The sequence below is a fragment of the Allofournierella sp. genome, assembly GCF_017889395.1.
In the GTDB taxonomy this organism is placed as follows: domain Bacteria; phylum Bacillota; class Clostridia; order Oscillospirales; family Ruminococcaceae; genus Allofournierella.
In genome coordinates, this window is sequence record NZ_JAGHKE010000014.1 from 1 (window position 1) to 56,885 (window position 56,885).

Below are 56,885 nucleotides of genomic sequence, written 5' to 3' on the forward strand. Positions count from 1 at the left end.
CTGCTGCACCCGTTACGGCAACGTGATGTGCAGCCGCGGCAGCGTGATTCCCCTGTTCATCGACCAGATCAAGGCCGGCAAGCCCATCACCATCACCGATCCGGACATGACCCGTTTCCTGATGAACCTGGACGAGGCGGTGGACCTGGTGCAGTTTGCCTTCGAGCATGCAAACCCGGGCGACCTGTTCGTGCAGAAGAGCGACGCCTCCACCATCGGCGATCTGGCCAAGGCGGTACAGAAGCTGTTCGGCGACACCGGCACCCAGATCATCGGCACCCGCCATGGCGAGAAGCTGTATGAGACCTTGATGACCAAGGAGGAGCGCATCCGCAGTGAGGACATGGGCGGCTACTACCGCGTGTCCGCCGACGGCCGCGACCTGAACTACGACAAGTTCGTGGTGAAGGGCCAGGTGCACACCGAGGCCGACGAGGCTTACACCAGCCACAACACCCGCCTGCTGAACGTGGACGAGACCGTGGAGAAGATCCTCACCACCGACTACGTGCGCGAGGCCCTGGAGAACTGGAAGAAATAAACGGAAAAGGAAGCCATTGCAATGGATCTGAATACCCCTATCCTCATCACCGGTGCGGGCGGCTTCATCGGCAAAAATCTGGTGGCCACCCTGAAAACCGCCGGTTATACCGACCTGATGCTCTTTGAGCGGGACGATACCCCCGAGACCCTGGCGGAGTATGCCGCCAAAGCGGGCTTTGTGTATCATCTGGCGGGCATCAATCGCCCCAAGGACCCCAGTGAGTTCTATGCGGGCAACGCGGGCCTGACCGAAACCCTTCTCAACCTGCTGGACAAGGCGGGCAACAAGGCCCCGGTGCTGGTGACCTCCAGCACCCAGGCCGCGCTGGACAACGACTACGGCAAGAGCAAGGCCCAGGCCGAGCAGGCCATCTTTGCCCACGGCAAAGCCACCGGCGCGCCGGTGTATGTGTTCCGGCTGCCCGGCGTGTTCGGCAAGTGGTGCCGCCCCAACTACAACAGCGTGGTGGCCACCTTCTGCCACAACTCCGCCAATGGCCTGCCCCTCTCGGTGCGAGACCCGGAATACCGGCTGCCGCTGGTTTACATCGACGACGTGGTGGCCAGCTTTGTGGCCGCACTGGACGGCAATTGCACCCGCGAGGGCGACTACTGCGTGGTGCCGGTGGTGCACGAGACCACCCTGGGCCATCTGGCCGAGACCATCGAGGGCTTTGCCAAAAACCGCGAGACCCTGGACGTGCCGGACCAGACCCCCGGTAGCCTGGAGCAGAAGCTTTACTCCACCTGGCTGTCCTACCTGCCCGCCGACCGGTTCTCCTACCCGCTGAACATGCACTGCGACAACCGGGGCAGCTTCACGGAATTTCTGCACACCCCGGCCCACGGTCAGGTGAGCATCAATATCTCCAAGCCCGGCATCGTGAAGGGCAACCACTGGCACCACTCCAAGAACGAGAAGTTCTTGGTGGTGAAGGGCACCGGCGTGATCCGCTTCCGTGCGCTGGACAGCACCGAGGTCATTGAATACCACGTTTCCGGCGACAAGCTGGAGGTGGTGGACATTCCCACCGGCTACACCCACAACATCGAGAATGTGGGTCAGGACGATATGGTCACCGTGATGTGGGCCAACGAGGTCTTCGACCCGGACCACCCGGACACCTTCTTCCTGCCCGTCTGATTCTTCATAAAGGAGCGCGCTTTTTATGAGCAAACTGAAACTGATGACCATCGTGGGCACCCGGCCGGAGATCATCCGCCTTGCCGCCGTGATCAAAAAATGCGACAAATACTTTGACCAGATTCTGGTGCACACCGGCCAGAACTACGACTACACCCTGAACGGCATCTTCTTTGAGGACCTGGGCCTGCGGGCGCCGGATCACTACCTGAACGCGGTGGGCGAGGACCTGGGCGAGACCATCGGCAACATCATCGCCAAGAGCTACAAGCTGATGGTGGAATTAAAGCCCGATGCTCTGCTGATTCTGGGCGACACCAACAGCTGTCTGTCCGCCATTTCCGCCAAGCGGCTGCACATTCCCATCTTCCACATGGAGGCGGGCAACCGGTGCTTTGACGAGTGCCTGCCCGAGGAGACCAACCGCCGCATCGTGGACCACATCGCGGATGTGAACCTGTGCTACTCCGAGCACGCCCGCCGCTACCTGAACGCCGAGGGCACCGCCAAGGAGCGCACCTATGTGACCGGCAGCCCCATGGCCGAGGTCCTGCGGGCAAACCTTGCCCAGATCGAGGCCTCCGATGTGCTGGAGCGTCTGGGTCTGGAGCCCAAAAAGTACATGCTGCTCAGCGCCCACCGGGAGGAGAACATCGACACCGAGAAAAACTTTGTGGCCCTGTTCTCGTCCATCAACGCGCTGGCGGAAAAATACAACATGCCCATTCTCTACTCCTGCCATCCCCGCAGCCGCAAGCGGCTGGAGGCCATGAACTTCCAGCTGGACGAGCGGGTGCGCCTGCACGAGCCTCTGGGCTTCCACGACTACAACCACCTGCAGATGAACGCCTACTGCGTGGTGAGCGACTCCGGCACCCTGCCCGAGGAGTCCAGCTTCTTCACCAGCATCGGCAAGCCCTTCCCGGCGGTGTGCATCCGCACCTCCACCGAGCGCCCCGAGGCGCTGGACAAGGGCTGCTTCATTCTGGCGGGCATCACCGCCGGCGGCGTGGAGCAGGCGGTGGACTTCTGGCCGGAGCCCTTCCGCATCAACGACATTGTGGAGGGGTTTGTTGAGGACGGCCTGGAGGTGGATGTGCTGTGCGGCCTGCCCAACTATCCCAAGGGCGAGTGGTTTTCCGGTTACAAATACACCGGTCCCCGCCGGGAGGAATACAAGGGCGCGCAGGTGTTCCGGGCCGGTGAAATCCCCCGCAAGGGCAATTCCGGGGCCATGATCTTTTTGAATTATGTGAGCTGGCCCTTTTTCGCCCTGTTCAGCCTGTGGCGGCTGAAGGGCCCCTATGACGCGGTGCTCTGCTACAATACCAGCCCGGTGCTGATGAACTTCCCGGCCATTGTGTATGCAAAGCTCCACCGTATCCCCTTCACCAGCTACGTGCTGGACATCTGGCCGGAAAACCTGTACAGCGTGCTGCCGGTGCAGAATGGTCTTCTGCGCCACATCGCCAGCGCGGTGAGCGACTGGCATTACAAACGGGCCGAGCAGCTCATCGCCATGAGCCCCTCTTTGAAGGAGCGGCTCATGGCGCGCACCGGCAAGGGCGCCGACCGGGTGGCGGTGATCCCCCAGCACTGCGAGGATTTTTATGCCATTCCCCAGCCAGATGAGGCGCTGGCGGAGCGATATGCGGGCCGGTTCAATCTGGTGTTCACCGGCAACTTCAGCCCGGCCCAGAGCCTGGACACGGTGATCAGAGCCGCGGTGAAGGCCCGGAGCATGGGCGCGGAGAATCTGCGTCTTCTGATGGTGGGCGACGGCATGAGCCGACAGGCTCTGGAGGCGCTGACCGACGAACTGAACGCCCGGGATACGGTGGTGTTCACCGGCAGCGTGCCCCCGTCGGAGGTACCCCGCTATACCACGCTGGCGGATGGACTTGTGGCTTCTCTGAGCGCCAGCCCGGACCTGGGCATGACGGTGCCCGCCAAGATCGCCAGCTATATGGCGGCAGCAAAGCCGCTGCTGGCCAGTATGGACGGCGAGGGCGCCCGGGCGGTGGAGGCCTCCGGGTGCGGCTTTGCCAGCCCCGCCCAGGATTCCGACGCGCTGGCCAACAATATGCTGGCGCTGTATCGGGCCGGTGAGGCAGAACGCTCCACACTGGGGCAGAAGGCTTTCGCCTGGTACCAGGCGAACTACCGCCGCCGGGCGGTGCTGGACCAGCTGGAAGCATTTTTGATTCCAGGCGAAAAAACAAACGTTTGAGGTGAATCCCTTGAAGGTACTCGTGATCATTCCCTGCTATAACGAGGCGGAGAACATCTGCCGGGTGGTGCAGCGGCTGAAGGCCACCTGCCCGGATGTGGACTATCTGGTGGTGAACGACTGCTCCACCGACGACAGCGCCCGCATCCTGCGGGAAAACGGCTACAACTATCTGGACCTGCCGCTGAATCTGGGCATCGGCGGCGGTGTGCAGAGCGGTTATCTGTACGCCACAGCCAACGACTACGACATCACCGTTCAGATGGATGGCGACGGTCAGCATGACCCCCAATATCTGTACGATGTGATCCGCCCCGTGGCCGAGGGCAGGCTGGACATGTGCATCGGCAGCCGCTTCATCAAAAAGGAGGGCTTCCAGACCAGCTTCATGCGGCGGGTAGGCATCCGTTTTCTGAGCTTTATGATCCGGCTGCTCACCGGCCAGCGTGTGCTGGACGTGACCAGCGGCTACCGGGCCTGCGGCAAGCAGATGACCGCCCTCTTCGCCAAGCACTACGCCCAGGATTACCCGGAGCCGGAGGCCATCGTTACGGCCATCTGCAACGGCTACAAGGTGGGCGAGGTGCCGGTGGTTATGGAGGAGCGCCAGGGCGGCGTATCGTCCATCCGGGCCTTCAAGAGTGTGTACTACATGATCAAGGTCAGCCTGGCGCTCGTCATCCACCGGCTGAGCGCCATTCAAAAAGGAGGAAAAGGATGAGCCCGGTATTCCAAGGCCTGCTTTTGGTGGGCGATCTTGTTTTTCTGTTTCTCATCTTTGTGATGGTCAAGAACGGCCGACTCAGCGTCCGGTTCAGCCTGCCCTGGCTGGGGCTGGGCGCGGGCATGCTGGTGCTGGCCATCTGGCCGGAGGTCGCCAAGATCCTGCGCAGCCTGGTGCAGGTGGAGGTGGTCTCCAACATGGTGTTCATCATGCTGTTCTGCTTTGTGCTGCTGGTGCTGCTCATTCTGTGCGCAGTGGTCAGCGAGTACAATGAGCGGCTCAAACGCCTGACCCAGACAAACGCCATGCTGGAGCATCGGGTGCGCCAGCTGGAGGAGCAAATGCAACGTACCGGCCGGTAACAATCATCGGGCCTGTCCGTCTATTTTGGTATACAAATAACATGCGCAGCTGCCGGGCCTCGGTTTCGATCGGGGCCCGGCAGCCCCGCCAAAGGATTGATGCATTTCATGATGGCCTTGCTGCTCCATCTTTTTTTATTTTCTGCTTTTTTTCTGGGCTGGTGCCTCTGGCTGTTCCACCGGCTGCGGCTTCCGGCGGAGCAAACGCCGGTGGTCGCCATGTGCGCCCTTTCGGTGGTCACCTATCTGTTCGGGCTGGTGAACCTGTTCGGACTGATCCAGCCGGTCTTGTACGCCGGAGGAATCCTGCTGGGCCTGTGGACGCTTTTCCGGCAGGGGCCGAAGCTGCTGCGGCGCCTTGTCACCCTGCCCATGATCGGCTTCGGCCTGGTGTGCGGCTGGTTCATGCTGCTTTTGCGCGGCGCCGCCGTGGAAGGGCATGACAATTTTGCCCACTGGGCCATCGTGGCCAAAAGTATCCTGACCCACAACGCCTTCCCCACCGCCGCCAATACCGCGGTGGAATATGTGAGCTACCCGCCGGGAACCGCCGTCTGGATCAAACTGGTGTGTGATCTGCTGGGCACCTCGGACGGCACCATGCTGTTTGCCCACATTATCCTGAACATGGCCTGCATCCTGGCTTTGATCCCTCTGTGCCGCCGGTCGCTGCCGGTGGGGGCTGCGCTGGTTGCCTACGGCATCTTCTGCTTTTTGCAGTTCAACGGTTGCGGCAGCCTGATGGTGGACTACCTGTTCACCCTGCTGGTGCTGGCCACCGCCGCGGTGATTCTCGCCTCCTGTAACGAGCATTCCGCCGGCGGTCTGACCGGTGCGCTGGTCCTGCTCTGCTTCACCACTCTGGTGAAAAACAGCGGACTGATCTTTGCGGTCATCGGTCTTGTTCTGGCCCTCTGGGCGGTCTGGCACAGCGGCTTCTCCCGCAAGATCCGCTGGATCTGGAGCGGTCTGCTGACCCTTGCCCCTGTCGGTGTATGGGCACTCTGGCTGCTGCGGGTTCAGCTGGTATACGGCGAAACCTCTTCCAAGCACGCGGTCTCGGTGGAGAACTACGCCCAGCAGATCAGCGAAAAAAGCGCGGCGGATATCGCCGCCTTTCAGCAAAGCTTTTTCACCTACTGGCTGCACCCGGGCTACAGCGGCGTGGTCTTCTTCTGGATCACCGTCGCTTTTTGCATCGCGGTTCCGCTGCTGCTTCTGGCAATGGGCCGCATTGACAAAAAACGCACCCTGCTCTATGCCTGCGGCAGCCTGGGGACGCTGGCGTTTTATCTTTTCACCCTGTATCTGACCTATCTGTTATCCATGAGCCGGGAGGAGATGCTGGTTCTTGCCAGCCTTCCCCGCTACATCGTGTGCTTCTGCGCCGCCATCACCGGGCTTATGCTGATGGCGCTGCTGTGGCATCTGCAGGGACACAAGGCACGCCCCTGGGCGGGCGGAGTTATTCTTGCCTGCTGCCTGTACGCTCTGTTCGTCTGCCAGCCCGGTTCCCTGCGCTGCCTTTACAGCAAGCAGGATTACCAGAATAATGCCGAACAGGCCCCCTGGATCGAGCTGCGGGAGGAATACGGCCTGCCGGAAGGGGCCAGCTATCTGTTCTACACCAACAGCTCCCCGGTGGACGGCTGGACCGGCCTGATGGTGGCCCGCTATGTGTTCAACACCGACCACGCGGCGCTCTGGCAGCTGCGGGACGACGGTCCCTATCTGGCCGCTGCCTTTGAGGAATACGAGTATGTGGTGTTCAAATCCCCGGATGCGCAGAGCGATGCGGAGCTGGAGCGCTGGGGCTTTGACCCGGCTTCCACTCCCTATCTGGACCGGGGAACCTTCATTCAGCGGCAGCAGGAGCTGGGCTCCTGAAAGCCCCGGCAGTCTCTTGGATTCAACGATTTCGGTGTGAGGTGCATGCATGGATTTTAACACATTGGTCTTTTTGGGCTTTTTTGCGGGAGTTGCGGTACTCACCTACTGTGTCCCCCGCCCGGCAAAGCCCTACCTCTGGCTGCTGGCCAGCTATGCCTTCTATCTGTATAAACCGGAAAACGCCCGACTGGTGTTTATCCTCATCAGCGTGACCGTGGTGACCTGGGTGTGCGCCCTGGCCATGGACAGTGTTCCCCAACAGGCCACGCGGCGGCTGTTTCTGGTGGTCTCGCTGGGTGTTTGCTGCGGGTTTCTGTTCTTTTTCAAGTACTTCAACTTCTTCGGTGAGCTGCTGGGCGGCATCACCGGCCTGTTCGGCGGCGCGGCACCTCATCTGGACCTGATTGCCCCGCTGGGTCTTTCCTACTTTACCTTCCAGAGCCTGGGCTATGTGATCGATGTGTATCTGCACCAGACCAAGGCCGAGCGCAACCCGCTGAAATACGCGCTGTTCGTGAGCTTTTTCCCCTGCATCTTCACCGGCCCCATCGAGCGCAAGGAGCACCTGATGGCTCAGTTCGAGCATCCCCGCCGGTTTGACTATGACCGGGTGGCGGGCGGTTTGTTCCGGGTGCTGTGGGGCTATGTGAAAAAGATGGTCATTGCCGACAACATCGGCGTATTTGTGCGGGCGGTCTATTCCGCACCGGACCAGCACACCGGCCCTTATCTGCTGGCGGCCAGCCTGCTGTTCAGCTACCAGATCTACATGGACTTCTCCGGCTGCTGCGACATCGCCATCGGCGCGGGCCGGATGCTGGGCTTTGATCTTCTGGAAAACTTCAACCGCCCCTTTGCCGCCAAGACCTACACCGAGCTGTGGAACCGGTGGCACATGAGCCTGACCAACTGGTTCAAGGACTACATCTTCACGCCCCTCTCCTTCTATAACCGGGGCGCGGAGGGCTTCCTGGGCAAGCTGCAGGGCTGGTTCAACATCTTTATCATCTTCCCCATCAGCGGCCTGTGGCACGGCGCCAGTCTGGGCTATGTGATCTGGGGCGTTCTGAACGGCCTGTTCATGGTGGTGGGCAAGGCCACTGCCAAAAAGCGCCGCAAGCTGGCCAAGAAAAACCCGCTGTATCAGGTTCCTCATCTGCAGGGATTCATCCAGCGGTGCTGCGTGTATCTGCTGTTCACCGCCTGCATCGTCTTCTTTGCGGCCGATCTTTATGGCGGTCAGGCGGGCACCGTGTTCGCCGGTCTTTTCACCGGCTGGGGGAAGGCAGGCCTTGCCCAGCTGGCCAGCGGCTTCGCGGCGCTGGGGCTGGGCGGCAGTACCGTTCTCATGCTGGTGGCCAGCAGCCTGGTTGTGGAACTGATCGAAGCCCGCGGCCCGGTGGCTCAGTGGATTCGCACCCAGCGGGCCTGGGTGCGCTGGCCGCTGTATTACGGGCTCTGCCTGCTGCTGCTGTTCTTCGGCGTATTCGGCCAGTCGGCTTATATCTACCAGCAATTCTAAGGAGGTGCGGCGATCTTGACCAATCAACCCAAGCGCAAAAAAAAGCGCAGCCTTGTGCGCACGCTCCTGTATCGTTTCTTCACCGGGCTGGAGATTCTGATCAAATTCTGCTTTTTCATCCCCATTCTGCTGTTCATGGTCTGGTTCAGCCATAAGGTGGACATCAGCGGCCTGTTCCAGGGCGAACTGGCTCCTCGCGAGGTGGCCAACATGCTGCTGGCAGGTGACACCGTTTCCAACTACGACAAGATGGACGAGCGGGCGGTGCTGGAGCTGTATGTACAGAATCTGCCGGAGGAGCAGGTGCCGGAAACCATTGCTCTTGGCTCCAGCCGGGTGCTGCAGCTGCAGCAGGAGCTGGTGGGCGGCAGCTTTTTCAACATGGGCCTGAGCGGCGCCTCCGCCATGGATGTGATGAACTGCTTCTATCTGCTGGACAAGGAGGGCAAGCTGCCCAAAAACCTGATCATCGAGGTGGACCCCTGGCTGTTCAACGGCGAGAATCCCACCCTGAACCAGCAGGCCGACACAGAACTCTTTCCGGAATTTTTGCAGAACGCTCTTGGCATTGAAAGCGATTATCAGGAGCCGGACAAGCTGGAGCTGTGGAAGGCACTGATCGACCCGGCCTACTTCCAGGGCAACGTGAAATATGCTCTGAAGCAGCGGGCCACCGGCGAGACCACCACCGAGGACGGCGAAAGCATTCCCTTCCAGCCGGTGAGCGGTGATCTGGACCAGCTGGAATACAACGCCAAAGCCCCGGACGGCACTGTGGTCTATCAGGCGGATTTTCGCAACTGGAATTACGACCAGGTGATGGCCGAGGTACTGGATCAGGCGGGCACCCTGGACGGACTGCACGGCTTTTCCCAGATGGACCCCTACTGGACCGATCTGTTCGAGCGTTTTGTAAGCTATGTGCAAAGCAAGGATGTGAACGTGGTCTTGCTGCTCACGCCCTATCACCCCTTCATCATCAAATATGTCCACGACAATCCCCAGGGCTTTGAGGGCTTCTTTGATGTGGAGCCCTGGCTGCGCAGCTTTGCCCAGGAGCACAACATTCCCCTGTACGGCAGCTACCATGCCAGCCGCATCGGCGTGCCGGAAAGCCTGTTCTACGACGGCCTGCACTGCAAACCGGAGGCCCTCAAGCTGTACTTCCCCGGCATCGAGGCCGCGCTGCAGGGCCTGCAGACCTCCTATGAGGCTCAGTATCTGGAAACCTACGGGGCGGACAATGCCGATCTGGTGACCAACGCCCTGGTGGGCACCACCGCCGACTGCCTGGTGGTGGACGAGGAATGGTTTGCCAAGGCCAGCACCACCTGATCTCCGTTCCTCCTGTACAACAACAAAAGCCCCGCTTCACGCGCTGTTGCAGCGCGGTGAAGCGGGGCTTTTCTCTGTTTAAGCGTAAGCGTTCAAGCCAAGACCGGTTTCCAGGTCAGACAGCATCCGGTCCAGAGCAGTAATACCGCCTTCCGCCGTGTACCATACCGCCGGGTTGGCCAGATGGACCACGTGGCCCTCCTGCGCCGCCTGAGTCTTGTTCACCAGCTCATTGTCCATGATCTCCTGGGCCAGCTTGGCGCCATCGGTGCCGATGGCCGCGTCACGGTCCATCACAAAGATGTACTGGGGGTCCTTTTCCACGATGAACTCGAAGGAAGCCTCATTGCCGTGGGTGGAGGTGTCGATGTTGGCATCCACGCCGATGTTCTCAAAGCCGATCTCCCGGCCGATCAGCGAGCAGCGGCCGTCGTTGCCCAGCACGTTATAGCTGCCGCTGGTGCACATGCCCACAATGGCGGTCTTGCCGGCAGCAAACTCCTGCAGAGCGGCAATGCGGCCGTCAAAGCCCGCCATCAGCTCCTTCGCCTTGCTTTCCAGCCCGAACAGAGAGGCAACGGTGGCGGCGTTCTGGCGCACGCTCTCCACCACGCCCAGCTCGGTATCGGTGGAAAGATAGATCACCGGCGCGATCTCGCTCAGAGCATCGTAGGAGGAGGCCAGGCGGCCGCCGATGAAGATCACGTCCGGATCGCTGGCCATCACCGCCTCCAGATCCGCCTCCTTGATGGTGCCCAGGTTGGCCACCGCTTTATCCTCCATATAGCTCTTCAGGTAATCCAGACTGGTGGAGGCGCTGCCCACCACCCGGCCGCCCAGGCCCAGTGCATCCAGAATGTCCAGGCTGGCCATATCCAGCACTGCGATCCGCTGAGGATCGTAGGGAACCGTCAGTTCCACGGTTTCCTTGCTGCCGTTCAGGCTCCGGATGGTTATTTCCTGCTGTGCGGCAGAGGAGGAACCGGATGCGGCCGCCTCACTTTCGCTTTTGGGGGACGCCATTGCGGCCAGGTCTGCCGCGATGCCGCCGCAGGCGGTCATGGAAAGGGCCAGCAAGCCGGCCAGCGCCAGGGAAAGATATTTTTTCATGGGAAATTTCTCCTTTGATGGAAGATTTGTTTGAAATGTGCGTCAGTAATAGATGGACAGCGGCCTGCCCTTCACGGTCTGGACCTCAAACTCCACTCCGTAGATGTCGGACAGATTCTCCTTGGTGATCACCTCGTGCACCGGGCCGAACTTGGCGATGCCGCCGTCCTTGAAGGCGCAGATGTAATCGGAGTAAAAGGCCGCATAGTTGATCTCGTGCAGCACCAGAATCACGGTTTTGCCCAGCTCATCGCACAGGCGGCGCACCGTCTTCATCAGATTGGTGGCGTGGTAGATGTCCAGATTGTTGGTGGGCTCGTCCAACAGGATATACTCGGTGTCCTGGGCGATGACCATGGCGATCAGCGCCCGCTGCCGCTGCCCGCCGGAGAGCTCATCCAGAAACCGGTCCTGGAATTCCTCCAGCTCCATATAGGCAATGGCCCGGTCAATGATCTCTGTGTCCTCGGCGGTGAGCCGGCTGCCGGAATAAGGGAAGCGGCCGAAGGCCACCAGCTCCCGCACCGTGAGCTTCATCTGAATGTTGTTGGACTGGGTGAGAATAGCCAGCCGCCGGGCCAGCTCCCGGCTCTTCCAATGGCCGATGTGAGTGCCGTCCAGCTCCACCAGGCCCTCGTCCTGGGCAATGAGCCGGGAGATCATGCTCATCACGGTGGACTTGCCCGCCCCGTTGGGGCCGATCAGTGAGGTCACCTTGCCCTTCGGAATGGAAAAGCTCACCCCGTTCACCACAGTCCTGCCCTGATAACGCTTGGTCAATCCTTGAATCTTCATGGTCACACCTTCTTTCTTGCCAAAAGCAGATAGAGGAAATAAAGTCCACCGCCCACCGTGATAAACACGCTCACCGGCACGGCGTAGGAATACACATGCTCCACAATGAGCTGGCCGCCCACCAGCACCGCCATGCCGAACAAGGCGGAACCGGCGATCAGCTGAGTATGCCGGTAGGTGCGCAGCAGCTGGCGGGAGAGGTTGGCGATGATCAGCCCCAGAAAGGAGATGGGGCCCACCATGGCGGTGGCCACCGCGATGCAGAGGGCAACCCCCAGCAGCAGGCGGCGGATGCAGCGGTCGTAGTCCACGCCCAGGTTGATGGCCTGGTCCTTGCCCAGAGTCAGCACATCCAGCAGGGCAAGCTCCCGCCGCAGGGCAAAGGCCACCCCTGCCAGCAGCAGCACCGAGAACAGCAGAATCTCGGAGTTGATGTTGCTGAAGCTGGCCACCAGGGTGCTCAGCAGGCTGTCGTACTCGTTGGGGTCCATCACCCGGGTGAGGGTGGTCTGGATGCTGCCGAAAAAGGAGGTGAGCACCGTGCCCACCAACAGCACATACAGCACGTTGTGGCGGGTCATGCGGAAGATCCAGCTATACAGCACCGTGGCCGCAATGCCCATCAGCACCACATCCACCCCGAAGGCCAGATTCGCGTTGGTGGCGACCACACTGGCCGATCCCAGAAAGAACACCACCGCGGTGTGGATGAGGGTGTACAGCGCGTTCATGCCCAGCAGGCAGGGGGTAACGATGGTGTTGTTGATCACCGACTGGAACACAATGGACGCCCCACCGATGGACACCGCCGTGACCGCCATGGCCGCCAGCTTGGGGGCGCGGATCTTCATGGAGTAGGCGAACAGACGGGCGTTGGCCGGGTCGGTATTGACCAGCAGATAGCCCGCGGCACACACCAGCGCCAGTACCGCCAGAATCAGCAGCTTGCGCCGGTTGGACCGGATGGCAGCAGTATTCATGCTTCGCAGCCTCCTTCCTTTGCCGGCATGGGGCAGCAGCTCTGCGCCGGAGCCGTGAGCCGGATGGCCTTCCGGCCATTGCGCAGCCGGTAAAACAGCAGGCCGATAAACAGCACACTGCCCAGAATGCCCACGATCAGCTCGATGGGCAGCTCATAGGGCGCGATCACCACCCGGCCGATCATGTCGCACACCAGCACAAAGATGGCACCGAACAGGGCGGTATCCGCCAGAGTGCCGCGGATCTTATCGCCCTTGAACAGGGCCACCAGATTGGGCACGATCAAACCGATATAGGAGATGGAGCCCACGACCACCACCACGCTGGCGGTGATCATGGCCGAGATGCTCAAGCCCATGAACAGCACCAGATTGTATGGCACGCCCAGGTTTTTGGAAAAATCCCGGCCCAGGCCCACAATGTTGAAGTGGTTGGCGAACACAAAGGCCAGCACGATCAGCGGAGCGGTGAGCCATACGATCTCATACCGGCCCTTGATGACCAGGGAAAAATGTCCCACCAGCCAGGAGGACAGCGCCTGGGTCATCTCGTACTGATAAGCCAGATAGCTGGTCACACCGCCGATCACATTGCCGAACATGATGCCCACCAGCGGCACCATGACCGCATCCTTGAACCGGATGCGCTGGATGAACCACACAAATACCCAGGTGCCCGCAATGGCGGCGGCAAAAGCGAACAGCGCCCGCCCCCACAGGGTGGAATCCGGCAGGAACAACAGGGCAAACAGAATGCCCAGCTGGGCGGAAGAGATGGTCGCCCCGGTGGTGGGGGATACAAATTTATTGCTGCACAGCTGCTGCATAATCAGTCCTGCCACACTCATGCCCGCGCCGGTGCACAGAATGGCCAGCAGCCGGGGCAGGCGGGACAGAAGAAAGATCTCCCAGGTGTGGGCATCGCCCTGTATAAGCGCTCTCAGCTCCAGATCGATCACGCCCACAAACAGGGATGCGGCGGCCAGTATTGCCAGAATCGCCGCAAGCACTGCAGTGATCCGGTTGGATTTCATGGATGGTACCCTCCTTATCGCACAAGGTTAGTATAAACTAACCACTTTTCATAAAGTAAGCGCGGCCTGGGGCAGCTGGTCTTGTCTGCCGGGCACCGCGCATTGCATGAGTGAGTATAGCATGAAAAAAAGCAGCCGCGCAATCAAATTCTTGCGCGGCTGCTTTTACAATCTTGCTGTTTAAACAAGTTCAGGCCTGATAATCATACTGCAGCATGGGCTCGGTCCAGTGCTCCAGCACCTTGCACATATCCGCTGCCGTGGCCTTGGCACCGGGCAGGTCGTGCTCCAGGTAGTTGCCGCACTCCTTGCGCTCGCTGCCGGGGATCTTGCCCTCAAAGTCGGCGATGAAGGCAAAGCACTCCCGCACCAGAGCAATGGCCTGCTCCCCGCTCATGGCATCCCGGGTGAGGAAGTAAAAGCCGGTGCGGCAGCCCATGGGGCCCACGTAGATGATCTGGTCGCTGTAGGCGGAGTTGCGCACATAGGTGGCGAACAGATGCTCGAAGGTGTGCATGGCGGGACTGGGCAGATACACGCCCCCGTTGGGCTTGACCATGCGGATGTCGTAGGTGATCACGTCGCCGTCCACCCGGGAAACATACATGCCCTTTTCCAGCTTGTCGTGGTCGACGGTAAAACTTGCGATGGTTTTCATGGGAATCCTCCTGCTCAGTAGGCGATGCTGCCCAGCACCTGACCGTCAATGGTCTTGGTGGTGAACAGGCCGTTTTCATAGATCATATAGCTGTGGGAGCCGTCCTTGGGAATGGATACGCTGCCCGGGTTCAGAATCAGGGTATCGCCCTGCCATTCGGCGTGCTTCACATGCACATGGCCGAACACAAAGGCACTGTGGGCAGGCATGGGAGGCAGGTTCTCCGGGTTGAACTTGTGGCCGTGGGTGGCAAACAGGCACTTGCCCTCCTCCAGCCAGAGGGTGGTATAATCGGCCATCACCGGGAATTCCAGCACCATCTGGTCCACCTCGGCCTCGCAGTTGCCCCGCACCGCGATGATCTTCTCCTTCAGGCCGTTCAGCATGGGGATCACCTTTTTGGGTGCATAGCCCTCGGGCAGGTCGTTGCGGGGGCCGTGATACAGCAGATCCCCCAGCAGCAGAATGCGGTCCGGCTGCTCGGCCTGAATGCGCTCCATCAGTTTTTCACAATAATAGGCCGAACCGTGCAGGTCGGACGCGATCAGAAGCTTCATACGTTTACGACTCCTTTGAAATGGATTTTCGTTTTTTCCTCTGTCTTTTCAAAACCGGGCTGACGCTGCGGCCAGAAAAGCACCCCGCACAGCAGCCAGACGGTCACATTCATGCAGGCCCACAGCACATGGGTCTCCATGGTGGCGTGGCAGAGCATCACCAGGCAGCACACCGCCTCGGCAGTCAGGCCTTCCTTGAGCAGCCGCCACATCAGCAGGGCAAAGCCCAGCCAGATCAGGGCACTGGCCACCGGACCGGCCACGATCCAGTAATACAGATAGGCATTGTCCACCAGCATATCCGCCCCGGGCATCTGGCCCGCAATGGCAAACGGCATGGTGGTAATGCCCTGCCAGCCCAGTGAGATGCGGGTGCTGAACAGACTGTCCAGCCGGGCCAGCAGCGGGTTCTCCGGATTCCAGCCAAGGGCAAGTCCCATACTGGCGGCAAAGGCCAGCAGCGGCGCAGCCGTGAGCAGCAGCCGTACCGGCAGCGGACGCAGCACGCCGGGCCAAATGTGCACCACCAGCAAAGCGGCGATGAGCAGCACCAGGCAGATGGTGACAGCCCGGCTGTCCGGCCCGAAGTTGCAGAATACCGTCAGCACTGCCAGCAGGGCAAAGTCGAACCATTTCAGCCGCTTTACCCCCCGCAGGCACACAGACATCAGTGCAAGGGCCAGCAGGCAGGCCCCGAAGAAATTGTACCAGCCATAGCCGAAGCTGTTCCGGTAGCGGCCGGTGCCCAGCTCCTGCACGGTATCGATCACACCTGCCACCGAGCTGAGCGCCACAACACCCACGCTGAGCGCTCCCACCGGCAGCACCAGCTTCAGCGCCCGGCGCAGCGGCACATCCTTGGCTGCCAGCGCAAACAGCAGCGCCATCATCATCCACTTATTATGGTCGTTCATAAACACCCAGCGGATCACAAACAGCACGCAGAAGGCAGCAGCCAGCTGGCGGCCGTCGTACCGGGTGCAAAGCAAAATCTTGACCAGCAGGCAAAGCACCACCAGATGGTCCAGCGCCATGGTACCGTATTCAAACAGCCAGGGCAGACGGTCCCGATACAGGCTGTTCACAAAAAAGATCTCGAACTGGTAGACCGCCGCTGCCACGATAAACAGCCAGGGTGCCAGCGCCTGCCGGACATCGCCCAGCCAGCCGCCGAACAGCTGCCGCTGCACCGTCAGCTGTCTGCCCAGATCAAACCAGGGAGCTTCCATGGGGCGGCGCAGCGTCTGCCAGGCATACCACATGCAGCCCAGCGCAAGCCCAAGCACGGCAAGATTCGCATAGCCGTAAAGGCAGTCGATGATAAAAGAATGCAAGGGTCCTTCTCCTTTAAAAAACAGGGTGGCAGAGCCCGCGCCGCAGGCTCTGCCCTCTGCCGCGTCCTGCGCGGCTCAGCTGTATTTCTTCACAATGTCCTGCATGGCCTCAAACTGCTGCTCCATATCCTGCACCAGCTTGAACTGGGTGCGGGCGCGGATCAGGTTGTGGGTGGGATACTGGGTCTTGAAGTAGGTATCCCCCTGCAGGTAGTCAGTTAAAAAGCGCATGCCGCACTCCAGCGTCAGCAGCTTTGCACCCCAGGCCAGATTCGCCTTCTCGTTTTCGGTGAGCACATCGCCTGCGGTTTCCAGATAGCCCTTGGTGTAGGCCTCGAACAGATCGATGTCGAAGTTCACCTTGGCAAGATCCGGCTCGTCCTCAGCGGCATGGGTGGCACCGAAGCGGATGGAGTCACCGAAGTCATTGAGAGCAAGGCCGGGCATGATGGTATCCAGATCAATGATGCAGATGCCCTCGCCGGTCTTCTCGTCGAACAGGATGTTGTTCAGCTTGGTGTCGTTGTGGGTGACCCGCAGAGGCAGGGTACCCGCCCGCAGCTGGCTCATGAGCACGCTGCAGTCCGCCGCATGGTCCAGCACAAACTGGATCTCATCCTTGCAGGTACGGGCACGGTTTTTCACATCCCGGCGCAGCGCCTGTTTAAAATTCTTCAGCCGGTCCTCGGTGTCGTGGAACTTGGGAATGGTCTCGTACAGGGTATCCGCCGGGTAGCCGTCCAGCTGCTTGAGAAAGCGGCCAAAGCTGCGGGCGGACTGATAGAACTGCTCCGGGCACTCCACACTCTGGTAGCAGACCGAATCCGGAATAAAGTTATAGCACCGCCAGGGCAGGCCATCGGTATCCTCGAAATAGTTTTCCCCGGCTTTGGTCTTGATATAGCTCAGGGTCTCCCGGTCCGGGTCACCGCCGGCGGCTCGGATGCTCTGGCGCAGGTACTCGGTCACGCCGAAGATGTTCTCCATCACCTCGCGAGGCTTTTTGAACACATTGATGTTGATGCGCTGCAGCACGTAGCTCAGCTCTTCCTCGCCGTTCTCTCCGGGCATAAACACCGCGTAGGTCTCGTTGATGTGGCCCGCGCCGAAGGGCTGCACATAGCTGCACTGGTTGCCGAAGCCGAAGGCATACAGCGCATCCTCCAGCATGCGGCTGTCCACACCGTCGATCTTGCGGCGCTTGGCAAAGATCACCTCGCCCGCCTCCACCTTGCGGTGGGCCTCCACATGGCAGTTGGCCTTGACCACGCTGCCCAGACCGATGTGCGCGCCCTCGTCCACTACCGTATCGTGGTCAATGATGGCGCCGCTGTTCACCAGGCAGCCCAGACCCAGCTTGCTGTGGGTGTTGATCACGGCCCGCTGCATCACAAAGCTGCCCGCGCCGATCTCGGCACTGGGGCTGACCACCGCGCTGGGATGGATGATGGTGGGCACCACAAAATCCGCCTCCAGCAGCTTTTTTACCCAGTGCAGCCGCATCTTGTTGTTGCCGAAGGCGGCCACCGCACAGGGGTATTCCTTGCGGAAGTCCTTGTAGTCCACCAGCTTGCCGATGACGCAGGCCTCCTTGCAGGCATCGTCCAGCATGGCAATTTTATCAAACTGGCGGGTCGCCATGGCGGATTCGTAGACCATATGGCCAAAACCGCCTGCGCCCAGAATCAATAGGTTCGGCATTGGGTTTTCCCCTTTCTGTTTGCCCGGCTGCCGCGCACAGCGGCAGATCCGGTGAAAATCTGTCAGAAATCAATGTAACTCTATTATAGTAAAAGAAACACCCCAATACAAGGTATCGGGGTGTTTTTCCTATTGACCCGCCAATTCTCAAACTGGTTCACCAGCTGCCGCCGCCCTGCATGAACACAGCCGCCAGCAGCTGCAGCACCATCAGTGCTGCAGCGCCCGACAGCATGACCGCACCGCTTTTGTTTATTTTCCATTCCCGGCCCTCCGCCGCCATCCGCTTGGCCCGGCCGGTCTGGCACAGCAAAAAGACGATGCCCAGGCAGACGCCCGGCAGCATGGTAGCCATCTGCGCTATGGCCCCCGGGCTGTTGTTGGGGATGCGGAACACCCCCGCACAGAAAAGACAGAGGAAGAATTGTGCCCCGAACAGCCCGCTCCACCAGAGCACCGGCTTTGCCTGCTGGGTCTGGATATCCTTTGCCAGCTCGCGCCCCGGCTTTGCTTTGGCCGCAAGACCGGGATACCCGGTCACCAGATTCCGGCCGTATTTGTACTGGGCGCAGCCAATGGCTCCCAGCAGCCCGACCGCCTGAATCACGATCAGAACGCCGAAGCTCCATCCGCCGGGAGCAAAGGCCAGCGGCACCGCGATCAGACTAATGCCCGCCGTGGTCAGCTGGACCCACAGGTCCATGGCTCGCACCAGTGTTTCCAGCTTTTTTTCGTCGTAGGCCGCGTCCGGGTCATAGCCCGCCAGCATGGTATAGTCGCCGCTGGAGGTCATCATGGCCAGAATCGGGTGCAGGCTTCCGCCGCACAAAAACAGCAGCACCGGCAAAAGTACCCAGTCCAGCTGCCCCCGCGCTGCCCCCAGCACAAACAGCCCAAGCTGTACTGCCAGTGCCAGCCAGAAGGCAAATCGGGTAGCCTTTTGCCAGGCGGCACAGCGGCGGCGGAAGGCGGCATCCGGGTCCAGCCCGCCCACTAGCTCATCCAGGCTGCAGCCCAGCGCCGCGGTCAGCTGCTGCAGGGTGGCAAGGTCCGGCTGGGTGCGGTTTTGCTCCCAGCGGCTCACCGCCTGCCGGGTCACAAACAGCTGCTCGGCCAGCTGCTGCTGGCTCAGCCCCGCCGCCCGGCGCAGAGCCGCCAGCCTTCCGCCAAAGTCCTGACTCTGCTCTGTTTTTGTTTGCTGCTGTTCGCTCATGGTATTGCCCCGCTTTCCGCCCGGTGTTGTTCCGTTTTTCTGCCCTCAGTATAGCACCGGCCCACGGCGCGCCGCAAGCAACAGCCTGTTGCCTGCCTTCTTCGGGCACAGAAAAAGGCGGGAGCCGGTGGCTCCCGCCTGGGTCATGCGATTCAAATCAATCCCGGCTGCGGCCGAAGATGCGCAGCAGATACAAAAACAGGTTGATGAAGTCCAGATACAGCTGCAGCGCCGCGAAGATGGAGGCCTTTTTCGCCATGGCCTCGTTGCCTGCATAGGCAAAGTACAGCGCCTTGATCTTCTGGGTGTCGTAAGCGGTGTAGCAGGAGAAGATCACGATGCCCAGAACGCTGAACAGAATGCTGGAACCGCTCATAAAGAACATGCCGATCACGCTCACGATCATCAGCACGATCAGGCCCACCATCAGCGGGGTGCGCCAGCTGGTCAGGTCCCGCTTGGTCAGGTAGCCGTAGGCGGCCATCACGCCGAAGTACAAAGCAGCCGCACCAAAGGCCATGAGCACATCGCCCATGTTATACAGCCACAGGTAGGAGCTGAACACCAGACCGTTCACCGCCGCATAGACGAAGAACAGCGCCCGGGCCGAGCCCACGCTCATGCTGTGCAGCCGGGAGACCAGCGCCATGACCAGCACGATCTCCAGAATCGCCAGACCAAAGAAGGTGAAGCTGGAGCGCAGCAGATAGAAGCCGATATTGCTCATGTAAGCGACCAGCGACACACCGAAGGTGACCAGCAGACCCGCGAACATCCACAAAAATGTTTTTGCGGTGTAGTTGCTCAGGGTCTCGTACTGGAATTTTTCATTCATATAAACGGTGTTCGGGCCGGAATTGTTCCATTGATTGTAATCGTTCATATCATCAGATCCTTTCTTTGAGACTGATTATACCGTATATTATATCTGGATTTGTAAATAAAATCAAAATCTTTTATAATGACTTTGTGACAAGATCCCCAAAAGGAGCGTTTTCCATGGCCTTCGGTCTTTATCTTCATATCCCCTATTGCCTGGCAAAATGCCGCTACTGCGATTTTTATTCCAGGGGCGGCAGCCGGGGCGTTCCGCCGGAATACGTGGACGCACTGGTGCGCCGGATGGACAGCTTTCGCCGTCAGGGCCTTTTGCCGGAGCATCCGGACACGGTGTACTTCGGCGGCGGTACCCCCAGCCTGTTAACACCGGAGCAGGCCGCCCGGCTGATCTCTGCCGCCTGCCCTGCCCCCGGCGCGGAGGTGACGCTGGAGGCAAACCCGGAAACCGTGACCGAGGCCAGCCTCACCGGCTTTTTGCAGGCGGGAGTGAACCGGCTGAGCCTGGGGGTGCAGACCGCCTTTGACGAGAGTCTGGCCCGGCTGGGCCGCCCCCACACCGCCGCCCAAAGCCGACAGGCCTTTGCGGCAGCAAAGAGGGCAGGCTTTGCCAACATCAGCGGCGATATTATGATGGCCCTGCCCCGGTATACACGGGAGGAGTTCGACGCCACCCTGGAGCTGATCGCCACCGGAGGGGCCACCCACATCTCGGCCTATCTGTTAAAGATCGAGCCTGGCACCGCCTTCGGCAAGCGTCCCCCTGCCGGACTGCCGGATGAGGATGTCGCCGCGGATTTCTACCTCTATGGGGTGGAGCAGCTGGAAAAAGCAGGCTTTGCCCAGTACGAGATCAGCAACTTTGCCCGCCCCGGCTTTGAGGGGCAGCACAACCTGCTGTACTGGAACTGTCAGGACTATCTGGGTCTTGGTCCCGCAGCTCACAGCTGCGTAAACAACAAACGCTTTTACTGGCCCGGCGATACCCGCGCCTTTCTGGACCCGGACTGCCAGCCGGTGCAGGACGGCAGCTGCGGTGCGGAGGATTACATCCTGCTGCAGCTGCGGCTGGCCAGCGGCCTGGATCTGAAGGACTTGAAAGAACAATACAATGTGGAATTTTCGCAAAAACAATTGCATTTTGTAAAACAATGTGTAGCCGCCGGATATGCCCGATTCCAGAATAACGTGCTCACTCTTACCCCTGCCGGGCTGATTATCCAGAACAGCATCCTGTGCGAGCTGCTGGGCTGAAACCTGCGTTTGCTGCTTTTCAGCCAATCCCCACCGGGAATATTATATGCACAAAAAGCCGCCCGCCTTCGGTTTGTTCCGAGTGCGAGCGGCTTTTTCAGGTATTTTTATTTACAAAACGTATATTTTCTATCGTTTTCTACGGAAATTCGGGTCAATCCTCCCACTTTTCGCACAGGGCTTCCACCTGACTTGCCATGCGGGCCAGCTCCTTGTTGGCGTGGCCTTCCTTGGCCTTGATGATGTTCAGCAGGCGATGGCCGGCATCCAGCAGACGGCGGAACACCGGGTTCTGGCTGCGCAGGCCGGCCTTCTTCTCCTCGATGCGCTTGCGGTTGCCCAGAGCCAGGCAGTGGCCGCTCACCAGATCGTAGACCGCGCCGTTGTAGGGAGCGCTGGCGGAATAGCCCAGCTCGGCCATCAGCCGGTTGGCGAAGATATCGCAGACGGTGTCCTCGCCGTGGGTCACGAACACATGCTGGGGCTTGTAGTCCTTGAAGGCAGCGGCCCAGCGCATCAGGCCCTCGTTGTCCGCGTGGCCGGATACGCCCGCCAGCACCTTGATCTGGGCCCGCACCTCGATGGTCTCACCAAACAGCCGGACCTCCTTTGCCCCCTCCACCAGGGCGCGGCCCAGAGTGCCGGGGCTCTGGTAGCCCACGAAGAGCACGGTGCTCTGGGGCTGCCACAGGTTGTGCTTCAGGTGGTGGCGGATACGCCCCGCCTCGCACATGCCGCTGGCGGAAAGAATCACCTTTCGGCTCTGGTCAAAATTGATGGCCTTGGAATCGTCGCTGCTCACGGCCAGCTTCAGGCCCTTGAAGCTGATGGGGTTCACCCCCTGCAGCACCAGCGCCCGGGCCTCCTCGTCGTAGCATTCCGCCCACTGATCCCGGAAGATGTGGGTGGCCTCCACGGCCAGCGGACTGTCCACATAGACGGTGAAGTCGCCGTACCCCTTCACCAGATTCTGCTCCTTGATCTGGCGCAGGAAATACAGCATCTCCTGGGTGCGGCCCACCGCGAAGCTGGGAATTACCAGATTGCCGCCCCGGTCGAAGGTGTCCTGAATGACTCCTGCCAGCTCGGCCACATAGTCCGGACGGGGGCCGTGGCTTCGGTCGCCATAGGTGGATTCCATCACCACATAGTCCGCCTCGCTCAGGTACTGGGGGTCCTTGAGCAGAGGCTGGTGGTCGTTGCCGATGTCGCCGGAGAAGACCAGCTTTTTGGTGACTTCGCCCTCGGTGACCCACAGCTCGATGCTGGCCGAGCCCAGCAGGTGGCCCATATCCACAAAGCGGCCCTTCACGCCGGCAGCTACATCGAAGGTCTCGCCGTAATCAATGGGTTCAAACAGCTTCAGCGCGTCCTCCGCATCCTGCATGGTATAGATGGGCTCGTATTCCGCCGCGCCCGAGCGCTTGGCCTTGCGGTTGCGCCATTCCGCCTCAAATTCCTGGATGTGGGCGGAGTCGCGCAGCATGATGTTGCACAGCTCGGCGGTGGCGGTAGTGGCGAACACCGCCCCCCGGTACCCGTTTTTCACCAGCAGCGGAATGCGGCCGGAATGGTCGATGTGGGCGTGGGTGAGCAGCAGGCTGTCCACCTGGCCGGGTGCCAGCGGCAGAGGCTGATTTTCATAAATGTCCTTGCCCTGCTCCATGCCGCAGTCGATCATGATGTTCTGGTCGTTTGCCTGAAGCAGATAACAGCTTCCGGTGACCTCATGGGCTGCGCCCAAAAATGTAAGCTTCATATCCTGCGGGGCCTCCTTTTTTGCCGCCCGCATCTGCACTCAAACGAGGCGGCGCGGGCCGGTCCTGTCGTTACCTTTATTATAGCCTTCGCCCCCGGCACTTACAAGCAAATCACCAAAAAGAAAAGCAAACAGACTGTAAATTTTAGGCAATACCGCACAATTTCATGCAAAAATGTGCGTAAAATCGCCTGATGCAATCTGTTTGCTTTTCGTTGATTTTTCTGCTTCCTATGGAATTTCCACGCTGGCGCCGCCGAATGCCTCGGCCTCCTGCTCGTCGTGGGTGATGAGCAGCAGCCAGCGATCCTCCAGCATCCGGCGCACCCAGTCCATGGCCCGCTGGCGCGTTTCCTCGTCCAGCCCCTTGAAGGGCTCATCCAGAATCACGCCCTCTGCCGGGGCCAGCACCGCCCGGGCCAGCGCCACCCGCCGGGCCTGCCCGCCGGACAGCTGCCGCGCGGGCTTGGAGCAGTCCTCTTCGCAAAGGCCCAGCGCCGCCAGCGCCGCTTCGATCTCGTTCCGGTGCAGCTGGGGGCAGCACAGGGCCACATTGCCCACCGCCGTGAGCTGACCGCAGAGCCGGTCCTCCTGAAACTGGGCCACGATCTGGCCATCGGTTTCCACCCGACCCGCATCCGGCGTTTCCAGCCCCAGCAGAAGCCGGGCCAGAGTGGTTTTGCCCCGGCCGGAAGGCGCCATCAGCACATTGGTACCCTCCAGGGTCAGATTCAGGTCCCGCAGCACCCACTGGTCCCCGTAGCGCTTGCTCACGCCGTTCAGAATCGCCTTCATGCGACGCCTCCTTCCAGCCGCCTGCCCGCCGCTCGCAGCAGCCGCAGGAACAGGGTCTCAAACGCGCCGCTCACCAGCACGATCACCGCCGTCCAGGCGAACAGCTCACCGGTCTCCAGATAAAGCTTTGCCTGGTACAGCGCCTCGCCGATGCTGCCGCCCGGCAGGCCGATGACCTCGGCGGCGATGCCGCTTTTCCAGGCAAGGCCCATGCCCACGGTGCAGCTCTGCACAAAATAGGGCCAGACCTGGGGCAGCCAGATTGCCCCCAGCGCCCGGGAAAAGGGAATGCGGAACACCTTTGCCATTTCCAGCAGCTGCCGGTCGGTCTGCTGGATGCCCTCCAGCACCGCGGTATACACCACCGGCAGCACCATCAGAAAGCTGATGAGCACTGCCAGGTTGGCACTGCGTACCCAAAGTAAGGCCAGAATGATGAAGCTGGCCACCGGCACCGCCTTGATCAGCTGCATCAGCGGCCGGATCAGCACCCGCACCGGCTCCAGCCAGGCGCTGGCCGCTGCCAGCACCACGCCCGCCGCCAGCGCGCCGAAAAAGCCCGCCAGAATGCGCAGGGCGCTGAAGCCCACCCGCTGCCAGAAGGCGGTGGTGGGCAGAAGGCCCGCCAGCGTTTCCAGGGTTTCCAGCGGGGAGGCCAGCAGAAACTTCTGGGGAATCATCATGGCCCCAAACTGCCAGACCGCCACCCAGAACAGGATGGCGGCTGCTTGTTTTGCTCGTTTATTCCACTCCATAGTAGAAGTCGTCGCCCGGCAGCGCACCGCCCACCGAGGCGGCATCCTGCTGGTACAGCACATCCAGATAGCCGCTCAGGGCCTGCTTCATGTCCGCACCGGCCATGTAGGTGATGTTGCAGGCGGGCAGGGCCTTCTCGGCCAGGGGAGCCTTGGCCACGATGCCATACTCCGCCACCAGCTGGGCTGCGTCGGCGGTGTTGGCGGTCACCCACTCAATGCTGCTGCGGTAGTCCGCCAGGAAGACCTCCAGCTCCTCGGGATGCTGCTGGGCGTAGTCGCTGCGCACAGCCAGCACGCCGGTGATCAGCTGGGAATCCGGGTCGATCTTGTTCCATTCCTCGGTCAGGTCCAGCGCCACAGTCAGGCCCTCCACCTGGGCCTGGGCAGCGGTCACATAGGGCTGAGGCAGAACTGCCACGGCGCCCTCGCCCGCGCTCTGCAGCATGGCCAGCACCTCGGTGGCCTCGCTCTTGTACTCGATGGTCACATCCTTAGCCAGGTCGATGCCGTTTTCGCTGAGGATATAGTTGAGCACATACTCAGGGGTAGTGCCCTTGCCGGTGGAGTAGATGGTCTTGCCGGCCAGATCGGCCACGCTGGCCACCTCGTCGCCGGTGGTCACCACATACAGAACACCCAGGGTGTTCACCGCGGCCACCTGGATCTTGCCCTCGGTCTTCTGGTACAGGGTTGCGGCCAGGTTGGCGGGGATGGCCGCCGCGTCCAGCTCACCCTTGGTGAGCAGCGGCACGATCTCATCGGCCGCGCCGTACATGGTCACCTCGTACAGGGGGCTCTCCATGCTCTCCTGGTCCTTCATCAGCTTGACCATGCCCATGGTGGTGGGGCCCTGCAGGCCCGCAATGCGCATGGCATCACCGGAATACGGCGTGCTCGCCGCGGAGGCAGCAGAGGCGCTCTCCGCCTGGCTGGAGGCAGGCACGCTGGACGCAGCTTGCGAGGAAGCGGTGCTGCCGGAAGCAGCGGTGCCGCCGCAGGCTACCAGGCTCAGGGCCATTGCGGCCGCCATTACCATGCTCAACAAACGTTTCATGAAAAGTTCTCTCCTTCTGGGCAATCCTTCCGGTAGGTTCCGGTTTGCCTTTTTATTTGTATTCTACTATAATAAAAGAAATTATGCCGTTGCGGCGGCAACCAACCACCCGCACAAAGGAGCCAATGCCATGCGCAATTCCATTCTACTGGAGGATCACCTTCCCATCCTGCTGCAAACCACCCTGTTCCGTGGGCTGACCCTGGCGGAGCTGCGCATGACCATGGAGTGCTTCCAGCCTGCCGCCCGCGCCTTTTCCAAGGGCGAGATCGTACTGCTTTCCGGCTATGAGATACAGGATGTGGGCATCGTGCTGGCCGGTCAGGTGGATGCGGTGAAAAACACGCCGGACGGCGGCAGCGTGGCCATCACCCTGATGGAGCCGGGTAGCCTGTTCGGCGACGTGCTCAGCGGCAGCAGCACCAAAAGCCCGGTCACGGTGATCGCCAAGACCGACTGTCAGGTACTGTTCGTGCCCTACCAGAAGATCCTGCATCCCTGCGCCCGGATGCACGGCAGTCATTTTCAGCTGATGCAGAATCTGGTGTGCACCATCTCGGACAAATACTTTGCCCTGAACCGCCGGGTGGACCTGCTGATTTTAAAGAGCCTGCGCAGCAAGCTGTGTGCCTATCTGCTGGAGGAGGCCGCCCGGGCCGGGGCCGACACCTTCACCATCCCCTTCTCCCGTGCCGGTCTGGCAGATTACCTGAACTGCGAGCGCAGCGCGCTCAGCCGGGAGATCTCCCGCATGCGGGACGAGGGCCTGATCGAGACCTATAAAAACAGCTTCAAGCTGTTGAATAAGGCGGAGCTGACCCGCCAATATCACTGTTAAAAGGAGAGATTTCTGCCATGAAAACCCCTGTTTTATACATCGTGATCCCCTGCTACAACGAGCAGGAGGTGCTGCCGGTGACCAGCGGCATGTTCCTGGAAAAGATCAACAGCCTGATCGCCAAAGGCCGCGTAGCCCCCGAGAGCCGGGTGGTTTTTGTGAACGACGGCTCCAAGGACAACACCTGGAGCATCATTCAGGAGCTGGCGAAAAGTGACGAGCATTTTGAGGGCATCTGCCTTTCCCGCAACCGGGGCCACCAGAACGCCCTGCTAGGCGGTTTGATGACCGTGAAGGACCGGTGCGACATCACCATCAGCATCGACTGCGACGGCCAGGACGACATCAATGCCATGGATGCCATGGTGGATGCCTACTGGGAGGGCTGCGAGGTGGTGTATGGCGTGCGCTCCAAGCGAGACACCGACACCTTCTTCAAGCGCTTCACCGCCGAGGGCTTCTACAAGCTGATGAACTGGATGGGCGCGCAGGTGGTGTTCAACCACGCGGACTACCGGCTGATGAGCAGCCGGGTGCTGAACGAGTTCGCCAACTTCAGGGAGGTCAACATCTTCCTGCGGGGCATGGTGCCGCTGGTGGGCTTCAAGAGCACCAGCGTATATTACGAGCGGGCCGAGCGCATCGCGGGCGAGAGCCACTACCCCCTGAAAAAGATGCTGGCCCTGGCCTTCGACGGCATCACCAGCCTGTCGGTGAAGCCCATCCGACTGATCACCGGCTTCGGCGCACTCATCTCCGTTGTAAGTTTCCTCGGGGTCATCTGGGCTATGATCGAAGCCATTCTGGGCCGCACGGTGGCTGGCTGGGCCTCCACCACCAGCATTGTCTGCTTCATGGGCGGCATCCAGCTGCTGTGCCTGGGCGTGATCGGTGAATACATCGGCAAGATCTATCTGGAAACCAAACAGCGGCCCCGGTTCATTATCGGGGAGACCACCTTCCAGGATGAGGAGGCCGAATGAACAAGATCACCTGGAAGGGCAGCGTACTGCTGGGGCCCATTCCCCCGGTGCTGGTCAGCTGCGGCACACCGGAAGCCCCCAATGTGTTCACCGTGGCCTGGGCTGGCATCGTGAACACCCACCCGCCCCGGGTCTCTATCTCGGTACGGCCCAGCCGCCACAGCTACGGGCTGATCCGGCAGAGCGGCGAATTCATCATCAACCTGCCCACCACCGCCCTGGCCCGGGCCGTGGACTGGTGCGGCGTGAAAAGCGGCCGGGATGTGAACAAATTCGAGGCCATGGGCCTGACCGCCCTGCCTGCCAGCCAGATGGGCTGCCCTCTGGTGGGGGAAAGCCCGGTGAACCTGGAATGCAAGGTATTCCAGCAGATCCCGCTGGGCACCCACGATCTGTTTCTGGCGGATGTGGTGGCTGTGAACGTGAGCGAAAACCTGCTGGACGCGGCAGGCAAGCTGCATCTGGAGCGGGCGGGCCTGCTGGCCTACGCCCACGGCCAGTATTACAGCCTGGGCGAGGAGCTGGGAACCTTCGGCTGGAGCGTGCGCAAAAAGCAGCCCCCGGCCAAAAAGGGACCGGCGCCCAAAAAGCCCGCCTCTGAAAAGGCGCCCCGCCGAGCGGGTGAGGCGAAGCGCGGCCCGGCACCCAAAAAGGCAGGCCATGCCCCCCGCCTGCAGCTGGTGCGGGCCTTGCGGCCGCTGGCGCGCAGCTGGGCCACACACTGCTCCATCAGCTGACCGGCCATGCCCTGGCCCCGCAGCTCCTCGCCCACGAAGGTGTGGTCGATGTCCACCACGCCGGGCGCCACCTGGGGGAAGGTGATCCGGGCCAGTTCCCGGGTCTCGTCGCCGTATACGATGCTGTTCTCGTTGATCTTGAATTCCATTAGGGTACACCTCTCTTTTGGGGTATTATTCTGCCGGTCAAGGACCGGTCAGTCGTCGAATTCCACGGTGCGGCCGCAGCGGATGCAGCCGCCCTTGCCCTTCCAGCGGGGCAGCACGCCGGGGTAACCGCAATGAGGGCAGCGCAGGCCGAAGCGTTTGACCATCCAGGCAGCCACCACAGCCGCCAGACCCAGCTCAAACAACAGGAACTGACGCAGACAGCCGCCGGCGATTACCAGCGCCATGCCCGCCCAGAAGGCCAGGATGGCGAACCGGGCCCTGCGGCGCGAAAGCTTTTTCATTGCATATCCTTTCTTTTACAGGGCGGTCTGCGGATCCTTCAGGTTCCGCAGATCGGCACTCTCGGAAAAGTCCTCCCGGTCCAGGGTCAGGCTGGGATTGTAGTAAGGGTCGTGGGTCAGACCGTAGCGGGTGAAGCGGTCGGTCAGGCGGTCCTGCTCCGCGGCAAAACGCACCTTCTTGGTCTTATCCTTCTCATCATTTCCACGGCTTTTGCTCTCGTAGTGGTACAGCCGTGCGTAGGGGGTCCAGATGATCCGGTAGCCCGCATCCCGCACCCGCAAACAGAAGTCCACATCGTTGAAGGCCACGGCAAAGCCCTCGTCCAGACCGCCCACTTCGTCGTATACCTCGCTGCGCACCAGCAGGCAGGCGGCGGTGACGGCGGAAAAGTCCTGCACGGTAGCCATACGGAACATGTAGCCGCTGCCGCCGGCCTTTTTGTACTTGTGGCTATGGCCCGCGTAGCCGCCCAGACCGGTGATGATGCCCGCGTGCTGGATGGTATCGTCCGGGTAATAGAGCATGGCGCCGCAGATGGCCGCGCCGGGACGGCTGGCCTGCATGAGCATCTCGGTAAGCCACTGGCCGTCGATGATCTCCACATCGTTGTTGAGCAGCAGCAGATATTCGCCCTTGGCGAACTTGCGGCCGAAGTTGTTGATGGCGGAGAAGTTGAACCCGCCCTCATACTTCACCACCTGCAGATGCTCGAACCGCTCCCTGGCCTTTTCATAGTATTCGAAGGTGGCCGGGTCGGTGGAGTTGTTCTCGATCACGATGACCTCAAACCGCTGCCAGGTGGTTTTCCGGTAGATGGACAGCAGGCATTTTTCCAGATCCTCGGTGTGGTCCTTGTTGGGAATCAGAATGCTCACCAGCGGCTCGCCGGGGATGACCCAGTCCACCTTGTAGGTGCTGGGGAAGATGCCGTCCTTCACTTCGCCCTGCTGGCCGGTACGCTGCAGATGGTCCGCGATGGCCTTCTTCGCCGCCTTGGCCACATAGGGCTTTGCCGCCACACCGCCGCTGGTGCTGGCCTCATGCACCCGCCAGTAATAAAGAACCTGGGGGATGTGGCAAATCTGACCGGGCTCCAGCCGCTCCAGCAGCCGCAGGAACAGGTCGTGGTCCTGGCTGCCGTCGCATTCCGGCCGCTCGCCGCCCACCGCCAAAAATTCCGACCGGCGGAACACCGCCAGATGGCAGATGTAGTTGCAGCAGAGCAGATAGTCCGGGGCATAGTTTGGCTTGAAGTGGCCCACCATGGGCTTCTCGATCTTCTTGGTGAACAGTGCCTCATCGCTGTACAGAAAGGCCGCGCCGGTCTCGGCGATGGCCTTCTGAACGGTGTAGATGGCATGGGGGGCCAGCACATCGTCGTGGTCCGCCAGGGCCAGATATTCCCCGGTGGCCAGCGCCGCCGCATGGTTGGTGTTGTGGCTGATGCCCTTGTTCTCGATCGCCTTGTACCGGATGCGCTCGCCCGCCTTCTGGGCCGCCTCGTCCACCAGTTTTTTCACCGCCGGACGGTGAGCGTCGTCGGAGGCGTCCGCCAGACACAGCTGCCAGCCGGGGCTGGTCTGATTCAGCACACTGTCCAGCAGCTGGCGCAGGAAGGGCTCCGGCGTATTGTACAGCGGCACACAGATGGAGATCACCGGCCCCGGCGCGCCCTGGGCACACTCCTGGCGCTGGGCCTCCAGCACCTGCTTTTTGGGCAGATAGCGGGCCTTTTTGCCGAAGAAGCGCCGCTTGATAAAGCCGACAGTCCGGCGCAGCACCGGCCCGGGGCCCTCCTCCTTCAGCACCTGGAGGGTATAGCCCATCAGCTCTTTGATGCGTTTCAGTTTCAGATTCAATGGAGGTTCCTCTCCTTTGATGGATTTGGGATTGGTTGGATACAGCCTTATTTCAGGCCGTAATTTTCAAACAACAGATTGAAATGCCGGTTGTAGTAAGGGTCGCCCTTCTGGATAAGTGCGGAATACTTCTCGATGAAGTTCGCCTTTTCCCGTTCGTAACGCTTGGCGTTCTCGCTCAGGGTATCCAGACCGCGGCTCTTGCTTTCGTGGTGATAGGCCTCGGCAAAGGGGGTGAACACGTTGAGCATCCCCTGCTGCCAGAGCTTCAGGCACAGGTCGATGTCGTTGTAGGCCACGGCGAAATTTTCCTCGTCCAGACCGCCGCAGGCATCGTAGAGGGAGGCCTTCACCATCAGGCAGGCGCCGGTCACCGCCATCAGATCCTGCGGGGTGGCCAGCCGGTACAGATCGCCCGCCGAGGCTCTGGGGTGGCTTTTGTGGCTGTGGCCCGCAGTGCCGTTGATGCCCAGGAACACCCCGGCGTGCTGGATGGTATCGTCCGGGAAGCAGAGCTTCGCGCCCACACAGCCCACATCCGGCCGCTGGCTGTACATGAGCATCTCGGCTAAAAAGCCCTCGCTGAGCAGCTCCACATCGTTATTGAGCAGCAGCAGCTGCTCGCCCTTTGCAAATTTGCGGCCGAAGTTGTTGATGGCGGAGAAATTGAACCCGCCCTCGTATTTCACCACCTGCAGATTCGCAAACTGCTGCTTTGCCTTCTCATAATACGCGAAGGTGGCCGGGTCGGTGGAGTTGTTCTCGATCACGATCACCTCAAACCGGCTGTAGCCCGCGTATTTGTACAGGCTTTCCAGGCAGCGGGACAGGTCCTCCACATGGTCCTTGTTGGGGATCATGATGCTGATGAGGGGGGTGCCGGTGAGCTGATAGCTGACCCGATAGGCGCCGGGGCAGCCCGGAATGCGCGCCGCCTCGCCCGCAAGGCCCATCCGTTTCAGGTGGTCGTTGATGGCCCGCTCGCCCGCCGCCAGCGCGTAGGGCTTGGCATCCATGGAGGAGGCGGTGGAGGCGGCATGGCTGCGCCAGATATAGAGCGCATAGGGGATGTGCACGATCTTTTTGGCTTTTTCGGTGAGCCGCAGAATCAGCTCGAAGTCCTGGCTGCCGTCGTACTCCGCCCGCTCTCCGCCGCCGGTGGCCTCGAACAGCCCCCGGGAAAAGGCGGCCAGATGGGTGATGTAGTTGCAGCCCCGCAGGTAGTCCGGCTCAAAGTCCGGCTTGAAGTGGTAGTCCACCAGATGCTTTAAATCCGCACTGAGCACGATCTCGTCCGAGTAGACGAAATCCGCCCCCGCCACGGCGGCTTTTGCCACCTCGTGCAGGGCGTTGCGGTAGAGCACATCGTCGTGGTCCAAAAGAGTCAGCCAGTCGCCATCCGCCAGCGCGAAGCCCTGGTTGGTGTTGCCCGCGATGCCCTGGTTTTCCGCCAGCTTTTTGTAGGTGATGCGCCCGTCCTTTGCAGCATAACGCCGGGCCATCGCGCCCACATTGGCGTGGGACTCGTCCGAGGCATCCGCCAGCACCAGCTGCCAGTTCTGGTAGCTCTGGCCGCTCACGCTCTCGATCATCTGCTTCAAAAAGGGCAGCGGAGTGTTATAAAGGGGCACCACCACGCTGATCTTCGGCCCGCCGGGCACGCCCTCGGCCCGCTGACGCTTGAGCATGCGGCGGGTGGGCAGGTCCGCCCGGTACTGCCAGGTATCCCGGTGCAGCGCCAGATTCACCCGGAAGCTGATCTCCCGCCACAGGGCCTGGCCGCCCTCCTCTTTGGCCACCTGGGCGCACCAGGCGGCCAGCTGCTTCACATGGGCCGGGTCCAGCAGGCGCTTCGCCATGCCGCCCACGCTGTCCTTCTGGGCAACGTCCGCGGGTAGGGGCTGGTTGTTGTTTTGCTTTGCCATTTCGCACATTCCTTTTGAAAACAGCCAAGGGAAAGCAGAGGAGCCTTCTCCCCCGCCGCCTTGGCTGTAATGTTGTTACATCTTATCGTCTTCCCGGGTGGTCTGCTTGTAAGCCTCGCAGACCTCCTCGGTGGGGCCGTTCATCTTGATGCGGCCGTGCTCCAGCCAGGCCACCTTGTTGCACATGCGCTCGATCTGCTCGATGGAGTGGCTCACCAGAATCACGGTGGTGCCGCCGCTCATCAGCTTCTGCATGCGCTGTTCGCACTTTTCCTGGAACAGAAAGTCGCCCACCGCCAGGATCTCGTCGGCAATGAGTACATCCGGCTTGGTGATGGTGGCCACCGCAAAGGCAAGGCGGGCCACCATGCCGCTGGAGTAGTTCTTCAGCGGCACATCCAGGAAGTCCCGCAGCTCGCTGAACTCCACGATCTCCTCAAAATGAGCGTCGATGTATTTGGGGCTGAAGCCCAGAACAGTACCGTTCAGGTAGATGTTCTCCCGGGCGGTCAGGTCCATGTCAAAGCCCGCGCCCAGCTCGATCAGGGGCGCAACGGTGCCCCGCACCTTGCAGCTGCCGCTGCTGGGCTTGTAAACGCCGGAAATGACCTTGAGCAGGGTGGATTTGCCGCTGCCGTTCAGGCCGATCAGGCCGTAAAAGTCGCCGGGCTGCACCTGCAGGCTCACATCCTTCAGGGCGAAGAACTCATCAAACCGCAGTTTTCCCTTGACCAGCTGCAAAAAATATTCCTTCAGGCTCTCGCTTTTTTCCTTGGCCAGGTTGAAGCGCATGGAAACGTTGTTGACTTCAATAATGGGCTGCTGCAATTTCCCGCGCCTCCTTACATATACAGAACAAATTTATCCTGGGTCTTCTTGAACACCAGAACGCCCAGCGCCAGCATGACCAGCGCCCACACGCCGCAGATCAGAATCTGCGCGCCGCTCAGCAGCTGGCCGTACATCACGGTATCGCGGAAGGCGGTGATGTACTGATACAAGGGGTTCAGGGCGATCAGACCCTCCAGCAGGGCATTGCCGAACTGCTCAGGGGTATAGAAGATGGCAGAGAACCACATGAGGATGGTGGTGAACACCTCCCACAGATGGATCACATCCCGGAAGAACACCGCCATAGCGGCCAGAATCATACCGATGCCCAGGCTGAACACCGCCAGCATGAGCAGCGGATACAGCCCCAACAGGATGGTGGGGTGCAGCGGCGCCCGGGTGATGAGCATTACGATGATCAGGGCGATAAAGCTGAACAGGCAGTTCACCAGACCGAAGCAGATCTTCTGCAGCGGGAAGATGTATTTCGGGATATACACCTTGCGCAGCAGCATGGCATTGTTCATCACGCTGGACATGGCCATGGTGGTGGACTCACGGAAGAAGTTGAACAGCAGCTGACCGATCACCAGATATACGGCGAAATTGTCGATGCCTTCGCCCCGCATGCCTGCCATGAGGGTGTTGAAGATCACAAACATCACCGCGCACATCATCAGCGGGTTGAGCACGCTCCAGGCCACACCCAGCACGCTGCGGCGGTATTTCAGCTTGAAATCACGGCTGATCAGATTGTACAGCAGGTAGCGGTAGCGCAGAAAATCCTGCACATAAAGTTTCAGCATACCGGTGCTCCCTTACCACTTTTTGAAACAATCAAAGTTCTGGGCGGCAAAGGGCTCATGCTTTTTGTCCTTCTCGCTCAGCAGATACTCACAGCCGCAGTCCGGCCACTCCACATTCACGGTGGGATCGTTGTAGGGGATGCCGCCCTCGGCGGTGGGATCGTAGTAATCGGTGCACTTGTAGCAGAACTCAGCCTCGTCGCTCAGCACCAGGAAGCCATGGGCAAAGCCCTGGGGCACGTAGAACTGCTTTTTGTTCTCGGCGCTCAGGGTCACGCCGGCCCATTTGCCGAAGGTGGCGCTGTTCGGGCGGCAGTCCACCGCCACATCGAACACCTCGCCCTTAGTCACCCGAACCAGCTTGCCCTGGGTGTGCTCCTTCTGGAAGTGCAGACCACGCAGCACGCCCCGGCTGGACTTGGACTGGTTGTCCTGTACGAATTCATCGGTGATACCGGCAGCGGCGAACTCTTCCTTCTGGAAGGTCTCCATAAAATAACCGCGGGCGTCGCCGAATACAGCAGGCTCGATCACAACCACACCGGGCAGTTCAGTTTGAACAAACGTAAATTTTCCCATTTTCATCTGTCTCCTTGTTCTGGTTTTGGCGTTCAGAGGCTCAGATGCTTTGCCGGGCGATTTCCGCCCGGAAGGCCTCGTAGTCGCGAATATATTCTTCTCCGTCGTAATGCTCGCTGCAAAGCACCAGCAGCACACTGTCCGGCGAAAAATCGTACATATCCTTCCACACCATGCGGGGGATGTAAATGCCGGTGTTGGGCTGATCCAGGTGATAGACCTGCTCGCGGCCCAGGCCGTCGTCTACCCGCACCTTGCTCTTGCCCGCCACGTTCACCAGCACGAACTCGGTGTTCCGGTTTGCGTGCTGGCCCCGCATCACGGTGGCATCGCTGCCGTAGATGTAGAACACTCGCTGGATGGCAAAGGGCACATCCCGCTCGCCCTCCACCACGATCAGGCTGCCCCGCTCGTCGCCCAGATCGCCGAAACGCAGCAGCTTCACCTTATCGTAATTTATATTCTGTTTCATCGGCTGCTTTTCCTCACGGCTCCCACTGGTTGATGGCGTCGATCACATAGCGCTGCTCTTCTTCGGTCATGCCGTTGTACATGGGCAGGCTGAGCACCTCGCCGGCGTAGCGCTCGGCGATGGGGAAATCCCCCACGCCGAAGCCCAGATAGGCATACGCCTCGGACAGGTGCGGCGGAATGGGATAATGGATGATGGTGCCGATGCCCTTTTCCTTCAGATAGGCGGCCAGCGCGTCGCGCCCGCCGGGCACATGCACCACGTACTGATGCCAGGTGCAGTCCGCACCGGGGCGGATCTTGGGCAGCTGCACATGGGGATTCTTCAATTCCCTGTTGTAGGTCTCGGCGATGGTGCAGCGCTCGGCGTTGAAGTCGTCCAGATGAGTCAGCTTCACCCGCAAAAGGCCCGCCTGCAGCTCGTCCAGCCGGGAGTTGGTGCCCACCACCTGGTTGTGGTAGCGCTTTTCGCTGCCGTAGTTGCGGTAGACCCGGAATTTTTGTGCCAGCTCATCGCTGCCCGTCACGATGCAGCCCGCGTCGCCAAAGGCGCCGCAGCCCTTGGTAGGGTAGAAGGAGAAGCAGCCCACATCGCCGAAGGTGCCCACGGTCTGGCCCTGCCAGTGATTGCCGTGGCTCTGGGCGCAGTCCTCCACCACCTTCAGATCATGGGCTTTTGCAATGGCCATGATACGGGTCATATCGCAGGACTGGCCATACAGATGCACCGCCAGAATGGCCTTGGTTTTGGGGGTGATCGCGGCCTCGATCTTTTCCGCGTCGATGTTGTCGTATTCGTCCGGCTCCACGAACACCGGGGTGGCCCCGTTCATGGAGATGCCCATCACGCAGGCAATGTAGGCATTGGAGCAGACGATCACCTCATCGCCCGCGCCCACGCCCAGCAGCCGAAAGCTGATCCACAGCGCATCCAGCCCGCTGGCCAGACCCACGCAGTGCTTTGCGCCGATGTATTCGGCCCATTCCTTTTCAAAGGCCTCCACCTCTTTGCCAAGCACATACCAGCCGCTGCGCAGCACCTGCAGGGCCTTTTCCTCATACTCCGCCGCGTGCAGGCTGTACTGGCGGCCCAGATCGTTGGGCATGATGTTCATCAACGCAATTCCCTCCCGCTGTGTGTAACCGTCCCGCCGGTACGGCAGGACAAACATATTCATGGTATATTTTACCCCATCCCGCCCCAAAGCGCAACAGCAATTCCTGTAAAAGGCTCTGAGGCGCCGGGACGCGGCTTTTGCCGCTTTGCCGAAGACGCAAAAAAGGCCCGCCGCCCCGGGAATTCACTTTTCCCGGGGCGGCAGGCCGCCTGCTTTTATTAAATGTTGGTTTACACGCTCAGCGCCGGGGCAGATCGGTGCGGCCGTCGTACCCCTCTTTGGTGGAGGAGCGGCGCACATCCAGCGTGCGCACCGGCGTGGAACCGGCCGGGCCGCTGCGGGTGATGATCTGGAAATCCGCGGGCAGGCCGGTCTCCTGCGCCCGCTTTGCGGCAAGGCTCTGCAGCCCGCCGCCGCTGCGCACCAGACGCACCGCCAGCAGAATGGCAACCGCTGCCGCAGCCACCGCCACACCGATGCCAAGGTACATCCGCCCGTCACCCGCTGTCTTCTGGGGCACGTAGGTGTTGGCCTGCAGGATCTGCTCCAGACCGCTCACCGAAAGGCTCACCGTGCGCAGAGCCGTGGGCTGGAGGGCATTTTCCGCCAGAAGATAGGTAACCGTAGCCGAGAAGCTCTGCCCTAACACATACTGTTCAGGGATATTAAACTGAGTGGTCACATCCGCCTCGGTGAAGGCATCGTTCAGCAGCACCTCGGCCCCCTGGGCGGCCACCTGCACATTGCCCAGGCTCTCGAAGCCGCCGCCCACCAGCGGCACCTGGTAGGTATCCTGCGGGCTGGCGATGGTCACCCGCCGGTAATGGGCGAAGGCGTAGTCCAGCAGAGCCGCGGCATCCTTGTAGTTACCGTTGAGGCCCACGGATTTCAGCACCACCACGATCAGGTTCAGGCCATTCTGCTGGGCATAGCCCACATAGGTGTAGCCCGCCTGGTCGTGGAAGCCGCTTTTGCCGCCCTTTTCGTATTCGCGGTACAGCAGCGGCCCACCCACCCGCAGCCAGTCGGTGCAGTGGAAGGCCCGCTCGGGCTGCAGGTTGGTGGCAGGCATACGCCATTCCTCGTTGCGGCAGAATACATCCATGAAGCCCGGCTGCTGCATGGCCCAGCGGGTCAGGTTCGCCATATCCCGGGCGCTGGTGTAATGGTCTTCTTCATACAGGCCGTGGGGGTTGGTATAATGGGTATTGGTCAGGCCCAGCTCCTGGGCCTTTGCGTTCATTTTTGCCACGCCGCTGGCGATGGTGCCGTCGTCCCCGAAGTATTCCGCCAGAGCGTTGGCGCCATCGTTGGCGCTCTCCATCTGGGTGCCGTAGATCACATCCTCCAGCTCCACCACCTCGCCGGGCAGAAGGGCGATGTGGGTGGAATTGGATTGCAGGCTGTGGGCAACATCATAGTCGATGGTCAGCTGGGCGGACCAGTCGCCCTGCGCCTTTTCCATGGTCAGGCCCAGCGTCATGATCTTGGTGATCGAAGCCGGGTAGAGCACCTCATCCGGGTTCTTTTCCATGATGATCTGGCCGGTGTCCGCGTCCATGACCACATAGGCCTCACAGGTCACCTGGGGCAGGTCCTCCGCTGCAGCGGAAGGGGCCAGCACAGCTGCGCCAAGCACAGCGGCCGCCAATATTGAAACCAGTTTTTTCAAACCGAATACATCCTTTATCTGTTGGTTTTGCCGTTTGCTTTCGCAATTTTGCGATACACTGCTTTAACTGATTTATTATAGCTTACCGCCCGCCCCCGGTTCAAGTTCTGCACAAAATTTCCACAGAATGTTTGCATCCCTGTGCACGGCGGCGGTGGTTTTTATGCTATGATACAGTCAAATCCTGCAAGCCGGTGCGCTTGCCGAAACGGAGGCTTCCTTTTATGGAATATCATTCCGATCCCATCACCGCCCGCAAGGCCGCCCTTCGCGCCCGGGCCCGGTCTGTTCTGGGCCAGGCAGGCCCGAAGCAGACCGCCGCCTGGGGCCGTGCCATGGCTGAATATCTGACGAAACGTGAATTATGGCAGCAGGCCGGGGCGGTGTTCTGCTTTGTGAGCACCGCCCGCGAGCCCTCCACCCGACCGCTGCTGGAGCTGGCGCTGGCCCAGGGCAAGACCCTTTGCGTGCCCCGCACCGGGCCGGAGGGCTTCATGGAGGCGGTGCCCATCACCAGCCTGAACCAGCTGACCCCCGCCCGCTTCGGCCTGCTGGAGCCCGCACCCGATCTACCCGCCCTTGACCCCGGACGGCTGGACCTGGTGATCGCTCCCTGCCTGATGGCCGCTCCCGACGGACGGCGACTGGGCCAGGGCGGCGGCTACTACGACCGTTTTCTGCCCCGCTGCCGCTGCCCGGCGGTGCTGCTCTGCCCTGCCGCACTGGTACAAAACGACCTGCCCGCCGAATCCCACGACCGCCGGGCAGACCTTGTGCTCACCGAGCAGGGCTTTCTCTTGGAAGGCTAAATGTTCAGCATCGGCCCCAGCTGACGGCCCCGCAGGGCGGATTCCAGCGTGTCGCCGATCAGGGAAAAATCACTTTGCAGGCTGCTGGGCTTTTTCAGGTAATCGTCCTGGGCAAAGGGCACTATATAATAATGTTTGCGGTTGGTCAGCGCCGCCAGGTTGGCAAAGCTGGCCGCCAGCCCGTCGTTGGTGGAAAGGGCGATGACCACCGGCCTGCCGCTGCGCAGCATGCTTTTTGCCCCCAGAGTGACCGGCGTGTCGCTGATGCCGTGGGCCAGCTTGGCCAGAGTGTTGCCGGTGCAGGGGGCAATGACCATCGCCTGGGCCATGTTTTTCGGCCCCAGCGGCTCGGCGCCCTGCAGGGTCTCGATGGGCGGCATGCCGCACAGCTGCTCCAGCCGCCGTTTCCAGTCCGCCGCCGCGCCGAATCGGGTATCCAGCCCGGCAGCATTGAAGCTCATCAGCGGCAGCACCCGCACCCCGCTTTTCACCAGCTCCTCCATGCGCGGCAAGATGCTCTCGAAGGTGCAGAAGCTGCCGCACAGCGCCCACACCACAGTTTTTTCGTTCATATGCACACTCCCTCCTCACGCAGCATGGCCAGCACCGTGTCGGCCACAAATTCCCCGGCAGTCACCGGCGCACAGCGAGCCGGCAGGCTCAGCGCCCGGATGGCCCGGAGCCCCAGCGCCTCCGCCGCCTCCAGATCCACCCCGCCGGGCAGGCTGGCCAAATCGATCACCAGACTGCCCGGTGCCAGTGCCGCCAGCTCCCGCCGTTCCAATACCGGCGCCGGGATGGTGTTCACCACCGTCTCAAAGCCGGGCAGCAGCTGCTCCAGCTGTTCCAGCCCGCAGGCAGTCAGGCCCTGACTTTCGGCCTGGGCTCGCTGGCCGGGGCTGCGGGCCGCCACCGTGACCCTGACCCCCAGTGCCGCCAGCCGCACCGCCAGCGCCGCGCCGCACCGGCCGTAGCCCAGCACCAGCACCGGGCTGTTCCAGAGCGTGCGGGTACGGTTCTGCAGCAGCAGGGCGATGCAGCCCTCGGCAGTGGGCACCGCGTTCAGCACTGCCAGCTCCTCCCGCTCCAGATAATCCCCCAGCGGCACCCCCGCCCCTTCGGCAGCCTGCCGGGCAGCCGGGCTCACCCTGCCGCCATAGGCTCTCGCGCCGGGCTTTGCCCCTGCCAGCAGCCGGACCAGCTCCTCGCTCTCACCGCTCAGCGGCATGGGCAGCAGGATCACATCCGCCGTCGCCAGCCGTTCCCGCCCCACCACCTGCCAGCCCTGCTGGCGCAGGCGGTCCGCCGCGGCCCGCTGGCGGGCATCCGTACCCAGCACGGCAAACACCGTTTTCTTTTCGTTTGCCATCGTTTGCGCTCCCCCTTTTGTGTGGATGCGCGGCCAAAGACCGCGCTGCTTTTGCCCATGCTATGCCTGCCCGGCTGCAAGTGTGCGGCCTCACTTTGCCTTGGCATTTTGGTAAAAAAAACGGTTCGTTTTTCGCCAAAACGGAAAAATTCATCGAACACATCCCAAAAAATGCCCTTAAAGTGTTTATTTTGTGGAGCAAAAATTATATAATGATAGCTACAGAAATCCATATTCGGCGCGTTTTGCGTGCCGGGCACATGTGCGGCGGCTCCCCCGGGCCGCCGGGACCCTTTTTTCGGGATACCATCATGCTAAGGAGAGGTGGACCATAATGAACTTCCTGAGCGGCTTTAATGCCAACTTGCTGGACGGCGTAAAGCGCCTCCATTTCATCGGCATCGGCGGCAGCGGTATGTATCCGCTGGTGCAGATCCTGCATGCCCGGGGCTATACCATCACCGGAAGTGATGTGAACGAGGGCAGCATCATCGACTCGGAGCGGGCCATGGGCATCGAGGTGTTCATGGGGCACGACGCCAAAAACGTGCTGGGCGCGGATATGATCGTGTATTCCGCCGCCATTCACAAGGACAACCCCGAGCTGCGGGAGGCGGATGCCCGGGGCATTCCCATGCTGGAGCGCAGCGTTCTCTTGGGCTATGTGAGCCGGCTGTACCCCCGCAGCATCTGCGTGGCGGGCACCCACGGCAAGACCACTGCCACCTCCATGATCACCAGCCTGCTGGAGCTGGCCGGGCAGGACCCTGCCGCGGTGATCGGCGGCAAGCTGCCCCTGATCGGCGGTTACGGCAAGAACGGCAGCGGCAACACCATCGTGATCGAGGCCTGTGAGTTCGCCGAGACCTTTTTGCACCTCACGCCGGACATTGCGGTGCTGCTGAACATCGACAACGACCATCTGGACTACTACGGCACCATGGGCCAGCTGAAGTTTGCCTTCAAGAAGTTTGCCCTGATGGCCCGCCACACCATCGTGGCCAACGCGGACGACACCAACGTGGTGCAGGTGATCAACAGCCTGGACCGTACCGTGCGCACCTTCGGCATTCAAGCGGAGGCAGACTACCAGGCAGTGAACATCCGCGAGCATAAGCCCGGCTTCTATGAGTTCGATGTGCTGGAGTGGGGCTACCCGGTGGCCCACCTGAAGCTGAGCGCCCCCGGTTACCACAACATCTACAACGCGCTGGCCATGACCGCCTGCTGCTTCACCGTTGGCCTGACCGGCGAGGATGCCGCCGCAGCCTCCGAGAGCTTCAAGGGTGCGGGCCGCCGGTTCGAGATCCTGGGCGAGTTCAACGGCGTGACCGTGGCGGACGACTACGCCCACCATCCCACCGAGATCGCCGCCACCCTGAAGACCGCCCACGCGCTGGGCTACAACAAGGTGTGGGCAGTGCATCAGCCCTTCACCTACAGCCGCACCCGCGAGCTGCTGGATGATTTCGCCCAGGTTCTGGCGGACACCGATCATGTGGTGCTGACCCCCATCATGGGCAGCCGCGAGGTGGACGACGGCAGCGTGAAGAGCGAGGACCTGGCCGCCAAGATCCCCGGCAGCGTGGTGGTTGCCGGTCTGAAGGAGGCTGCCGACTATGTGAAGGAGCACGCACAGCCCGGCGATTTCGTGATCACCATGGGCTGCGGCGACATCTACAAGGCCGCTCACATGATGCTGGAATAATTTCTTTGCAACAAAAAATGCCCGGAACATCCTGCGATGTTCCGGGCATTTTCTGTTTTATTCTTCGGTCAGGCTCAGCCCTCGGCCAGGGCGGGCCAGACCCGGGCCAGCTGCACGCCGTCCTCTGCGGTCTGCACTGCGTAGAGCGCGCCGCCCACAATGTCGGTCGGGTCAGCAAACAGCTCGCTGTATTTGCCCGCAAAGGAGGGGCTGATCTGGTAGAGATACACGTAGGTGTAGCCCTCGTCGGTCAGGGTCTCGGCCCACTGCTCGGCACTCACCTCATTGGCCCAGGCGGCCCAGTCCCCTTCGGTGTTGAAGTTATAACCGGCGGAGGAATCGATGGCCTGGGGATAGAAGCTGTAGTGGGCGCAGAGGACTTCATAAGAGGCGGTGTCCTCCGCCACAAAATACAGCTTGTCGTTCTCGCCCCATTCCATCGGGAAGGATTCCGGGGTGAAATAAGCTGCTCGCTGCTGTTGTTCCAGCGCCGCGCCCTTGGCCGGGGCCACCAGACGCTGGATCTCAGCGCTGGTGCCGGGCATCACAAGCAGCGCCGCCGCCAGCACGCAGCCCGGGCCCAGCAGCCGTTTGCCCTCGACCCGGCCCCATGCACCCAGGGCCAGATACGCCGCCAGCAGCACCACCGCCAGCAGCCAGCTGCCCAGATACCGCTCCAGGCTGGCCACCCGGGTGGCCTCGTAGTCCGAGAACTGGAAGAAGTACAGATACAAAAGCCCGATGCTGTACACCGCAAAGCCGGCCGCGAGCCCCAGGCTCAGCCGCCGCAGACTGGGCTCCAGCCGGGGCAGTACTCGCCGCAGCGCCCAGACCGCCGTAATCCCCAGCACCAGCCAGGCCACCGGGGAAAGAGGCAGCACGCTTTCGTTTTTCACCGGCAGGAACAGATGCTCCAGGAATGCCGACAGGGTCAGGCTCCACTTTTCCGGCCAGGGGCCTGCCAGGGCAAGCAGCCGTTCCAGCGTGTTGCCGCTGCCGCCCGCGGTGAGGCCCTGCATGGCCACCACGATACCCCAGCTCAGCCGGGCCAGCACCAGAGCAGCCGCCGGGAAGGCCAGCTGCACCGCACACTGACGCACCGCGCCGGGCTGACCGCCCGCCCGGGCCAGGCGCAGGCCGTCCCAGGCCACAAAGGCCAGAGCCGCCAGCGCAAAGATCACACCGCTCTCCTTGGTGAGCACCAGCACCGCAGTGCCCAGGCTCAGCTGCAGGGTCACAAAGCCCTGCAGCCGCCGGGTGCTCAGCCAGGCGTACAGCAGATAAGCAAACAGCAGCGCCAGGGTGCCGTCCACACACAGGTCGCTGTAGAACTGGCCGTAGAAGGCCAGGGGCAGCAGGAACACGCCCGCAAAGCCCGCCAGCGCACCGCCCAGCCGCTTCCAGCCAAACCGGGACAGCACCGGAAAAAGCAGGCTCACCTGGAACAGCATCATGGCCCGGTAGAGATAGCCCTCGGTGAAGCCGGGGGTCAGCCGGACGAACAGGTATTCCAGCAGCGCCAGCGCCGGAGGATATTCGCCGAAGAGCATCTCCTCCGAATGCCACACGCCCAGCTGGTCGTGGTTGACCATTACCTTGACGGTGTAGGCCCAGTGGCTGAACTCATCGTTGCCGATGGCCAGCCGCCCCGACTGCATCCAGGCAATGAAAAACACCATGCCCACCAGCACCACCGCGCCGGGGGTCAGCCACCGGTGCACAAACAGCTGTTTTCGGCGCACCGCCTGCACCACCAGCCAGACACCGGCTGCGCCGCCCAGAAGGCTCACCGCCCCAAGGCTCCACAAAAGCGAGCCCGCCAGCCCGAACAGATACATCACAAGAATACCGATGAACAGAGCCGGGGCGAAGGTCTGCTCCAGCCTGCGGCCGAACTGGACCGCCAGCGCCAGAGCGATGACCGCAAACACCGCCACCCAATACAGATAAATCACTTGCTTCTCACTTCCCGTGCGTTTTTGTTTTAGGCAACATCGCACAATTTCAGGTGGTGGAGCGCGCCGGAAATTTTGGCGCGATACGCCGCCTGAGCCTTGGGGCGTGAATTGTGCGGTGCTGCCTTTATCATACCACGAAGCGGGCGGCAATTCCACAGGCAACGAAGAACGCCGCCCCGGATTTTACCGGAACGGCGTTCTTCGTTATTTTGCAGTTCACATGCTCACAAGCCCCACGCTGATGCCCAGGGCCTGATCCACCCGGCGCTGGTCGCTCTCGCTCAAACGGCCCGCCTTTTCCCGCAGACGGCGCTTGTCCAGCGTGCGGATCTGCTCCAGCAGCACGATGCTGTTGCGGGTCAGGCCGCAGGTCTGGGCCTGCAGGCCGATGTGGGTGGGCAGATGGGTTTTGTCCTGCTTTGATGTAATGGCCGCCGCAATCACGGTGGGGCTGTGGCGGTTGCCCACATCGTTCTGCAGAATCAGCACCGGGCGGATGCCGCCCTGCTCCGAGCCCACCACCGGGCTCAGGTCCGCGTAAAACACTTCGCCTCTATGCACTTCCATGGTCATACTCCCTCCAGTGATCCGCCCCGAAGCACGGCGCACGCCTATGTGCCCCCGCCGCTGCGGGGCTGTTTGGATGTGTTCTGGTGGTAGTATGCCCGCCTTGCCCGGCGCTTAATCGCCGGTTTGCTCCAGAATCGTGAAGGCCTGGGCAAGACCGCCATCGTGGCTCAGGCTCAGGTGGGCGGTGAGCCGGTTTTCTTTCAGCCATGCCGCCGCCTGCCCGGTAAGGGCGTAGTAGGGCGCACCGCTCTCGGCGCGCAGCACCTGGATCTCACAAAGGGCAAAGCCGCCGATGCCGGTGCTACAGGCCTTCAAAAAGGCCTCCTTGGCTGCAAAGTTCGCGCCGGCGCTTTCCGGCTGCTTGCGGGGAGAGAGGCTCAGCAGAAAGGCCCGCTCCTCCTCGCCGAACACCCGCCGCAGAAAGGCCGGGCTGGCCAGGCTTTTTTCCATTCGGTCGGTGCGCACCAGATCGGTGCCGATGCCGTAGATCATTGGCTGTTCCCCCTCGTTTGCCCCGCCGGGGCCGTTTCTCGCTTTTTATTATACGGAACCGCCGGGCAGGGCGCAAGCGGTCAGTCCCTCTGGGCCAGGCCCTCCAGAATGGAAAACCGGCGCAGCATGCGCAGCGAGACCAGCAGTGCCAAAGCGCTCACCGCCCCCACGCAGACCACCGGGGTGAGCAGCGCCGCCGGGCTGAGGGAGCTGAGCAGCGGGATGCCCAGTATTTGGTCCGCCAACAGCCAGGTGAGCACAAAGCCCGCCGGAACTCCCCACACCATTCCCCGAATGCCATAACCCAGACACTCCCAGGCCAGCATACGGGCCAGCTGGCGGCGGCTCATGCCTGCGGACAGCAGCAGCGACAGCTCCCGCCGCCGCTGCAGCATGCCGCTGCTGACGGTGCTCAGGATGTTGGCCGCGCTGGTGAGCAGCACCACCGCCGCAAAGCCGCCGCAGAACACCGTAAGCAGAATGCGCACCCCGCTGCCAATCAGCGCGGTCTGGCCGGTGGGAGTGTAGTCCTGAAGCTCATACTGCAGCCCACGCCCGGCCAGAACCGGCGCCACCGCCCGGGTAATGGCCCGGCCGTCTTCCACATCCCAATAAACCGCATAGCTGCGGATCTCCCCCTGCCCGAAGGAGATTCCACTGGCCTCAAAGGCGCTGCGGCTGGTAACCAGCACCAGCGTGAACCGGTCGTCCTCCGCGCCCTTTTGCCTGATTCCGCCGGGCAGCGGTGCGTCACTGGTTCCAGCCACCACCATTTGCGGTCCGGCATATTTCCAAAACAGCGTTTCCTCGCCCAGCTCCTCCGGAGAAAGATCGGAAGCCGCTTTCGCCCAGACCACCGGAACCATGCCCTCTTCACCGGCCAGCGGCTGGCCGTACCAGCTTTCAAAATCCTCGTCCTCCAGCACGATCTGGAGAGTGTTGAGCATGCGCTCTTCCTGCACCCCGTAAAACTTTTCCATCAGCTCGGTCACCGTGCCGGGCTTATCCGGCACCGCTTCGGCCACCTCCCGCAGCAGCTCTTCGGGATACTGGCCGCTCTGGTCTCCCCAGAGGTAGACGCGGTAGGAAAAGGGCGCGTGGCTCACGTCGTAGTTACGGATCAGCGCCCGGTTGAAGGTGAAGGCCATCAGGATTAGCGCAGCGCTCACCGCAAGGCCCAGGCTCAGCACCCGGTAGCGGCCGGGCGTCCGCTGCCTGGCCCGCTTTGCCAGCAGGCGCACCGCACTGACCTGGGCATGTTTTCCCTTCTGTTTGGGCACATTTTGCAGCTGGGGCCGCATGGCCTGCATGGGGGAAAGCCGTGCCGCCCGCCGGGCGGGGCCCCAGGCGGCCAGCAGCAGCGCCAGCGCACACCAGAGCGCCGCGGCCGCCAGACGATCTGCCTGAACCGCCATTCGGATGCCCTGCCCGTTGGTGATGGTCTGGATGCCCTGGGTCTGGTTCATGGCAAAGAAACCCACCTGCAGGCCCAACACCGCAACGAACATTCCCAGCGGAATGACCACCACACCCAGCAGGGCCGCCTCCAGCAGCACGCTGGCCCGCAGCTGGGCCGGGGTGGCCCCCACGCTGGCCAGCTGGCCCAGCATCCGGGTACGCCGCTCCAGCGAGAGCCAGAACCCGCCCCGGATCATCAGCGCGGTACCCGCCAGCAAAATGCACAGCAGCAGCTTCACCGCCGCCATCGCAACCAGCGCGAACTCGCTGTAATATTTCACATTCAGGGTGTACACCAAGGAATCGCCCCCCAGCAGCACTGCGCTGAGCAGCACCGAGCTGAGCAGCACGCTCAGAAAGGCAAACCCGGTGCTCACCTTTCCCCGCAGCAGCTGGCGCACCGTAACCGACCAGATGGCTCTCATGGACGGATCACCTCGTCTCTCTGCAGGCGGCCGTCCCCGATCACCAACACCCGCTGTGCCTGCTGGGCCAGCTCACGGTCGTGGGTGATCATCAGAATGGTCTGGCCGGTGCCCTTGTGGATGGCCCGCAGCAGCTCCATTACCTGGGCGGTGTTGGCCCCGTCCAGGTTGCCGGTGGGCTCGTCCGCCAGCAGCAGGGCGGGCCGGGTGATGAGCGCCCGCCCCAGGCTTACCCGCTGCTGCTGCCCGCCGGACAGCTGGTCCGGAAAGGCATCCAGCTTGCCCTCAATGCCCAGCTGCTCCACGATACCCTCCAGCTGACCCGGCGCCGGGCGGCGACCGTCCAGCAGCAGGGGCAGCAGCAGGTTTTCCTTTACAGTGAGCAGCGGGATCAGATTATAGAACTGATACACCAGACCGATCTGGCGGCGGCGGAAAACCGCCAGCGTCTCGTCCGGCTGGCTTGCCAGGTCCATACCGCTCAGCCGCACCGTACCGCCGGTGGGCCGGTCCACCCCGCCCAGCAGGTGCATCAGGGTAGATTTGCCGGAGCCGGACGGCCCCACAATGGCCACGAACTGGCCCTTCTCCACGGTAAAACTCACATCGTCCAGGGCTTTTACCTGATTTGCCCCGGTCCCATAGATCTTTGTCAGATGCTCCACTTCCAGAAACGGCAAGCGGACCACCTCCTTTCCTGCCCAAAGAATACCCCGCCCCGGTGACAGGCCGGTGACGGCCTGCTGACGGTTTCGTCACCGGAACAGCCGCAGCCGAAAAAGCGGGCCCTCCGGGGTGTTTTCGGCGGTCACGTCCCCCTGCTGGCCCCGGACGATGCTGCGGGCCAGCGGCAGACCGATGCCCACGCTGCCCGGGCTGGCCGAGGCGCCCCGCCAGAACCGCTCGAACAACCGGGGCAGCTCCTCCTCCGGAATGGCCGAGCCCTCATTCTGCACCCGGAATTCAAAATACAGCGCCTGGCAGCTGCACTCCACCCGCACCCGGCCACCGGGCGGGGTGTGCTCGGCAGCGTTTTTCAACAGGTTCGCCAGCGCCTCGGCGGTCCATTCCAGATCGCAGACGCAGAAAAGCCCCTCCGGGCAATCCGCCTGCAGCTCCACCCCGCGCTTTAAATAAAACTCCGCCAGACCGCCCGCCGCCCGCTGGAGCACCTGCCGAGCGGGATGCTCCTTCTTTTCAAAGGGCACCACTCCCGCATCCAGCCGGGAAAGGCGCAGCAATGCCTCCACCAGCCAGCGAATGCGGCCGGTCTGGGTCTCGATCTGGGCAAGGCCCTCCTCCGCTTCCCCGGGCGGGAGCTCCTCCCGCAGAAAATCGCATTGCAGCAGAATGGCGGAAAGGGGGGTGCGCAGCTGGTGGGCGATGTCACTCAGGCTGTCCGCCAGGAAGCGCTTGTCCGCCTCCAGCGCCGCCGCCTGCTGCTGCAGAATGCTGGTGATTTTGTAAAGATCATCCTGTAACGCACTCAGCTCCCCCGGGGTCTGGCCGCTGAGCCGGGGCGGCTGGCCCCCGGTGTAGACTTGGGCCAGATACTCCGACAGCTGCCCGATGCGCCGGTACCGCCGCAGGGTGTATACCACGGCAAGGGCGGTGAGCGCCCCGCCCAGAAGCAGTGCGGCGACCATGCCGGGCACACCCCAGACAAGGCTCTGGCCGATGGCCGCAGCCGCCGTCAGAGCCAGCATGACCGCCAGCATCCGGTAAAACTCCCTGCTATGCATCCGGCTCCTCCTCCCAGCGGTAGCCCAGGCCCCGCACCGTGGCAATGTGCCAGCCGCAGCCCTCCGCCAGCTTTTCCCGCAGCCGCTTCACGGTGACGGTGAGGGTGTTGTCGTTCACAAAATTGCCCTCTTGGTCCCACAGTGCCTGCAGCAGCTGGCCCCGCTCCAGGATCTGGCCGGGATTGGAAAGAAACACCAGCAGCAGCCGGTATTCCTGGGCGGTGAGGGGAATCTGGGCTTCGCCCACAAACACCCGTGCACTGCGCCGGTCCACCGTGAGCCCGCCGAAGCACAACAGCTCCGGCCCCTTGCGGCGGCGCAGCACCGCCTTCACCCGGCTGATCAGCTCCCCTGCCCGGAAGGGCTTGATGATGTAATCGTCCGCGCCGCCTTCCAGCGCACGGACCACGCTGCCCTCATCCGCCCGGGCGGTGAGGATCAGAATGGCCGCATCGCCCCGCCCGCGCAGCGCACAGCAGACCTCTTCGCCGCTGCCGTCCGGCAGGCCCAGGTCCACCAGCGCCGCGTCGAAGCTTTCCCGTTCCATGGCAGCCAGCGCCCCGGCCACCGTGGCGGCAGCCGTGACAAGCCAGCCCTGGCGCTCCAGCAGCTTTTGCAGCGGCAGTACGATGGCCGCCTCGTCCTCCACAAGCAGAAGTTTCATCCGTTTCCTTCCCCCTCTTTTCTGTTTTCGTATTGCCTTAATTATACCGGAAAATCCGCCGCTTCGGGTGACGGGACTGTCACTTTCCCGGCCCGGCCGCTTGCCCGGGGCTGGCATCCATGCTACAATACAGTCGCGGCCGTGCGCCTGCTCGGGCGATACGCCGCGACTGATCTCACCGAGGTGGCATTATGAAAAATCTGCTCACGCGGCGGTACACCCTGCCGCTTTTCTGCCTTTTGTGTTCGTTTGCGGTTCTGGCGGTCTGCTCCCGTTCCAGCCCACTGTACGCCACCAATGACTGGGTGGACGCCAACATCTACTTCACCATCGGGCGGGGGATGCACCAGGGCCTGATGCCCTACCGGGACCTGCTGGACCACAAGGGCCCGCTGCTGTATCTGCTGCACTGGGCCGCGGCTGCGGTAAGCAGCACCAGCTTCTTCGGCGTATGGCTGCTGGAGGTACTTGCCGGATGGGCTTTTCTGTATGCCAGCGCCCGCACCCTGCTTTTGTACTGCGGCCGTGGCTGGACCTTCTTCTCGCTGCCGCTGCTGGCCGCCTGCGTTTACGCCAGCCCCGCCTTTGCCCAGGGCGACAGCGCCGAGGAATTCTGCCTGCCGCTGCTGGCCATCGCCCTGTATTTCTTTCTGGCCTGTTTCGGGCCCGGCAAACAGCTTCCGTCTTTCTGGGTCTTCGCGCTGAACGGCGCTGCCGCCGGGGCCATCTTCTGGATCAAGTTCACCCTGTTGGGGCTGCACTTTGCCTGGATGGCCTGCTTTGCCTTTCTGATCTGGATCGGCCATCGTTCCTTCGGCCGGGCGCTGGCCGCCTGCGGCGCTTTTCTGGGCGGAATGGCCGTCATCTCGGTGCCCATCCTGCTGCCCTATGCACTGGGCGGCGCGCTGCCGGATCTGTTCCAGACCTATTTCGGGGCAAACCTCACCTCCTACGCCACCACCCCCACCCACTGGAGCACCCCGCTGTACAATCTGGTGATGAGCGGCCTCAGTACCGCGCTGGCCAACCCGGTGTGGGCGGTGCTGGCACTTGTTGGCGGCGTGTTCTTTGTGCTTCGGCGCGGCGTTCTGCATCCCGCAGCCAAGGCGGCGCTGCTTGCCCTCGTGTTCTTTTCCGGCTTTTTCATCTGGGCCGGTTCCATGGGCTGGCCCTATTACGGTTTTCCTCTTTCGGTCTACGCCGTGCTGGGCTTTGCCTGCCTGGGCAGTCTGGTGCAGAAGCTGCCCGCCCGGCTGCCCCGGGGTGTGGTTCAAATCGGCTTTGTGCCCGCGCTGGCCCTCAGCCTGGCGCTGTGCCTGGCCTTCAGCCCCAATGTGTCCTTCATGGAGCTAAAAAAGGAGGATCTGGTGCAGACCAAATTTGCTGCCATCATTCAGCAGGAGGGCGGTCAGTCCCTTTTGAACTACGGCTTTCTGGACGGCGGGTTCTATCTTTCCAGCGACATCACACCATCCTGCCGGTTCTTCTGCCGCATCAACCTGCCCAACTACCAGGAGCTGGAGGCGCCGGTGCGCCAGATGGTGGAAGAGGGCTATTTTGATTTCATCGTGACCCGCGAGGAGGGCCCGCTGCCCGGCATGGAGGAGCACTACGAGCTGGTGTGCACCGAATACCAGACCTACGACGGTGTGCTGCTGCCCTACAGTCTGTTCCGCCGGATCGGCTGAAAACCACTGCGCATTTTCAACATTCCCACGCATATTTTTGCACTTTTGCACCAGTCAGCCTTGCAATCCACGACCAAATGGGGTATACTGTATCTAAATTGATTTCTGCAAAAAAGGGGGGCCGTTTTATGTCTGATCCTACCGCTGTATTCTCCATTTATGACGACCGCGACCGGGAGATCCGTGCCGTTGTGCAGGAGGTCTACGACGCGCTGAAGGAAAAGGGGTACAACCCCATCAACCAGCTGGTGGGCTATATCCTTTCCGAGGACCCCACCTACATCACCACCTACAAAAACGCCCGCTCGCTGATCCGCCGCGTGGACCGCGACGATCTGCTGCAGGCGCTGGTTCGCAACTACATCAATCCCTGATCCTTCAAACCGGTTCCGTGCGCCGCACGGGGCCGGTTTTTCCTTTGTGCCCGGGCTTTGCAAAGCCCGGGCTTTTTGTTATACTATAGACTGTATTATTGCGGGCCAAAGCAGGTATCTGTTTTGCCCGCGCAAAGCGAGGTGCTTTTTATGGCGGCTGTGCGTGTGCTCCACTGCGTGGCGGGGCTGGCCCACGGCGGGTATGAAAGCCTGATTATGAATCTGTACCGCTGCATCGACCGAGATGCGGTGCAGTTCGATTTTATCAGCTCCTTTCTCGGCGTGTACGAAAGCGAGATCGAGGCGCTGGGCGGTGTGATCCACCGCATCCCCTTCATCACTCAGAAGGGCCCCTTCGTCTACACCCATGCGCTGGACCGGGTGCTCACCGAAAGCCCCCGCTACCCCATCGTACATTCCCACATGGATAAATTCAGCGGCCTTGTGATGCGCGAGGCCAAAAAGGCCGGCATCCCGGTGCGCATTGCCCACAGCCACAACACCCAGAACGAGGGCGGGTTTGCCTTCCAGGTGGTCAAGGACTACTACGGCAAAATGGTACTGCCCAACGCCACTCATCTGTTCGCCTGCTCCAAAGCGGCGGCGGACTGGATGTTCGGCCCCGAGTCGGCCCGGGCGCATATCGTGCTCAACGGCATCGACCCGGAGCGCTTTGCGGTGAGCGAGGTGGCCCGCGCCAGTGTGCGGGAGGAGTTCGGCCTTTCGGACGAATGCCTGGTGTTCGGCCATGTGGGCCGGTTCACCCCCCAGAAAAACCACGACCGGATTCTGGATATCTTTTCCGTGCTTCACAAAAAAGCACCAAACAGCGCCCTGCTGCTGGCGGGCACCGGCCCTCTGCTGGACGAGATGCGCCAGAAGGCCGCCCGGCTGGGCCTTGCGGACTGCGTTCATTTTCTGGGCAGCCGGGAGGATGTTCCCCGGCTTTTGCAGGGCATGGACGGCTTTCTGTTCCCCTCGCTGCACGAGGGTCTGCCGGTGACCCTGATCGAGGCCCAGGCCTCCGGCCTGCCGGTCACCGCCGCCTCCACCATCACCAGCGAGGTGTGCGTGACCCCGCTGGTACGCCAGCTTTCGCTGGAGGATTCCGACGAGCATTGGGCGGACACCGCACTGGAGCAGGCGGTGCAGAACCGCCCGGTGCGATCTTCGCCCCGGGCGCAGATCGCCGCGGCGGGGTACGACATCCGCCAGACCGCCGACTGGCTGACCAACTTCTATCTGGGCCTGGCCCATTCCAACGACTGAATCCCGGGAGGATGCTTTTATGAATCAAACGCCCCTTGTCTCGGTGGTGGTACTGGTGTACAACACCGGCGATTACCTGCGCCCCTGCCTGGAGAGCATCGCCGCCCAGACCTACCACAATCTGGAGGTGCTGATGATCGACAACGGCAGCCAGGACGGCTCCGGCCAGGTGTGCGACGAATACGCCGCGAAGGACAGCCGCTTTCGCACCATCCACCAGGAAAACCTGGGCATCATCGGCGGCCGGGGCACCGGCGTGACCCACAGCCGGGGCGAATACCTGGCCTTTGTGGACGGCGACGACCTGCTGCACCCGGAGATGCTCCAGCTGCTGCTGGACGAGTGCCTCAAGACCGATCTGCCGGTGAGCTGCTGCCGGTTCATTCCCTTTTTCGGCCCGCCGCCGGAGCCCGGTCCCTGCCCGGACGACTGCCTCACCTTCGAGAGCCCGGCCCATCTGGACGCCCTGATGCACGACAAGCGAGTGGAATACAGCCTGTGCAACAAGCTATACGCCCGCCATCTGTTCGACAATATCCCCTTCTATTCCCCGGTGGTCTACAACGAGGATCTATATCTGAACTGGAACATTCTGCAGCACGCCCGGGGCATGGCCTTTGCGGATTTCATCGGCTACTACTACCGCCAGCACGCGGCCTCCACCACCCACCGGCCCCTGAAGGACCGGGTGCTCACCGACCAGATCTTCGTGGCCCGCACCATTCTGGACACCGCCCGCGGCGGCCCGCTGGAGGCATCGGCTGAGGCCTTCTATTACGAGAAGCTGCTCTATCTGAACAGCATGATCCTGCGCCAGGCAAACGCGAAGGATTTTACCGCCGAGCACCGCTCGCTGAAAAAGGAGATCCGGGCAAGCCTTGGCAAGGCGCTGAAGAACCCGCATCTTTCCCGCGCGATGAAGCTGGCTGCCCTGCTCTCCTGCTGGGGCGGCGTATTCTACGCCGGGCTGTGCCGGCTGATGCTCACCGACCGGCGCTGACCGGCCGTGTTCTGAGGTTTTTTGCATGAAACTGCTTTGCATTCTGGACAGTGTGGAATTTCCCCTCGCCCCCACCCCGGCCATTGCCCGGCGGGCGGCAGCGCTGCTGGCGCAGCAGGGGCACACGGTCCATTTTCTGGAACTGTATGACGGCGAGACCGTCCCCCCTGAGCAGCCCGGCTGCGGCCGGACCCTGCTGCCCTTTGCGGACGAGCGGATGATGAACCGGGTGCTGGAATTCGGCAACCCGGGCGGCACCCCGGTGCCGCTGCGGCTGTTGAAACTCTGCGCCCATCCGGCGGCGGCGCTGGCCGCAGTGCGGCAGATCGCCCTGAAAAAGCCCCGACGCATCGCGGCGGCGAAAAAAGCCATCGAGGCGCTGGACCGTCAATATCACTTTGATGCGGCGGTGGCGGTGGCTGCCCCCTACGCGGGCAGCTTCGCGCTGGCCGCTGCCGATTTCGGCGGCAAAAAGGCCAGCTGGCAGATGGACCCCTATGCGGCCAACCACAGCTACTCCGCCCCCGGCACATTTGAGCGGGAGAAGGAATTGTTGGCGGCGCTGGACGCGGTGTTCATCGCCCCGGCCATGACCCAATATTACGCCCCCGGCGCACCGCTGGAAAGCTATGCGGCCAAGGCCCGTGTGCTGGACTTCCCCAGTCTGGTTTCCCCGCCCCCTGCGCCTCATGTGCAGAGGGAAGGCGGGCGGCTGCGCTGCGTGTTCGTGGGCAGTCTGTACCCCACCCTGCGCACCCCCCACTACGCGCTGGAGCTGTTCTGCGCGCTGAACGACCCGAAGCTGGAGCTGGTGTTCGTGGGCGGCGGCTGGGAGAACTACCCCGCCGACCTGCTGGAGCCCTACCGGAAGATTCTGGGCGACCGGCTGATCGTCACCGGTCCGCTGCCCGCTGTCCGAGCGGCGGAGGAGGTGGCCAAAGCGGATGTGCTACTAAGCCTGGGCAACGGGGTGGACAACCAGGTGCCCAGCAAGATCTTTGAATACTTCGCGGCGGGCCGGCCGGTGCTGCATCTGGCCAAGCTGAAAAACGACCCCTGCCGCCCCTACTTTAACCGCTGGCCCCTGGCCCTGACCCTGCTGGAATCCGAGGGCGCCGGGCCGGAGGTCCTTGCCCGACTTTCGGCCTTTCTGGCCGAAAAGGGGCGCAGCCGCCTGCCCTTTGAGGAAGCGGCACGGCTTTTTGAATCCAACACGCCCCAGGCGGCGGCCCGCTGCCTGGAGGAAACCCTTGGAGGCTGAACCATGACGGTATTCTGGCTTTTGAATTTTCTGCCCCCGCCCATGGCCCGGGCGCTGGACCTGCCGGTGCAGGCCAGCGGCAGCTGGGTGATGGCCCTGCAGCAGGCGCTGGAGAAGCAGCCGGTGCGGCTCATCCTGTGCGCCTACAGCCCGGCGGTGAGCGAGACCCAGCGGCGGGAGATCGGCGGGGCGGTGTATCTGGCCCTGTCCGCCGCGGGCGGCAAGGAGGCCCTGCAGGCGGCGCTGGCCGCCGAGCAGCCGGACCTGTTGCAGATCTTCGGCACCGAGAACGACCATGCCGTGTGGGCGCTGGAAAGCTTTGCGCCCCAGAAAACGCTGCTTTACATCCAGGGCCTGGCCGGGCCCTGCGGCGAGCACATGGCCGACGGCCTGCCGCCCCGCTTTCTGCGCCGCCAGCGGCTCAAGGAGCGTCTGGCCGCCAAAACCGGCGGCGCTACCGTGCGCCAGCTGCGGGAGGGCCTTTTGGAAAAGGGCGAAGCGGAGAAAAAGGCCTTTCTGCTGGCCCAGAACCTGCTGGGCCGCACCGAATGGGACAAGGCCTTTGCCGCCTCGGTGAACCCCGCCGCCCGGTATTACAGGCTGAATGAGATTCTCCGCCCGGCCTTTTATCAGGGCGGCTGGCAGCGGGACGTGCTGCGCCGTCCCCGCATTTTTGTGAGCCAGGGCAACATTCCCTTAAAGGGACTGCACCGGGTGATCGAGGCGCTGCCCGCCATCGCCGCCCGTTACCCGGATGTGCAGGTGGATGTGGCGGGCTGGCCCCCGCCCCAGAAGGGCGTGCTGCTGCGCCCGGTGATGAACTGGCTGGCGGAGTATTCCGGCTATCTGGATTCTCTGGCCCGCTGTCTGGGCGTGGCCGACCGCATCCGCTACACCGGTGTGCTGAGCGCCGACGCCATGAAGACCTGCTTTTTGCAGAGCAGTGTCTTTCTGATGCCCAGCAGCGTGGAGAACAGCCCCAACTCGCTGGGCGAGGCCATGCTTCTGGGCATGCCCTGCGCCGCTGCCAACGTGGGCGGCATCCCCAGCATGCTGGAAAGCGGAAAAGAAGGCCTGCTCTTCGACCCGGCCCAGCCCGGCCAGCTGGCCGAGACGGTGCTGGCGCTGCTGGACGATCCCATCGCCGCTGAAACCATGGGCAAGGCCGCCCGGGCCCGGGCGCTGGCGGACCACGACCCCAAGGCCATTGCCGCCGCGCAGATGGCCCTTTACCACCAGCTTTGCGAAGCAAAGGAGGTCAGACCGTGAACCAGCCCTTGGTGACGGTACTCATCACCACCTACAATCAGGAACGCTACATCGGCACGGCTATCGACAGTGTGCTGGCCCAGAAGACCGATTTTCCCTTTGAAATCTACATCTCCGAGGACTGCGGCTCGGACGGCACCCGCGCCATTCTGCAGGACTATGCAGCCCGCTTCCCCGAGATTATCCGGCTAAACCTGCGGGAGGAAAACGTGGGCATCAGCCGCAACTGGTACGAGGGCCTGTGCGCCGCCAAGGGCCAGTATGTCTGTACCCTGGAGGGCGACGACTGGTGGCGGGACGAGAACAAGCTGCAAAAGCAGGTGGATTTTCTGCGCGCGCACCCGGACTATCTGGCGGTGAGCCACACCCTTCTACTCACCGACGACGCGGGCAACACCTACGGCACCCTGCCGGATGATGCGCGCATTCTGGGCAAGGACGCCACCATGGAGCTGTTTCTGGCCGGCGTGACTTATTCCTGCACCGCCTGCCTTGTGAAAAACATCTTTGACCCGGCTGACAAGGACCTTTACGACTACGTGACCGCCAACCGCAGCATCGCGGACTTTGCTTTGTGCATGCTGTATCTGGACCGGGGCAAGGTGTTCGTGATGGACGAGGCCCTTTCCGGCTATCGGGTGGCGGGCACCGACGAAAACCACCAGAACTACAACGGCACCCAGAGTGCCCTGAAAAAATACGCGGATTTTCTGGATGTGGTGAATGCCAGCCGCCGCTACTGGCAGGGCAAATACTCCTTTGCCAAATGCCTGTGCGCGGGCAGCTTTTACCCCTTCATCGACCGGATCAAATACGGCGATCTCGGGCCCTTTGTGCGGCTGATGGGCAGAATGCCCCTCTCCACAAAGGCGCTGTTCCCCTTTTACTTTATCGGCCGGTGCCTTGCGCTGGTCATCCACAAATTCACGGGAGGGAGAAACGCATGAATCAGCCTTCCATCAGCGTAA

54 protein-coding genes and 2 pseudogenes (1 of these 56 running past the window's edge) are annotated in these 56,885 nt (G+C 61.9%); 23 read left to right on the top strand and 33 right to left on the bottom strand.

Annotated features, from left to right (window positions below; all coding sequences use genetic code 11):
- The 9 genes and pseudogenes from J7G73_RS02795 to J7G73_RS02835 all read left to right on the top strand — a co-directional run.
- Window positions 1-541 (top strand): polysaccharide biosynthesis protein (locus tag J7G73_RS02795; RefSeq protein ID WP_291245136.1); only part of this gene is annotated, 541 nt, incomplete at its 5' end.
- A 21-nt stretch (window positions 542-562) separates the two neighbouring features.
- On the top strand, window positions 563-1,687 hold the full coding sequence (locus J7G73_RS02800) for an NAD-dependent epimerase/dehydratase family protein (protein ID WP_291245137.1): 1,125 nt from the start codon (window positions 563-565) through the stop codon (window positions 1,685-1,687).
- Between the two features lie 25 nt (window positions 1,688-1,712).
- Window positions 1,713-3,266: pseudogene (gene wecB / locus J7G73_RS02805) on the top strand (non-hydrolyzing UDP-N-acetylglucosamine 2-epimerase); the annotation flags it as partial.
- Between the two features lie 90 nt (window positions 3,267-3,356).
- On the top strand, window positions 3,357-3,917 hold the full coding sequence (locus J7G73_RS02810) for a glycosyltransferase (RefSeq protein ID WP_291245180.1): 561 nt from the start codon (window positions 3,357-3,359) through the stop codon (window positions 3,915-3,917).
- A 10-nt stretch (window positions 3,918-3,927) separates the two neighbouring features.
- Window positions 3,928-4,638, top strand: a complete 711-nt coding sequence (locus J7G73_RS02815; protein ID WP_291245138.1) for a glycosyltransferase family 2 protein — start codon at window positions 3,928-3,930, stop codon at window positions 4,636-4,638.
- Entirely contained in the window at window positions 4,635-5,003 is a 369-nt protein-coding gene (locus J7G73_RS02820) for a DUF2304 domain-containing protein (protein WP_087292429.1), read from the top strand. Before J7G73_RS02815 ends, J7G73_RS02820 begins: the two co-directional genes overlap by 4 nt.
- A gap of 108 nt (window positions 5,004-5,111) precedes the next feature.
- Window positions 5,112-6,890 carry a hypothetical protein gene (locus J7G73_RS02825; protein ID WP_291245139.1) on the top strand — a complete coding sequence of 593 codons (1,779 nt, stop codon included), beginning with the start codon at window positions 5,112-5,114 and terminating at the stop codon, window positions 6,888-6,890.
- A 49-nt stretch (window positions 6,891-6,939) separates the two neighbouring features.
- Window positions 6,940-8,415: an MBOAT family O-acyltransferase gene (locus tag J7G73_RS02830; protein ID WP_291245140.1), complete on the top strand. Its 1,476-nt coding sequence runs from the start codon at window positions 6,940-6,942 to the stop codon at window positions 8,413-8,415.
- A 15-nt stretch (window positions 8,416-8,430) separates the two neighbouring features.
- Window positions 8,431-9,750: a hypothetical protein gene (locus tag J7G73_RS02835; protein WP_291245141.1), complete on the top strand. Its 1,320-nt coding sequence runs from the start codon at window positions 8,431-8,433 to the stop codon at window positions 9,748-9,750.
- Window positions 9,751-9,828: 78 nt separating this feature from the next.
- Here J7G73_RS02835 and J7G73_RS02840 read toward each other — a convergent pair whose 3' ends face one another.
- From J7G73_RS02840 to J7G73_RS02885, 10 genes are all read right to left on the bottom strand, one after another.
- Window positions 9,829-10,860 (bottom strand): siderophore ABC transporter substrate-binding protein, encoded by a 1,032-nt coding sequence (locus J7G73_RS02840; protein WP_291245142.1) that lies wholly within the window; start codon window positions 10,858-10,860, stop codon window positions 9,829-9,831.
- A 42-nt stretch (window positions 10,861-10,902) separates the two neighbouring features.
- Window positions 10,903-11,655 carry an ABC transporter ATP-binding protein gene (locus J7G73_RS02845; RefSeq protein WP_087292443.1) on the bottom strand — a complete coding sequence of 251 codons (753 nt, stop codon included), beginning with the start codon at window positions 11,653-11,655 and terminating at the stop codon, window positions 10,903-10,905.
- A 2-nt stretch (window positions 11,656-11,657) separates the two neighbouring features.
- The gene (locus J7G73_RS02850) at window positions 11,658-12,635 is read right to left on the bottom strand and encodes an iron chelate uptake ABC transporter family permease subunit (protein WP_291245143.1); all 978 of its coding nucleotides are present in this window, start codon (window positions 12,633-12,635) and stop codon (window positions 11,658-11,660) included.
- Window positions 12,632-13,669, bottom strand: a complete 1,038-nt coding sequence (locus J7G73_RS02855) for an iron chelate uptake ABC transporter family permease subunit (protein ID WP_291245144.1) — start codon at window positions 13,667-13,669, stop codon at window positions 12,632-12,634. Before J7G73_RS02855 ends, J7G73_RS02850 begins: the two co-directional genes overlap by 4 nt.
- 190 nt (window positions 13,670-13,859) lie before the next feature.
- Window positions 13,860-14,327, bottom strand: coding sequence for an S-ribosylhomocysteine lyase (locus J7G73_RS02860; protein WP_291245145.1), 468 nt, complete (start codon window positions 14,325-14,327; stop codon window positions 13,860-13,862).
- 14 nt (window positions 14,328-14,341) lie between these two features.
- On the bottom strand, window positions 14,342-14,884 hold the full coding sequence (yfcE, locus tag J7G73_RS02865; RefSeq protein WP_087292455.1) for a phosphodiesterase: 543 nt from the start codon (window positions 14,882-14,884) through the stop codon (window positions 14,342-14,344).
- Window positions 14,881-16,218 carry a hypothetical protein gene (locus J7G73_RS02870; RefSeq protein WP_291245146.1) on the bottom strand — a complete coding sequence of 446 codons (1,338 nt, stop codon included), beginning with the start codon at window positions 16,216-16,218 and terminating at the stop codon, window positions 14,881-14,883. The genes yfcE and J7G73_RS02870 overlap by 4 nt, the downstream gene beginning before the upstream one ends.
- 75 nt (window positions 16,219-16,293) lie before the next feature.
- A complete protein-coding gene (locus J7G73_RS02875; protein ID WP_087292461.1) occupies window positions 16,294-17,919 on the bottom strand; it encodes a phosphotransferase in 1,626 nt (541 codons plus the stop codon).
- 157 nt (window positions 17,920-18,076) lie between these two features.
- Complete coding sequence (locus tag J7G73_RS02880) at window positions 18,077-19,132, bottom strand: helix-turn-helix transcriptional regulator (protein ID WP_291245147.1); 1,056 nt, start codon at window positions 19,130-19,132, stop codon at window positions 18,077-18,079.
- 157 nt (window positions 19,133-19,289) lie between these two features.
- Window positions 19,290-20,015, bottom strand: coding sequence for a Bax inhibitor-1/YccA family protein (locus tag J7G73_RS02885; RefSeq protein ID WP_291245148.1), 726 nt, complete (start codon window positions 20,013-20,015; stop codon window positions 19,290-19,292).
- A 116-nt stretch (window positions 20,016-20,131) separates the two neighbouring features.
- Between J7G73_RS02885 and hemW the strand changes: the two genes are divergently transcribed.
- The gene (gene hemW / locus J7G73_RS02890) at window positions 20,132-21,223 is read left to right on the top strand and encodes a radical SAM family heme chaperone HemW (RefSeq protein ID WP_291245149.1); all 1,092 of its coding nucleotides are present in this window, start codon (window positions 20,132-20,134) and stop codon (window positions 21,221-21,223) included.
- 154 nt (window positions 21,224-21,377) lie between these two features.
- Here the strand turns inward: hemW and J7G73_RS02895 are convergent, their stop codons facing one another.
- The 4 genes from J7G73_RS02895 to J7G73_RS02910 form a co-directional block, all read right to left on the bottom strand.
- Entirely contained in the window at window positions 21,378-22,982 is a 1,605-nt protein-coding gene (locus J7G73_RS02895) for an MBL fold metallo-hydrolase (protein WP_291245150.1), read from the bottom strand.
- Window positions 22,983-23,213: 231 nt separating this feature from the next.
- The gene (locus J7G73_RS02900) at window positions 23,214-23,777 is read right to left on the bottom strand and encodes an ATP-binding cassette domain-containing protein (RefSeq protein ID WP_291245151.1); all 564 of its coding nucleotides are present in this window, start codon (window positions 23,775-23,777) and stop codon (window positions 23,214-23,216) included.
- Window positions 23,774-24,532: an ABC transporter permease gene (locus J7G73_RS02905; protein WP_291245152.1), complete on the bottom strand. Its 759-nt coding sequence runs from the start codon at window positions 24,530-24,532 to the stop codon at window positions 23,774-23,776. The genes J7G73_RS02900 and J7G73_RS02905 overlap by 4 nt, the downstream gene beginning before the upstream one ends.
- Entirely contained in the window at window positions 24,519-25,589 is a 1,071-nt protein-coding gene (locus J7G73_RS02910) for an ABC transporter substrate-binding protein (RefSeq protein WP_291245153.1), read from the bottom strand. The genes J7G73_RS02905 and J7G73_RS02910 overlap by 14 nt, the downstream gene beginning before the upstream one ends.
- 130 nt (window positions 25,590-25,719) lie before the next feature.
- Between J7G73_RS02910 and J7G73_RS02915 the strand changes: the two genes are divergently transcribed.
- From J7G73_RS02915 to J7G73_RS02925, 3 genes are read left to right on the top strand one after another with little or no spacing between them, the layout of a single operon-like run.
- Entirely contained in the window at window positions 25,720-26,427 is a 708-nt protein-coding gene (locus J7G73_RS02915) for a Crp/Fnr family transcriptional regulator (RefSeq protein WP_291245154.1), read from the top strand.
- A gap of 17 nt (window positions 26,428-26,444) precedes the next feature.
- On the top strand, window positions 26,445-27,410 hold the full coding sequence (locus tag J7G73_RS02920; RefSeq protein ID WP_291245155.1) for a glycosyltransferase family 2 protein: 966 nt from the start codon (window positions 26,445-26,447) through the stop codon (window positions 27,408-27,410).
- On the top strand, window positions 27,407-28,147 hold the full coding sequence (locus J7G73_RS02925; protein ID WP_367113937.1) for a flavin reductase family protein: 741 nt from the start codon (window positions 27,407-27,409) through the stop codon (window positions 28,145-28,147). The genes J7G73_RS02920 and J7G73_RS02925 overlap by 4 nt, the downstream gene beginning before the upstream one ends.
- Here J7G73_RS02925 and J7G73_RS13655 read toward each other — a convergent pair.
- From J7G73_RS13655 to J7G73_RS02975, 10 genes and pseudogenes are all read right to left on the bottom strand, one after another.
- A pseudogene (locus tag J7G73_RS13655) lies at window positions 28,141-28,296 on the bottom strand (GNAT family N-acetyltransferase); the annotation flags it as partial. The gene J7G73_RS02925 and the pseudogene J7G73_RS13655 overlap by 7 nt on opposite strands.
- A 48-nt stretch (window positions 28,297-28,344) precedes the next feature.
- Window positions 28,345-28,599: a hypothetical protein gene (locus J7G73_RS02935; RefSeq protein WP_291245157.1), complete on the bottom strand. Its 255-nt coding sequence runs from the start codon at window positions 28,597-28,599 to the stop codon at window positions 28,345-28,347.
- Window positions 28,600-28,614: 15 nt separating this feature from the next.
- Entirely contained in the window at window positions 28,615-30,459 is a 1,845-nt protein-coding gene (locus J7G73_RS02940; protein ID WP_291245158.1) for a glycosyltransferase family 2 protein, read from the bottom strand.
- Between the two features lie 47 nt (window positions 30,460-30,506).
- The gene (locus tag J7G73_RS02945) at window positions 30,507-32,384 is read right to left on the bottom strand and encodes a glycosyltransferase family 2 protein (protein ID WP_291245159.1); all 1,878 of its coding nucleotides are present in this window, start codon (window positions 32,382-32,384) and stop codon (window positions 30,507-30,509) included.
- 75 nt (window positions 32,385-32,459) lie between these two features.
- Entirely contained in the window at window positions 32,460-33,176 is a 717-nt protein-coding gene (locus J7G73_RS02950; protein ID WP_087292953.1) for an ABC transporter ATP-binding protein, read from the bottom strand.
- Window positions 33,177-33,226: 50 nt separating this feature from the next.
- Complete coding sequence (locus tag J7G73_RS02955; protein ID WP_291245160.1) at window positions 33,227-34,021, bottom strand: ABC transporter permease; 795 nt, start codon at window positions 34,019-34,021, stop codon at window positions 33,227-33,229.
- 12 nt (window positions 34,022-34,033) lie between these two features.
- Window positions 34,034-34,600 (bottom strand): dTDP-4-dehydrorhamnose 3,5-epimerase, encoded by a 567-nt coding sequence (rfbC, locus tag J7G73_RS02960; RefSeq protein WP_291245161.1) that lies wholly within the window; start codon window positions 34,598-34,600, stop codon window positions 34,034-34,036.
- 40 nt (window positions 34,601-34,640) lie between these two features.
- On the bottom strand, window positions 34,641-35,072 hold the full coding sequence (locus J7G73_RS02965; RefSeq protein WP_291245162.1) for an FdtA/QdtA family cupin domain-containing protein: 432 nt from the start codon (window positions 35,070-35,072) through the stop codon (window positions 34,641-34,643).
- A gap of 13 nt (window positions 35,073-35,085) precedes the next feature.
- A complete protein-coding gene (locus tag J7G73_RS02970) occupies window positions 35,086-36,186 on the bottom strand; it encodes a DegT/DnrJ/EryC1/StrS aminotransferase family protein (protein WP_291245181.1) in 1,101 nt (366 codons plus the stop codon).
- A 241-nt stretch (window positions 36,187-36,427) separates the two neighbouring features.
- Window positions 36,428-37,861, bottom strand: coding sequence for a D-alanyl-D-alanine carboxypeptidase family protein (locus J7G73_RS02975; protein ID WP_291245163.1), 1,434 nt, complete (start codon window positions 37,859-37,861; stop codon window positions 36,428-36,430).
- Between the two features lie 224 nt (window positions 37,862-38,085).
- On the opposite strand from J7G73_RS02975, the gene J7G73_RS02980 reads away from it, so the two are divergent.
- Window positions 38,086-38,670, top strand: a complete 585-nt coding sequence (locus J7G73_RS02980) for a 5-formyltetrahydrofolate cyclo-ligase (RefSeq protein WP_291245164.1) — start codon at window positions 38,086-38,088, stop codon at window positions 38,668-38,670.
- Here J7G73_RS02980 and J7G73_RS02985 read toward each other — a convergent pair.
- Together J7G73_RS02985 and J7G73_RS02990 are read right to left on the bottom strand one after the other, a co-directional pair.
- Complete coding sequence (locus J7G73_RS02985; RefSeq protein ID WP_087292520.1) at window positions 38,667-39,242, bottom strand: dipicolinate synthase subunit B; 576 nt, start codon at window positions 39,240-39,242, stop codon at window positions 38,667-38,669. The two genes, J7G73_RS02980 and J7G73_RS02985, sit on opposite strands and share 4 nt — an antisense overlap.
- Window positions 39,239-40,039, bottom strand: coding sequence for an NAD(P)-dependent oxidoreductase (locus J7G73_RS02990; RefSeq protein ID WP_291245165.1), 801 nt, complete (start codon window positions 40,037-40,039; stop codon window positions 39,239-39,241). The genes J7G73_RS02985 and J7G73_RS02990 overlap by 4 nt, the downstream gene beginning before the upstream one ends.
- Before the next feature lie 334 nt (window positions 40,040-40,373).
- Here J7G73_RS02990 and murC point away from each other — a divergent pair, with 334 nt between their 5' ends.
- Window positions 40,374-41,747: a UDP-N-acetylmuramate--L-alanine ligase gene (gene murC / locus J7G73_RS02995; protein ID WP_291245166.1), complete on the top strand. Its 1,374-nt coding sequence runs from the start codon at window positions 40,374-40,376 to the stop codon at window positions 41,745-41,747.
- 74 nt (window positions 41,748-41,821) lie between these two features.
- On the opposite strand, the gene J7G73_RS03000 is transcribed toward murC, so the two are convergent.
- The 7 genes from J7G73_RS03000 to J7G73_RS03030 form a co-directional block, all read right to left on the bottom strand.
- Window positions 41,822-43,702, bottom strand: coding sequence for a hypothetical protein (locus J7G73_RS03000; protein WP_291245167.1), 1,881 nt, complete (start codon window positions 43,700-43,702; stop codon window positions 41,822-41,824).
- Window positions 43,703-43,921: 219 nt separating this feature from the next.
- Window positions 43,922-44,272 carry a type II toxin-antitoxin system PemK/MazF family toxin gene (locus J7G73_RS03005; RefSeq protein ID WP_058962553.1) on the bottom strand — a complete coding sequence of 117 codons (351 nt, stop codon included), beginning with the start codon at window positions 44,270-44,272 and terminating at the stop codon, window positions 43,922-43,924.
- Window positions 44,273-44,386: 114 nt separating this feature from the next.
- Window positions 44,387-44,767 (bottom strand): holo-ACP synthase, encoded by a 381-nt coding sequence (locus J7G73_RS03010; RefSeq protein ID WP_291245168.1) that lies wholly within the window; start codon window positions 44,765-44,767, stop codon window positions 44,387-44,389.
- A gap of 80 nt (window positions 44,768-44,847) precedes the next feature.
- Entirely contained in the window at window positions 44,848-46,650 is a 1,803-nt protein-coding gene (locus J7G73_RS03015; RefSeq protein ID WP_291245169.1) for an ABC transporter permease, read from the bottom strand.
- Complete coding sequence (locus J7G73_RS03020; protein ID WP_291245170.1) at window positions 46,647-47,330, bottom strand: ABC transporter ATP-binding protein; 684 nt, start codon at window positions 47,328-47,330, stop codon at window positions 46,647-46,649. Before J7G73_RS03020 ends, J7G73_RS03015 begins: the two co-directional genes overlap by 4 nt.
- Before the next feature lie 75 nt (window positions 47,331-47,405).
- The gene (locus J7G73_RS03025) at window positions 47,406-48,392 is read right to left on the bottom strand and encodes a HAMP domain-containing sensor histidine kinase (protein WP_291245171.1); all 987 of its coding nucleotides are present in this window, start codon (window positions 48,390-48,392) and stop codon (window positions 47,406-47,408) included.
- Window positions 48,385-49,056, bottom strand: coding sequence for a response regulator transcription factor (locus J7G73_RS03030; protein ID WP_291245172.1), 672 nt, complete (start codon window positions 49,054-49,056; stop codon window positions 48,385-48,387). The genes J7G73_RS03025 and J7G73_RS03030 overlap by 8 nt, the downstream gene beginning before the upstream one ends.
- Before the next feature lie 191 nt (window positions 49,057-49,247).
- Between J7G73_RS03030 and J7G73_RS03035 the strand changes: the two genes are divergently transcribed.
- The 8 genes from J7G73_RS03035 to J7G73_RS03070 form a co-directional block, all read left to right on the top strand.
- Window positions 49,248-50,744, top strand: coding sequence for a hypothetical protein (locus J7G73_RS03035; protein ID WP_291245173.1), 1,497 nt, complete (start codon window positions 49,248-49,250; stop codon window positions 50,742-50,744).
- Between the two features lie 128 nt (window positions 50,745-50,872).
- Entirely contained in the window at window positions 50,873-51,118 is a 246-nt protein-coding gene (locus J7G73_RS03040) for an IreB family regulatory phosphoprotein (protein ID WP_087292549.1), read from the top strand.
- Window positions 51,119-51,268: 150 nt separating this feature from the next.
- On the top strand, window positions 51,269-52,387 hold the full coding sequence (locus J7G73_RS03045; protein ID WP_291245174.1) for a glycosyltransferase family 1 protein: 1,119 nt from the start codon (window positions 51,269-51,271) through the stop codon (window positions 52,385-52,387).
- 19 nt (window positions 52,388-52,406) lie between these two features.
- Window positions 52,407-53,387, top strand: a complete 981-nt coding sequence (locus tag J7G73_RS03050) for a glycosyltransferase (RefSeq protein WP_087292552.1) — start codon at window positions 52,407-52,409, stop codon at window positions 53,385-53,387.
- Window positions 53,388-53,412: 25 nt separating this feature from the next.
- Entirely contained in the window at window positions 53,413-54,648 is a 1,236-nt protein-coding gene (locus tag J7G73_RS03055) for a glycosyltransferase (RefSeq protein ID WP_291245175.1), read from the top strand.
- A gap of 3 nt (window positions 54,649-54,651) precedes the next feature.
- Window positions 54,652-55,917, top strand: coding sequence for a glycosyltransferase family 4 protein (locus tag J7G73_RS03060; protein WP_291245176.1), 1,266 nt, complete (start codon window positions 54,652-54,654; stop codon window positions 55,915-55,917).
- Entirely contained in the window at window positions 55,914-56,864 is a 951-nt protein-coding gene (locus J7G73_RS03065; protein WP_291245177.1) for a glycosyltransferase, read from the top strand. The genes J7G73_RS03060 and J7G73_RS03065 overlap by 4 nt, the downstream gene beginning before the upstream one ends.
- A protein-coding gene (locus tag J7G73_RS03070; protein ID WP_291245178.1) for a glycosyltransferase crosses the window boundary here: on the top strand, window positions 56,861-56,885 show its 5' portion. It continues 989 nt past the right edge of the window; 25 of the gene's 1,014 nt are visible here — the first part of the coding sequence; its start codon is at window positions 56,861-56,863; its stop codon lies off the right edge, out of view. Before J7G73_RS03065 ends, J7G73_RS03070 begins: the two co-directional genes overlap by 4 nt.

Bases quoted from the DNA above. Each gene is read 5' to 3' on its own strand.
- J7G73_RS02945 (WP_291245159.1), bottom strand. From the start codon at position 32,384: ATGGCAAAGCAAAACAACAACCAGCCCCTACCCGCGGACGTTGCCCAG.
- J7G73_RS03060 (WP_291245176.1), top strand. From the start codon at position 54,652: ATGACGGTATTCTGGCTTTTGAATTTTCTGCCCCCGCCCATGGCCCGG.
- J7G73_RS02895 (WP_291245150.1), bottom strand. From the start codon at position 22,982: ATGAAGCTTACATTTTTGGGCGCAGCCCATGAGGTCACCGGAAGCTGT.
- J7G73_RS02935 (WP_291245157.1), bottom strand. From the start codon at position 28,599: ATGAAAAAGCTTTCGCGCCGCAGGGCCCGGTTCGCCATCCTGGCCTTC.
- J7G73_RS02885 (WP_291245148.1), bottom strand. From the start codon at position 20,015: ATGAACGATTACAATCAATGGAACAATTCCGGCCCGAACACCGTTTAT.
- J7G73_RS02845 (WP_087292443.1), bottom strand. From the start codon at position 11,655: ATGAAGATTCAAGGATTGACCAAGCGTTATCAGGGCAGGACTGTGGTG.
- J7G73_RS02875 (WP_087292461.1), bottom strand. From the start codon at position 17,919: ATGCCGAACCTATTGATTCTGGGCGCAGGCGGTTTTGGCCATATGGTC.
- J7G73_RS02880 (WP_291245147.1), bottom strand. From the start codon at position 19,132: ATGAGCGAACAGCAGCAAACAAAAACAGAGCAGAGTCAGGACTTTGGC.
- J7G73_RS03050 (WP_087292552.1), top strand. From the start codon at position 52,407: ATGAATCAAACGCCCCTTGTCTCGGTGGTGGTACTGGTGTACAACACC.
- J7G73_RS02800 (WP_291245137.1), top strand. From the start codon at position 563: ATGGATCTGAATACCCCTATCCTCATCACCGGTGCGGGCGGCTTCATC.
- J7G73_RS02905 (WP_291245152.1), bottom strand. From the start codon at position 24,532: ATGGAGTGGAATAAACGAGCAAAACAAGCAGCCGCCATCCTGTTCTGG.
- J7G73_RS02825 (WP_291245139.1), top strand. From the start codon at position 5,112: ATGATGGCCTTGCTGCTCCATCTTTTTTTATTTTCTGCTTTTTTTCTG.
- hemW (WP_291245149.1), top strand. From the start codon at position 20,132: ATGGCCTTCGGTCTTTATCTTCATATCCCCTATTGCCTGGCAAAATGC.
- J7G73_RS02820 (WP_087292429.1), top strand. From the start codon at position 4,635: ATGAGCCCGGTATTCCAAGGCCTGCTTTTGGTGGGCGATCTTGTTTTT.
- J7G73_RS03025 (WP_291245171.1), bottom strand. From the start codon at position 48,392: ATGCATAGCAGGGAGTTTTACCGGATGCTGGCGGTCATGCTGGCTCTG.
- J7G73_RS02830 (WP_291245140.1), top strand. From the start codon at position 6,940: ATGGATTTTAACACATTGGTCTTTTTGGGCTTTTTTGCGGGAGTTGCG.
- J7G73_RS02910 (WP_291245153.1), bottom strand. From the start codon at position 25,589: ATGAAACGTTTGTTGAGCATGGTAATGGCGGCCGCAATGGCCCTGAGC.
- J7G73_RS02965 (WP_291245162.1), bottom strand. From the start codon at position 35,072: ATGAAACAGAATATAAATTACGATAAGGTGAAGCTGCTGCGTTTCGGC.
- J7G73_RS03010 (WP_291245168.1), bottom strand. From the start codon at position 44,767: ATGATCTACGGCATCGGCACCGATCTGGTGCGCACCGACCGAATGGAA.
- J7G73_RS03015 (WP_291245169.1), bottom strand. From the start codon at position 46,650: ATGAGAGCCATCTGGTCGGTTACGGTGCGCCAGCTGCTGCGGGGAAAG.
- J7G73_RS02990 (WP_291245165.1), bottom strand. From the start codon at position 40,039: ATGGCAAACGAAAAGAAAACGGTGTTTGCCGTGCTGGGTACGGATGCC.
- J7G73_RS02970 (WP_291245181.1), bottom strand. From the start codon at position 36,186: ATGAACATCATGCCCAACGATCTGGGCCGCCAGTACAGCCTGCACGCG.
- J7G73_RS02950 (WP_087292953.1), bottom strand. From the start codon at position 33,176: ATGCGCTTCAACCTGGCCAAGGAAAAAAGCGAGAGCCTGAAGGAATAT.
- J7G73_RS02900 (WP_291245151.1), bottom strand. From the start codon at position 23,777: ATGAAGGCGATTCTGAACGGCGTGAGCAAGCGCTACGGGGACCAGTGG.
- J7G73_RS02925 (WP_367113937.1), top strand. From the start codon at position 27,407: ATGAACAAGATCACCTGGAAGGGCAGCGTACTGCTGGGGCCCATTCCC.
- J7G73_RS02980 (WP_291245164.1), top strand. From the start codon at position 38,086: ATGGAATATCATTCCGATCCCATCACCGCCCGCAAGGCCGCCCTTCGC.
- J7G73_RS02955 (WP_291245160.1), bottom strand. From the start codon at position 34,021: ATGCTGAAACTTTATGTGCAGGATTTTCTGCGCTACCGCTACCTGCTG.
- J7G73_RS03045 (WP_291245174.1), top strand. From the start codon at position 51,269: ATGGCGGCTGTGCGTGTGCTCCACTGCGTGGCGGGGCTGGCCCACGGC.
- rfbC (WP_291245161.1), bottom strand. From the start codon at position 34,600: ATGGGAAAATTTACGTTTGTTCAAACTGAACTGCCCGGTGTGGTTGTG.
- murC (WP_291245166.1), top strand. From the start codon at position 40,374: ATGAACTTCCTGAGCGGCTTTAATGCCAACTTGCTGGACGGCGTAAAG.
- J7G73_RS02920 (WP_291245155.1), top strand. From the start codon at position 26,445: ATGAAAACCCCTGTTTTATACATCGTGATCCCCTGCTACAACGAGCAG.
- J7G73_RS03005 (WP_058962553.1), bottom strand. From the start codon at position 44,272: ATGGAAGTGCATAGAGGCGAAGTGTTTTACGCGGACCTGAGCCCGGTG.
- J7G73_RS02985 (WP_087292520.1), bottom strand. From the start codon at position 39,242: ATGAACGAAAAAACTGTGGTGTGGGCGCTGTGCGGCAGCTTCTGCACC.
- J7G73_RS02840 (WP_291245142.1), bottom strand. From the start codon at position 10,860: ATGAAAAAATATCTTTCCCTGGCGCTGGCCGGCTTGCTGGCCCTTTCC.
- J7G73_RS03030 (WP_291245172.1), bottom strand. From the start codon at position 49,056: ATGAAACTTCTGCTTGTGGAGGACGAGGCGGCCATCGTACTGCCGCTG.
- J7G73_RS03055 (WP_291245175.1), top strand. From the start codon at position 53,413: ATGAAACTGCTTTGCATTCTGGACAGTGTGGAATTTCCCCTCGCCCCC.
- J7G73_RS03040 (WP_087292549.1), top strand. From the start codon at position 50,873: ATGTCTGATCCTACCGCTGTATTCTCCATTTATGACGACCGCGACCGG.
- J7G73_RS02860 (WP_291245145.1), bottom strand. From the start codon at position 14,327: ATGAAAACCATCGCAAGTTTTACCGTCGACCACGACAAGCTGGAAAAG.
- J7G73_RS02850 (WP_291245143.1), bottom strand. From the start codon at position 12,635: ATGAATACTGCTGCCATCCGGTCCAACCGGCGCAAGCTGCTGATTCTG.
- yfcE (WP_087292455.1), bottom strand. From the start codon at position 14,884: ATGAAGCTTCTGATCGCGTCCGACCTGCACGGTTCGGCCTATTATTGT.
- J7G73_RS02915 (WP_291245154.1), top strand. From the start codon at position 25,720: ATGCGCAATTCCATTCTACTGGAGGATCACCTTCCCATCCTGCTGCAA.
- J7G73_RS03035 (WP_291245173.1), top strand. From the start codon at position 49,248: ATGAAAAATCTGCTCACGCGGCGGTACACCCTGCCGCTTTTCTGCCTT.
- J7G73_RS02855 (WP_291245144.1), bottom strand. From the start codon at position 13,669: ATGAAATCCAACCGGATCACTGCAGTGCTTGCGGCGATTCTGGCAATA.